Genomic DNA, 56771 nt, shown 5'->3' on the forward strand with positions numbered 1-56771 from the left:
TTTCTCGTGTCGGAGGCTCTATTGATGCCTCCCAACTCGACTCATCTAAATAAGACCTAGGCTGAAATTTTTTCTGCAGAGAACACTTCACGTAGATACTGACCGGTCCACGATCTCTTAACGTTCGCGACATCTTCGGGAGTTCCCTGAGCGACAACCTGTCCCCCACTGCTGCCGCCTTCTGGCCCCATATCAATAAGCCAGTCCGCGCTCTTGATCACATCGAGGTTATGTTCAATCACCACCACAGTGTTACCTTTATCGACCAGTCCTTGCAAGACCAGAAGCAGCTTACGGATGTCCTCGAGATGCAATCCCGTTGTTGGTTCGTCAAGCACATAGATGCTGCGTCCATTGGATCGTCGTTGTAGCTCAGATGCCAGCTTGACCCTCTGTGCTTCGCCACCAGAAAGAGTCGTTGCGGATTGCCCCAAGCGGACATACCCTAGTCCCACCTCGACCAAAGTATTGAGGTGCCGAGCAATGCGGGGTATTGCTTGGAAGAATTCCGCAGCCTCCGAAATGGGCATGTTGAGAATATCGGAAACATTTTTCCCTCGGTAGAGAATTTCTAGCGTTTCTCGGTTGTATCTATCACCCTTACAAACCTCACAGGGAACATACACGTCGGGCAAGAAATTCATTTCGATCCGAATAGTGCCATCCCCCTTGCACGCCTCGCATCGTCCACCTTTCACATTGAAAGAAAAGCGCCCTGGGCCATATCCTCGGACCTTCGCTTCATTTGTCTCAGCAAAGAGCTTGCGTACATGGTCCCATACGCCCGTATACGTTGCTGGATTGGAACGGGGAGTACGCCCAATCGGTGACTGATCGACATGTACCACTTTGTCGAGGTGCTCAGTCCCAGTGACTGCTCGATGACGTCCCGGAATCAGCCTGGCCCGGTTGAGGCGATTGGCCAATGAGCGATAAAGAATTTGGTTGATAAGGGTCGACTTGCCGGAACCGGAAACTCCTGTAACCGCGACCATCACCCCCAATGGAATGTCAACAGTGACATTACGCAAGTTGTTTTCGCGCGCACCTTTGATTGTCAGCTGCCGTTCTGGATCAATGGGACGTCGATGCTCAGGCTGGTCAATCTTTGCGCGCCCCGACAGATAATCTCCGGTAAGAGAACCCGGGGCCTCGAGAAGTCCCGCTGTCGGACCTGAATAGATGATTTCTCCGCCGCGTTCTCCAGCGCCAGGGCCAATATCTACCACCCAGTCTGCTGAATCAATTGTTTCTTCATCATGTTCGACAACAATGAGAGTATTTCCGAGGTCACGCAGATGCTCCAAGGTTGCGATCAGACGTCTGTTGTCTCGCTGGTGCAGCCCAATTGATGGCTCATCCAGCACATATAAAACTCCTACTAGCCCCGATCCAATTTGCGTGGCCAATCGAATTCGCTGAGCTTCACCTCCTGACAGAGTTGCTGCGCCCCTCGCCAAAGTCAGGTATGAGAGTCCCACATCGACTAAGAATTTCAGACGCGCTTGAATTTCAATAAGTACTGGCTTGGCAATTGCAGCCTCACGGCCCTCGAGATTGATATTGTCGAGAAAATCTTTAGCTTGGTCAATTGACAGGTTGCTGACATCAGCAATCGATAGATCAGCAATTTTAACCGCTAATACTTCGGGACGTAAACGCGCACCTTTACATACGGCGCATTCAACCTCCCTCATATACCCATCAAGTTTGTCCCTTACCCAATTGGAGTCAGTTTCCCCGCGCTTGCGATTAATATAATTGGCTGCTCCCTCAAAACCTGTTGTGTACGCGCGTTCTCTACCCCATCGATTTCGGTACTTTACATGAACCTCAAAATCTTTCCCCCAAATGATGGCATCACGCACCTTTTTAGGAAGATCCTTCCACGGAGTATCCATATCGAAGTCAAGCTGTTTGGCCAATGCAGCCAGAGTTCGTTGCTGATATTTATTACCGGCACCCCAGACTGCCACCGCACCTTGCCCTAAACTCAGCTCCTCATCAGGTACTAACAGGTCAGGGTCAACCTCTAGGTTCATGCCTAACCCTGAACATGCCGGGCATGCTCCATAAGGAGCATTGAAAGAGAATGTGCGCGGCTCAATTTCATCAAGCATCAATTCGTGATCATTAGGACAAGCGCGTTTCTCAGAAAACTTTCTCCTGCGCGAAGGATCATTCGCATCAAGATCTACTCTGTCAATAATGACCAGTCCTTCAGAAAGAGCCAGGGCATTTTCGACAGAGTCGGTGAGCCTACCTTGCAATCCCTCTTTAATAACGAGGCGATCAACGACAACATCAATGTTGTGTTTGAGTTTCTTCTCAAGCGCCGGAGGATCGTCTAAGCGAACCATTTCCCCGTCAACGATTGCTCTAGCATAACCGCGCTGCTGCAAATCTAAGAAAAGCTCCGCGTACTCGCCCTTACGACCACGAATCACTGGAGAAAGTACCTGGAATCGGGTTCCATCATCCCACTTAAGTACTTGATCAACGATCTGCTGCGGACTTTGCGCAACGATCTTTTCACCGCAGATATGGCAATGGGCAACCCCAGCACGAGCGAACAACAAACGAAGGTAATCGTAGACTTCGGTGACGGTACCAACGGTGGAACGCGGATTGCGCGAGGTACTTTTCTGATCGATAGAAACTGCTGGGGATAAGCCTTCGATAAAGTCAACATCGGGTTTATCCATGCGTCCAAGAAACTGCCGAGCATAGGAAGATAAAGACTCAACGTAGCGGCGCTGTCCCTCTGCAAAGATTGTATCGAATGCCAGTGAGGACTTCCCCGACCCTGATAGCCCAGTAAAGACAATCATTTTGTCTCGAGGGAGTTCCAGATCAACATTTTTCAAGTTATGCTGGCGGGCACCCCGCACGACAATCTCGTTACTCACGGGTCTACTCTAGTGCCAATATCGATTTATCGCACATGTGTTCGACTCCAGCATAAATCCTCTTTTACGTCACAGTGTCCTAATACCCATGGCAGCGACAAATATACAACCGGCACACTGGTTTACTCAGGGGGATACCTTCGAGGGAGGCACTCGGACGTCACATTCCAAATACTTTTAGCTCTGAGAAGCGTTAGGATTGAAATATGGCACTATATGCGATCGAGTACCACTACGACCAAGACCTTCTCAACCTTGTCAGTGATTTCCGTCCAGCCCACCGCGCTTTTATGCGCACACTGGAAGATCAAGGAATACTTTTAGCTTCAGGTTTTCTTCGAGATGCGACCTTCAATGGCGCATTAGTTATCCTCCGTGCCGACAGTGCTCAACATGCTACACAGCTTTTGGCAGACGATCCTTTTTCAGTCAACGGCCTCATCCACTCCGTGATTGTCAGGGAATGGCAACCAACCATCGGCGACTACGCTGAAGAATTCGACACTACCTTCCCTCATTCTTAGGCTGTGTGCTTCTTCAGAGCCTCGCTTACCTGTTCTGGAGCTTGAACACACGTCAAATGCTTTGTACCCGGTATAACCATTGAGGTAACTGCCGCCCTCGAAAAATCCGCACCTAACAGGTCCAATTGGCTAGGTTTCATTCCTGCGTCGTATTCCCCTGTGACAAGCAGCGTTTTACACGAAATTTGGGGTGGAGCCCCTGCAAGATTTGTTCCTGCCAACACCTCGCAACACGCTGCAAACCCTTCAGGGTCACATTCAACGTAGGCTTCTCGAATCCTCTGGCATACATATTTGCCCTCACCCAGATAAAAATCCTCGGTAAACCAACGTTCCATTGTATCCTCGACGATAGCCTTAGTCCCCTGAGTCCGCACAAGTGCCGCCCGTTCGTGCCACATCTGCGCGGTACCAGTTTTGGTACCGGCATCAAACATAGCTAATGACCGTACCCTGTCGGGAAAATGCTGGGCTAACGCCAATGCCGCAGTTCCACCGAAAGATATTCCTCCAATATGAAATTTTTCGACGCCTATTTCGTTAAGGGCATGTGAAAGTAGTTCCGCAACGTGCTTCATGGTGAGAGGCGCGGACAGAGTTGCCGAAGAACCATGGCCCGGCAGGTCCCATCGAATGATCCGCAAAGGGCCCGCAAGTCTTTCGACGACGTCATTCCATATCTGACTATTTGCGCCCAATGCATGCCCAAGAACCAAAGCTGGAGAGTCACTAGGACCATCCTCGTAAAAGGCGATTCCGGAAACGGTTCTCTCATGCGACATTGTTATCCCTCCATCGTTGTGTCAAGCGGAAGCTCACTTCAATAAGAGCACATGCAACTAGAGCAAAGCATACAATCGTAATCCACTGCTGCGAGTTCGGCCATTCAAGTGCGAAGAAAGAACGAATCGGCTCAATGAGGACACCGACGATTGCTCCGAGAACCATTATGACAATGAGAGCGATTCTCCAAGGAACAAGGGGCCGGGCCGTTAACGTGAGTAACCACAACGCAGCGATAATCATTGTCAATGTGGCTGCACTCTGCCCAGCTTTATCACTGGGGCCTACAACAAGGTAGGCGCCCAAGGCTGCTAACCCCATGATGATTCCTGATGGAATCGCAACCGAGAGTGTTCGTCGTAGGAAGCCTGGCCGGTACCGCTGGGAATTGGGTGCCAGTGCCAGGAAAAATGCGGGAGTACCGATTGTGAACCAGCCTATGTAGGTGAGGTGCCTTGGTAAGAAAGGATATGTCCACGCGAAAATCGATACCACAACTGCAAGCAGCATAGCGTAGGTTGTTTTGGAAAGAAATAGAGCTGATACCCTCTCCATGTTCGCGATGATTCGTCTGCCTTCAGCAACGACCCCCGGCAAAACAGAAAACTGACTATTCATGAGAACGAGCCGGGAAACAGCCTTTGTCGCCGGGGCACCGTTACCCATTGCTATTCCAAGATCCGCAGTCTTGAGAGCCAGCGCATCATTGACTCCGTCTCCGGTCATGGCAACGGTGTGCCCAGCGCGTTGCATTGAAAGAACTAGTCCTTTTTTCTGTTCAGGTGTTACTCGCCCGAATACCTGCACCTGCTCTATAGCTGCATCAAATTCAGGTGTTTCAATGGGTGGGAGTGTACGAGCGTCGACTATGACGGGATCTGCACCATCTGGACCACGCAGGCCCACATTTTTAGCGATCGTACCAACTGTGGCGGGCGCATCACCTGAGATGATGCGCACATGCACGCCCTGATCCTTGAAGTAGTCCAAGGTTGCATGCGCATCAGAACGAATGTCCTCCTCCAAAACAATGATTGCGCGAGGCGTCCTTTCCTGAGGAAGTTCCATATCCTGAGAAATCGGACTGTCGGAAATCGAAAGACACAATGTTCGATTACCAGCGCGAGAGCTCTGTGCAACAATGTCGGAAGCCCAGGGCGCCGCATTATCAGATAAGAGTATTTCAGGAGCTCCTAGAATCCACGTTTTACCAGCAGATGTCTGGATAGCCGACCACTTTCGTGAAGAGCTAAAAGGAATTTCCGTTCCGCCTTCAAAGGGTTGCACATGCAATTTACCCAATAGGTCCTGTACGGCAACTGCCGTTGCATTTGCTCGATCACGGGTGAGATAAGCAAGGACTCCCACGCCTTCAGAGTCGCCGTTCTTATCGTCCCAAATGACTTCTTTACCCCGAATGCCGCCGGTTGTGATAGTTCCGGTTTTATCTAAACAAAGCTCATCAACTCGGGCAAGAATTTCGACGGCCGGTAACTCTTGAACAAGGACTCCTCGCCGAGCCAACGTTGCGGCCGCTAGCCCGAAATTCATCGATGTCAAGAGCACGAGCCCCTGAGGAATCATTCCCACGACTCCCGCCACCGCCAGCACTATAGCCACTCGGGGACTTCCACCTTCAGCTCTCAGCTGGGACCACATGAGCAGTCCCACGACAAACGGCAGTGCAATGGTTATGACTTTGAGCACGGAATTGATTGCCTGCTGAATCTCTGAGGTAGCCAAAGAGAATTTCTTGGCTTCAGCTGTTATTTGCTGCGCCCAGGAATCCTTTCCGACCTTCTCTGTGATCATGACTCCAGATCCGGCCACTACCGCCGAACCCGACATTGCTTTGTCATCAACACTCTTGTGAACGGGACGCGACTCCCCAGTGAGAATAGACTCATCTATTTCTAGGCCTGCTGAACGTACAATCTTCCCATCGGCTGGGACTTGATCACCTAATGCCAGCGAAACAGCGTCACCAATAACAAGGTCAGTCGAGTCAATCGTCTGCTCTTTACCGTCTCTCCATACCGTCGATTGTGGCGATTCAAGGACAGCAACCGAGTCAAGGGTGCGTTTAGAACGAAGTTCAGACAGTATTCCGATGACCGCATTGATCACCATCACAAGGCCAAATACAGCATCACGGGGATCACCAGCAACAAGAACGGCAATGACAGCTGCTGTGAGAATCGCGTTAAAAACCGTAAAGACATTTGCGCGAAAAATCTCGCTGATAGACCGTGAAGTCGTTCGAGGAACATAGTTGGTTTGACCGGCTTGATGCGCCGCATCGACTTCAGCCTGCGTCAGGCCGATAGCCTCCTGGCTACTTGTCATCGTCCTTCTTTCCCGCACGTGTCTTTAACAGTGAAGCAATTACTGTGACAAGTATGGTGCCAAAGATGAAACCAAGCGAGACGGGAATCGATATTTCGGGAACTGCCAGCCCATTTCCTCCGTTGATGAAGGGAACAGTGTTCTCGTGGAGTGCGTGCAAAACTAATTTCACTCCAATAAAAGCCAAAATAGCGGCAAGTCCATAGTGAAGATAAACCAACTTGGTCAAAAGTCCGTCGAGCAAGAAATACAGTTGGCGCAGCCCTAGAAGTGCAAAGGCATTAGCAGCAAAGACTAAATAGGGTTCACGTGTGAGGCCAAAGATAGCCGGAATCGAGTCGAAGGCAAACATTAAATCTGCTCCTCCGAGAGCGATAACACACAGCAGCAATGGGGTTATCATCGTTTTTCCGGCGCGCCGGGTCACGAATCGTTGTCCTACGAATCCCTCGGTTACTGGCACAATCTTCCGAATAATTCGTAAGAATGCATTCTCTTTGAACTCTCCCTCAGGCTGTTTATCCGGGTCTTCTACCCCCTCGCGCGCCTGGCTCCATGCAGTCCACAATAGCCATGCTCCAAAGATATAGAACACCCATGAGAATCTTTCGATGATGGCTGCACCCACCAAAATAAAGGCCAAACGAAGAACCAAGGCAATGATGATCCCCGAGAGCAATGCCTTCTGCTGATATTGCCTGGGTACTCGAAAGGACGAAATGATGATGACAAACACAAAGAGGTTATCGAGGGAGAGTGCTTTCTCCGTAATGAATCCTGCAAAGTACTCGCCGGCATATTGTCCGCCCCATACAGCCCAGATGATGCCGCCAAACACTACTGCCAAAAGGACGTAGCCAACAGACCACCAGGCTGCTTCCTTGAGTGTTGGTTCATGGGGGGTACGAACATGGCCGACGATGTCGACTGTAATAAGTACAAGAATGATAGCTGCAAGGACTAGCCATGCAGTGAGATGTACATCCACCGGGTTTCTACCTATCGCAAAGACGTCAAAGGACAGTGAGGTCTCATCCCACCCGGTAAGGTGTCGGGACCGAGCCGCTGGCTGTGTTGACGACCCCGAGCTTAGAAGGATTACTCCCCTCGGTGAAGAGTCTAACCTACCGCCCTCATTTGTCTTAGCTCTTTCTTGAGATCACCGATCTCATCACGTAAACGTGCAGCAAGCTCAAATTGGAGTTCTTCTGCAGCAGCGTGCATCTGTTCTGAGAGACTACCAATCAGGTCCACAAGATCCGATTCCGCACTGCCCAGAGCTCTTGTCACCTTTTCACTTTGCTTCCCAAGACCATGCGAGGTAGCAGCTACAGGGGTGTTTCGATAACCTCCCGCAAGGAGTTCTTGTGTGTCAATATCTTCCCGCGCTAGGAGATCTGTCACGTCTGCAATTTGCTTACGCAACGGCTGAGGATCAATACCATGTTCCTCGTTGTAGGCGATTTGTTTAGCGCGCCGTCTTTCAGTTTCTTCGATAGCTGATTTCATGGAGTCAGTCACATGATCTGCATACATATGGACTTCTCCGGTGACATTTCGCGCGGCACGACCAATGGTCTGGATCAGAGACCGGGTTGAACGCAAGAATCCTTCCTTATCGGCATCAAGGATTGATACCAATGAGACCTCGGGAAGATCAAGGCCTTCTCGAAGCAGGTTGATGCCTACCAGAACATCAAATTTTCCGAGTCTGAGCTCCCGGAGTAGTTCAACTCTTCGCAAGGTATCGACATCACTATGGAGATATTCGACCTTCACACCGCGCTCTGCCAAATACACTGTCAGTTCTTCAGCCATTTTCTTGGTCAAAGTAGTAACCAAGACCCGTTCGTCGCGTTTTACTCGTTCTTGAATCTGTTCAAGAAGATCATCGATTTGACCTTCCGTGGGTTTGACCACGACTTTAGGATCAATCAATCCTGTAGGTCTAATAATCTGTTCTACAGGGTTAGGGTCACGTCCTAGCTCATAAGGACCGGGAGTGGCCGATAGGTATACTGTTTGCCCAATACGTTCTAAGAATTCGTCCCATTTCAATGGTCGGTTGTCCATTGCTGAAGGAAGTCGGAATCCGTGTTCTACTAGCGTTCGCTTCCGAGACATATCTCCTTCAAACATTGCGCCTATCTGAGGGACTGTCACATGAGACTCATCGATGATCAAAACAAAATCATCGGGAAAGAAGTCAAGCAAAGTATGCGGTGGCGAGCCAGCTTCACGCCCGTCGATATGGCGAGAGTAATTCTCGATTCCCGCGCACGATCCTATTTCACGCATCATCTCAAGATCATAGGTTGTGCGCATGCGCAGTCGTTGAGCTTCTAGCAACTTACCCCGTTTTTCAAACCACCGAATCCGCTCATCCAGTTCTTCTTCAATACTGGCGATCGCTCTCTTCATGCGTTCCTCCCCTGCTACATAGTGGGAAGCTGGAAAAACATGAACGCGGGTAACTTCTCTCATGACTTCACCGGTCAACGGGTGCAATACCGAAAGCGAATCGATCTCATCACCAAACATTTCGATACGAATCGCAAGTTCTTCATAAACTGGGATGATTTCGATAGTATCTCCCTGAACACGAAAAGTCCCGCGAGCGAAGGCAACATCATTGCGGGTGTATTGCATTCCCACGAATGCCCGCAAGAGCGCATCCCGGTCTATTTCCATCCCAACTTCGAGTGTGATCCTTCGGGCAACGTACTCCTCAGGAGTACCCAATCCATAAATACATGAGACGGATGAGACTACAACGACATCTTCCCGAGTGAGCAATGAATTTGTAGCGCTATGCCTAAGACGCTCAACCTCGTCATTAATGGAGGAATCTTTTTCGATAAAAGTATCCGTCTGCGGAACATAAGCCTCTGGCTGATAGTAGTCATAATAGCTAACAAAATACTCAATTGCGTTGTTGGGTAGTAAAGTACGGAACTCTGACGCAAGTTGAGCAGCCAAGGTCTTATTAGGTTCCATGACCAAAGCAGGGCGCTGGACTTTTTCAATCAGCCAGGCTGTGGTCGCCGACTTTCCAGTACCGGTTGCCCCTAAGAGCACGATGTCTTGTTCACCGTTATTGAGGCGTTCAGCTAGCTCTTTGATTGCCGTTGGCTGGTCGCCAGAAGGAGTGTACTCAGAAATGACCTCAAAAGGGTGCTCTGTACTTCGCTGCAGCTGATTATCTTCCACAACCTCATGGTAAAGGTAGGCTACGACAAATGAGAAAGTATTTGCTGCAAGCAAACCACATACTCAGTGGACAATCAGCTCCCATAAGGCATTAACCACCCCGGTCAGATGAGTGTGATCTTTACCGTTCTCGATAACTACGTGACCTACAGCCCGACGCTCTTCATCAGTAGCCTGAGCTGCAATCCTACGCAATGCTTCTTCTCGGGATATTCCACGGCGTTCCAAACGGTCCAAGCGAACCTCTAATGGGGCTTCCACGACTATCACCCCCGCAAACTGGCGGGCCATATCGGTCTCAACTAGAAGAGGAACGTCGTAGATGCCGACCTGACCGGGCTCTAGTGTTGCAAATATTTCTTGAACCTTCTGTCTCACCCTCGGATGAATGATTGCTTCGAGAAGTCGTCGGTTTTCGTCATTGCGGAAAGCTACTTGAGCTAGCGCCGTCCTATTGATCCCGCCTCCGCTGTCAAGAACACTATCACCAAAAGCGTCGACTAGTGCCTCAACAGCCTCTCCACCCGGTTTCTGTAAATCGCGGACCACCTGGTCTGCATCGACTACGAAGGCACCTCGTTGAGAAAGAAGTGTAGCTACAGTACTCTTCCCGGCTCCTATACCCCCCGTGAGGCCAAAAATTTTTGCATTACTACCTTGAGGAGGTATGTCACGTAATATCTTCAACACATGAGCATCGTACTATGCGCGGTACACAAAGGCCCCCAGGTGTGACCTGGGGGCCTGATGAGATGTGATGAAAATAGGCCGTTAGTTGCCCGCTGTTAGTTTCTCACGCAAAGCCGCAAGGGCCTCGTCGGAAGCAAGAGTACCGGATGCATCTTCTGCTGAAGAATACGACGACGGTGCGGCTTCACCTGCAGCCGCAGCTTCCTCGGCCTCAGCTGCCAACGACGCTGCAACCTGTGTGCGGTGAGCTTCCCACCGGGCTTGAGCCTCGGCATACTGGGCTTCCCAAGCCTCACGCTGCGCCTCGAAGCCTTCCATCCACTCTTGAGTTTCAGGATCGAAGCCTTCTGGGTACTTGTAGTTGCCATTCTCATCGTATTCGGCAGCCATACCGTAGAGCGAAGGATCAAACTCGTCAGAGGTTGGGTCCACTCCCTCGTTAGCTTGCTTTAGCGACAGAGAAATACGACGGCGCTCCAAATCGATGTCAATCACCTTCACAAAGGCATCGTCACCGACCTTGACAACCTGTTCGGGCATTTCGATGTGGCGAGTGGCCAACTCTGAAATGTGAACCAAACCTTCGATGCCGTCCTCAACGCGAACAAATGCGCCAAACGGAACAAGCTTGGTGACCTTACCAGGAACAACCTGGCCAATGGCGTGGATGCGAGCAAATGTCTGCCATGGATCTTCTTGAGTTGCCTTCAAAGACAAGGAAACGCGCTCACGATCCATGTCGACCTCAAGGACCTCAACCTCAACAGGAGTGCCAACCTCGACTACCTCTGATGGGTGATCAATGTGCTTCCACGATAGCTCTGAAACGTGAACCAAACCGTCTACGCCTCCAAGGTCAACAAATGCCCCAAAGTTGACGATCGAGGAAACAACGCCCTTGCGGACCTGGCCCTTGGCAAGCGTTCCCAGGAAGTTCGAACGAACCTCAGACTGAGTCTGCTCAAGCCATGCTCGACGTGAAAGGACAACGTTGTTGCGATTCTTATCCAGCTCAATAATCTTAGCGTCGAGCTGACGCCCGATGTATGGGCCAAGTTCACGTACACGACGCATCTCAACCAAGGAAGCCGGGAGGAATCCGCGTAGGCCAATGTCGAGAATAAGACCGCCCTTGACTACTTCAATGACTGTACCGGTAACGACACCGTCATCTTCCTTAATCTTCTCGATCTCACCCCAAGCACGTTCGTATTGTGCGCGCTTCTTGGAAAGAAGGAGACGACCTTCTTTATCTTCTTTTTGAAGAACGAGTGCTTCGATGGTGTCACCGACAGCGACAACATCATCTGGATTCACATCATGTTTGATGGAAAGCTCACGGGAGAGAATGACTCCCTCAGTCTTGTAACCGATGTCAAGAAGAACCTCATCACGGTCCACTTTGACAACGATTCCCTCCACGATGTCGCCATCGTTGAAGTACTTGATGGTTTTGTCAATCGCGGCGAGCAAATCCTGCTCTGTCCCGATGTCATTGATAGCGACTTGTGGGGTGCCAGCGCCTGGCTGGGCGGTAGTAGCGGTCATGTAGTTGTTTACTCCGAAACGGACTTTATCTAATTGGACAATGTTAATGCCTATGTGATCTGACCCACAAGTGCAGGTCGAATCCCATTAGCACCTAGGTGAGTCTACCAGCGCAACGGCGCCAACTTCACCCATCTATGTAACGGTTTCGCTACAAAATCGTCATTTTCCTCACGCGCGTGTGGTCCAGATCAATGAGCGGCATCTTTCCATGAATGTCCCACACCCACTGCGACTTCAAGAGGAACCGACATATTCACTGGAGAGGCCATAGCCTCACGAGCTAATTGCTCAACTTCTTCACGCTCACCTTCAGCGATCTCAAGCAGTAGTTCATCATGGATTTGCAGTAGTAAACGTGATCTGTAGTGGCCTTGTTGCAGCCGATTATTGACTTCCACGGTCGCAATTTTGATGATGTCAGCCGCGCTCCCTTGAATCGGAGCATTGAGGGCAGCCCTTTCCGCCATCTCCACGACACGCCGATTGGTCGATTGTAGATCAGGGAAATATCGGCGTCTCCCGAACATCGTCTCTGTGTAACCAGTGTCTCGGGCTTGTGCCACTACTTCTTGAAGATAGCGCCCCACGCCGCCGAATCGTTCGAAGTACTTCTCTCGCAGCTGGCGCGCTTCATCGACTCCTATTCCAAGTTGCTTAGAAAGTCCATATGCAGATAGTCCATAAGCCAAGCCATAGGATGTGGCTTTAATGCGACTACGAAGAGCAGCGGTCACTTCATCGACTGGCACATCGAAGACCATTGCAGCCATCGAGCGATGGAGATCTTCGCCCATGTTGAAAGCATCAATGAGCTTTTGATCTTCAGATAGATGAGCCATAATTCGCATTTCTATCTGCGAATAGTCAACTGACATCAGGGACGCGTATTCATCGCCTGCAACAAAAGCTCCCCGAACTCTCAAGCCCGTATCAGAGCGCGCCGGAATATTTTGCAAATTTGGATCAGAGGAAGCAATTCTTCCAGTTCCAGCCACAGTTTGCTGAAATGTCGTGTGAATGCGCCCGTCTGGTTGCACTTCCCCTATCAGTGAGTCCACCATCTGCATGAGCTTCGAACTATCTCGGTGTCTGAGGAGCGCTTCTAAAAATGGGTGTCCTGTGCGAGCAAATAGGTCCTGCAACGCTTCGGCATCGGTAGTCCACCCCGTCTTAGTTTTCCGAGTCTTGGGCATCCCCAGCTCTTCAAAAAGAATGACTTGGAGTTGCTTCGGGCTACCCAGATTGGCTTCGTGACCAATCGCTGTATAAGCATCACTTCGGGCCCGCTCCACATTCCCGTGTAATTCTTGAGATAGCTCCTCAAGTACCCGCATATCCATGGCGATTCCAGCGCGCTCCATTTGTCCCAGTACAGTCTGCATCGGGATTTCCATACTTTCGAGGAGCGGAAGAGCTTCTTGCGTATTAAGGACATCGCGTAATACTGGTTCGAGGCGCGCTAATAACAATGCGTGTTCAGCAGGCTCCTTGTCATTGGTGTTGAAAAGAGTTGCAGGCTCCGCCCCACCCATTCCTTCACCCAAAAACTGGGATACAACTTCAGCAAAGCTGTAGGCACGACGATCTGGACGAGCGAGATAGGCAGCAAGTTGAGTATCAAACACAGGTGGAGGTAACTTCCAGCCTCGCGAAGCAAATGCGTGTTCTGCCGCTTTTCCACCGTGGATGATGAGGGATGGATGTCCGCTGAGATACGCGGTAACTGCTTCTTCCTGTTTCGAAGTGAGCCGGGTCGCATCGAATACAAGGCCGTGAGAGTTACCGTAGAGACCGACGACTGACAAGTCCGCCTCGGTGACCCGCCCATTTCCTTCAAAAGTGAGCGCAGTCGTTCCCGATGCATATGATGAAAGCCACGCTTCCACATCAGTCTCCGGCGAAGCGATAGTTACTTCTTTCATCACCAATTCGGGCATGTCACTTGCTATGGCTGAGGCTCGTTGCGTATCAGCCTCGCGTCCCAAAACCCTGTATACACGTTTGCGGAGAGTGGAGAACTCTAATGTATCAAAGAGCTGATCCAATGCGTCAAAATCGGCCGACTGCAGACGCAGCTGATCCATCGTGACGTCTAAATCGAGATCATCAACTAATCGATTGAGTCTGCGGTTTCGCTCAACATCGGAAAGATTCTCCCGCAGAGCCTCGCCCCTCTTCCCCCCAATGTCATCAACATGCTCAAGAATTCCTTTGAGCCCCCCAAATTTGTTGATCCACTGAGCCGCCGTCTTAGCCCCAACTCCCGGAACTCCCGGAAGGTTATCCGAGGTTTCCCCCACAAGAGCAGCAAGGTCTGGGTATTCCTGAGGAGTAACTCCGTACTTTTCTTCGACCGCCTCTGGTGTCATGTATTGCAGGTCTGAAGCACTTCGTCCGGGATAAAGCACTGTCACTTCATCGGTGACAAGCTGGAACGTATCGCGATCTCCTGAAGCTAAAAGGACACGCATCCCCTGGCGAGGAGCCTGCGCAGCCAAAGTGGCCAGTATGTCATCAGCTTCATAGTTTTCTTTGGTTAGAGTACGGATCCCCATATTCGCCAGCAAGTCTTCAATAACCTCGACCTGACCTTTAAAATCCTCTGGAGTCTCATCCCTCGTTCCCTTATATTCAGGATATTCCTCGGTTCGGAACGAGTGCCGTGAAAGATCGAAAGCCACCGCCACATGGCTAGGTCTTTCTGTCTCCAGCAGTTTCACCAACATCGCAATAAAGCCATATACGGCATTGGTTGCTTGCCCTCCCCTTGTAGTGAAATTCTCCACCGGAAGTGCGTAGAAGGCTCTAAAGGCCATCGAGTGTCCATCGACGACTAATACAGTGTTGCGATCCTGACTCATAAAAATTAGTCCGTAGCCACCTGATCGATTACAGCGTCGGCAACTTCACGCATCGATAGACGCCGATCCATCGAAGTCTTTTGTATCCACCGAAATGCCTCTGGTTCGGTCATGTTCATCTTTTCCATGAGCAATCCCTTGGCGCGATCAACACGTTTGCGAGTGTCGAACCGTTCGGAAAGATCCGCAATCTCATTTTCCAAAGACTCAATCTGAGCGTAGCGAGAAAGAGCGATCTCTACGGCTGGAATAAGGTCCGATGGGCTGAAGGGCTTGACCACGTACGCCATGGCACCAACCTCCACTGCACGATCAACCAATTCAGTCTGCGAAAAGGCTGTGAGCATTACCACTGCACAGGAAAGCTCCTTGAGTATCTCTTCAGCTGCTGAAATGCCGTCTAACTTGGGCATTTTCACGTCCATGACACAAAGATCTGGTTCTAGCTCAAGAGCTAGCTTTACAGCTTCTTCTCCATTGGTTGCTTCACCGACAACATCGAAACCCGCTCCTACCAGGGTTTCTACAATGTCGAGGCGAATAAGGGTTTCATCTTCTGCAACAAGCACTCGCTTGGGCGTTGGCACGTCATTAGTCATTTACTTATCCTATGGTTTGTGTACTCGTAGGTTCTTATTCTATCCTTGACTACGCGCACATGTGCGTCTGCCCCGATAGCCCAACTGGCAGAGGCGGTCGGCTCAAACCCGGCTTGTTGTGAGTTCGAATCTCACTCGGGGTACCACAATGTCTTATAGATCGTATTTGATAAAGGAATATCAAACCGACTCTTGGGATTCTGGAGGGTGGTGCGTGTGACCATCTTGTTCCCACGTACGGGGTCATAAAACTGTGTAAGGGGCGGTATGCCGCCCCGGCAGTTACCACATGGCCCAGGCTGCTGCACTGCGTTAGTTAAGGATCGTGGTCCTCACCCATCATGTCCGCGCAACGAGTATCCGTATGTGCTGGTTCTCACTGGTATTCCGTTTTCTGTAGATCGGCAAATATCAATCACTCGTTGGTACGAATGTCACAATAGTGAAAATCTCCTGCTATCTCTCTGAAAATTCAAAGAGGCCCCTGTTCGAAGAGGATTTAACAACGTCGCAGGTCTCGTCTCAATGGGCTGTATTCATGACTCAATGACAACGATGCCCCACTGCGACCGACCCACATGGCCGTGTGGATGTCCTGTTTCGTTGAGCGCTACTGCCGACGAAGTAGGTGTAATAGATCCCATCAGCCACAGAGGAAGCGCTACCGAGAAAATGCTACTTCCAGCAAACCTCCAAGACCTACTTACCGCGCACAACTCAACAACTACCGTCGTGGAGATATAGGCCTGTCGAGCCCGTGCACAAGCCACGGCTACAGTTCATAGCTCCATGCTTGGAAAAGTAGAACTGAACCGTCCCACTAACGGGCCAATATCTCTCCATGGAAAACAGAGAACCAACCATCATCTGCTTCCGCCCACTGGAGCCAACCATCACTAATTGCACGTAAGTCATCCGTTGAAGCTAAACCGTGGTCGACAAGTTGTTTAGCAATAGATGATTCGGTAATTCTCTCAGCCCATAATCCAGCCCACCATTGTCTCTCTGCCTCTGTCGAGTAACACCAGGTTGATGATGATGCCTGGATGTCGGCAAAACCTGCCTGCTGCGCCCATGACAACAACCGACGACCCGCATCGGGTTCTCCCCCATTAAGTCGAGCAACTGTTGAGTAGAGATGCAACCATTTATCAATCATTGGCGCAGCGGGATACCAAACAAATCCTGCGTAGTCTGAATCGCGAACGGCCACTATTCCACCTGGTCGCATGACCCTCCGCATTTCTCGCAAGGCCTGAACAGGATCAGAGACATGTTGTAGCACCTGATGAGCGTGCACTACATCGAAGCTATCGTCGGGGAAACTCAGCTTTTCGACATTCTCAACTGCAAAAGATACATTCGAAATTTGTCGTTCTGACATGGTTTGCTTCGACAAAGAAAGCTGTTCGATGCCTATTTCCGTAGCTGTGACGTGCTTTACTTTTTCGGCAAAATCAGCGGTAATTGTCCCCGGCCCTGCTCCAATATCAAGAAGATGCACGTCATCGTTGAGAAAAGGTAGTAGATAGGCAGCTGAATTTTCCACAGTTCGGCTTCGGTGAGAGCGTAATACCGATTCGTGATGACCATGTGTATAGCGGTTTGACATAGTCATATGGTACAAAAATGACTCCCACAGTCTCGGACTCATCCATTCTGAACTAGCAATGGACTTCAGAATGTTCAGACAAAACTGTGAGAGTCTTTACAGGAATCTTAACCTACGCTGGCGTCTTCACCCACATTGTGTACGCGCATCAGGTTGGAAGATCCAGCCACCCCTGGTGGCATACCCGCGACGATGACCAAAGTGTCTCCGTCTTCTGCGATATGCGCATTTCGACACACCTGGTCCACTTGCTCCACCATTTCATCCGTGTGGGTTACCGGTGCTACTTCGAAGGGAATCACGCCCCATGACAGTGCTAGCTGGCGGCGCACACGTGCGATGGGGGTAAAGGCTAGGTTAGGAATAGGACTACGCATGCGTGACATCTGACGTGCAGTAGTCCCAGTTTGGGTAAAAGTCACCAAATACTTGGCATCAAGGCTCTCGGCAATACCTGCAGCGGCCTCGCATATTACTCCCGAACGATCGACGGCAAATGCACCGAGCGGCGCGATTCTCTCGCCCCCGTTCTCCTCGGTGTTCTCAATAATTCGCGCCATCGTCCGAACTGCTTGAATCGGGTATGCCCCGACCGACGTTTCACCTGAGAGCATCACCGCGTCTGCCCCATCCAAAATTGCATTCGCACAGTCTGACGCTTCCGCCCTCGTGGGACGCGGATTAGAGATCATTGAATCCATGACCTGTGTCGCAACAATCACCGGTTTCGCAGCTTGCCGCGCCAACTCAATAGCACGTTTCTGCACCAGCGGTACTGCCTCGAGCGGCATTTCTACGCCCAGATCTCCTCGGGCAACCATAATGCCATCGAAAGCAGCCACTACATCAGAAAGTGCTTCAACGGCCTGTGGCTTCTCGATCTTCGCGAGAACGGGAAGAATCGTACCTTCTTCTTCCATGATGGCTCGTACGTCTAGATAATCGGAGGCATCCCGAACAAATGACAATGCTATGAAGTCTGCGCCGATGCGAAGTGCCCAACGCAAATCATCACGATCTTTTTCCGACAACGCAGGGACCGATACTGCCACCCCTGGAAGATTAAGACCCTTATGGTCAGAGACCACACCCGGAACTTCTACCCTGGTAATAACATCAGTTTCTGTCACTTCGACAACTCTCACTGCAACGTTACCGTCGTCAATAAGTAGTCTATCTCCGGGGCTACAGTCGCCTGGAAGTCCTTTGAAAGTCGTCCCCACTAGTTCTTTTGTGCCAGGGGTATCCAGCGTCGTAATAGTGAAGGTATCCCCCACTTCGAGACGCTGAGGTCCCTCAGCAAAAGTCTCCAAACGAATTTTCGGACCTTGAAGGTCAACAAGAATCGCAATTGGGCGTCCGCTAGCGTCAGCCGCCTTACGCACCCGTTTAATGACTTCCTCATGTTGCTCAGCAGTGCCATGGCTGCGATTAATTCGCGCGACGTCCATGCCTGCATCGACCAATGATTGAATGCCATCAGGAGATTCCGTTGCCGGACCGATTGTGCAGACTATTTTGGCCCGCCGCATACGATCACCATATCCTTTACCTTGTCTATTTATTTAAGTCTATCGTGCTCTGCGCTATCTTCCGCATCGGAAGTATCGCCAAGTGTGGCTTCAGCCAACTCGCTTTCAGGAATCGACTCACCTTTTCGCTCAGCTCTAAGCTCGAAATATCGCAATCGCTCCGCGCGATCTACTTGAGAAGGAGCCCCTATGCGCCCAGCGATAAAGAAAACCAACAGACCTAGAGCAACTGCCAACAGTGCTGTCCAGGCATTCGTCCTTATGCCTAAAAACGCATAGGAAAAGTCGGTACGTATCTGTTCGATCCAAAAACGACCAGAACCATATATGACCATATAGAGAGCCATAATCTGACCAGATTTGAATTTGAATCGCCTATCGAGCCACAACAGAATCAATGCGCCAGCGGTATTCCACAATCCCTCGTAGAGAAAAGTTGGATGGAAAAGTGTACCGGGTGGGTAGTCTTCCACCATTCGCTCTGGAGAAATCTCCAATCCCCACGGCAGATCCGTAGGACCGCCATAGAGCTCTTGGTTGAAATAGTTGCCGACTCGGCCTAATACCTGAGCGATAAGTAACCCTGGAGCAAGAGAATCAGCAAATGGACCAACACGTTGACCCGCACGACGAAGGCCAATGAAAGCCCCCACAGCACCAAATCCGATGGCCCCCCATATCGCTATTCCGCCTTCCCACGTCTTAAAAATTGCCCAAGGGTCAGCGCCGGGATAGAAAAAATCTCCCCAGTGAGTAACGACATGGTAAAGACGCGCACCTACAATTCCGAAGGGAATGGCCCAAAAAAAGGTGTCATACGCGACGTCAGCAAGTCCACCCCGCTTTACATAGCGACGATAGGTAATCCAGGCTGCTAGCGCAATCGCGCACACCATGAGGATACTGTAGGCCCGGATAGGTATTGGCCCTAAATACCACACGCCAACAGGCGGTGAAGGGATCGAAGTTAGAATCACGCCTTAACCTTAGTACGTGTAACACCGTCCTTGAGTTCTTGGGCGAGATCGGCGATTCTTAGGATTGCACGCTCAAAAGGCTCAGACAGCAATGGCTTGATGAATGCTGACCCCACAATCACCCCATCAGCGTAGTCGGCAATATCACGCGCCTGTTGGCCGTTAGACACGCCCAATCCAACACACACTCGTTTTGCTCCAGCATCTCTGCATCTCTGGACGAGGTCACGAGTCCTAACATCCACCGAGGCCCTCTGTCCTGTTACTCCCATCGTCGAGGCCGCATATACCCACCCCTGAGAGGCTGTTGCGATCGTCTTGAGTCTCTCTGCACTTGAACTAGGAGCTGCTAGAAATACTCGCTCCAAGTCATATTTATCTGATGCTTCGATCCACTGCGCAGCCTCTTCAGGTGGCAGGTCAGGTGTAATAAGTCCAGCACCACCCGCCACAGAAAATGCTTGAGCAAACCGATCCACCCCATACCAATGCACAGGATTCCAATACGTCATTGACAGAATCGGCGCAGATGCAGAAAGAGCTTCTACTGCATCAAGGAGGTCCTCCAAGTGGGTACCTCTTTCTAATGCAACCGTCGTCGCTTGTTGGATTACCGGCCCATCCATTGCCGGATCGGTATATGGAAAACCCAACTCGATGATATCGACGCCGTTTTCAAGCATGACTTGCGCAGATTTTATCGACTGTTTGATCGTCGGGAAACCGATAGGAAGATAGCCAACCAGGGCAGCATTACCTAAAGCGAGTTCGCGGTCAATAACCGGTCCTGACTGATATTGTTGCCTCATTTCTTTGCCTCCACTGTGCTGCGACCACCTTGCGCCGAAGGATCGACCACGTCGAATCGCGGTGTTCCTAGTCCGAAATACTCGGAGGCAGTTTCCATGTCTTTATCACCGCGGCCTGACAACGTTACGATCACCGTTGGTTGGTCAGAGCGGCCTTCGAGCCACTGCAATGCGCCTGCAAGCGCATGCGCCGACTCAATGGCTGGAATGATTCCTTCAGTTCGCGAAAGCCTGAGAAAAGCATCCATTGCCTGACTATCGGTTACACCGACATATTGCACGCGTTTTTGTTGGGCCCAATAAGCATGTTGCGGTCCTACTCCTGGATAATCAAGACCTGCCGAAATCGAGTGAGAATGTTTAGTTTGTCCATCGCGTTCCTGCAGAACGAACGTACGCGCACCATGCAAAATTCCGATATGGCCTTCACTGATAGAGGCTGCAGTTCGCCCTGTTTCCAAACCGTCACCTGCAGCCTCGCAACCGATAAGTACCACGCTGGAATCATCCTCAAAGGGCGCGAAAGTGCCCGCCGCATTTGATCCTCCACCAACACAGGCAAATACCGCATCTGGTAGTTCACCTGTCACGTGCAGAATCTGCTGGCGGGCCTCAATCCCGATAACACTCTGTAAATCCCTTACGATGTCGGGAAAAGGATGTGGTCCCGAAGCTGTGCCGAACACATAGTTGGTTGTCTCAACGTTGGTTACCCAGTCCCGAAAAGCCTCGTTGATGGCATCCTTGAGAGTCCGCGATCCTTGGGTTACGCCGATAACTTCGGCCCCGAGAATTTGCATCCGGGCAACATTGAGTGCTTGCCGTTCTGTGTCCTCTTGTCCCATATAGATGGTGCACTCTAATCCGAGGAGAGCTGCCGCTGTCGCTGTCGCAACACCATGTTGTCCCGCCCCAGTTTCAGCAATAACCCTCTTTTTTCCCAGTTCCTTTGTCAGTAAGGCTTGTCCTAAAACATTATTGATTTTATGGGACCCTGTGTGGTTCAAATCTTCTCTTTTGAGGAAGATTCTTCCGCCTGTACCAGCTGCGAAACGTGGCACTTCTGTGAGAAGTGAAGGACGCCCAGCATAGTCTTTGAGCAATCGGTGGAATTCAGAACGAAATGCTTCATCATGCCAGAGCCGCTGCCATGCCTTATCGAGATCTTCGATAGCCGACATGAGAGGTTCAGCAGAATATCGCCCGCCGAATTCTCCAAAATAGTGCGATCTGGACTGGCTCACCGAGTATCCTCTCTTGCGTCACGGACGCGTTGTTTTCTGTCTGTGAGCAGAGCCGGATGCTGTCCGGCGCTGACTAGGTCTTTAATTGCTTCTAAGGGGCGTCCCTTCGTGACCAGGGCTTCCCCAACAAGTACTGCGTCAGCCCCAACCAAAGCATAATCGAGTACATCCCGTGGTCCCCGTACCCCAGATTCAGCTACGGCAACAACGTCCGCTGGAATGACATCAATAACTTCCTCCACTGTGCGTCGGTCGACATCCAGTGTTTTCAAGTTTCTGGCATTGACACCAATAAGGTCAGCACCTGCATCGAGTGCTCTCAAAGCCTCTAAACGGGAATGTGTCTCTACTAGCGGCGTCATCCCCAGTGATTTAATGCGTTCAGCTAAAGAAACCAACGCTTGTTGTTCTAAGGCAGCGACTATCAGCAGCACGGCATCAGCCCCGTGTGCCCTGGCCTCGTGCACCTGGTACGAGGTAACAATGAAGTCTTTTCTCAGAACTGGAACGTCAACAGCGACACGGACTGCATCTAGGTCTGCAAGGGATCCTTTGAAACGCCGCTGTTCCGTCAACACTGAGACCATGGCAGCGCCACCTTCTTCATATAGCGCTGCAAGCTCAGCAGGATCAGGGATCGATGATAAGTGTCCCTTCGAAGGGGAGGCCCTCTTCACCTCAGCAATGATTGACGTCGCACCAGGCCCACCCGCTAGGCTTCCGAGAACGTCCTTCGCCCCGGGTACCCGTTGAGCATCCTCCTTGACCTGGTCAAGTGGACGCTTCGCCTCTCTTTCCGCTACGTCTTCTAGTACACCCGCAATGATGTCATCGAGGACTGTCATCGACATCACCTCCGGCATCGATAATAGTGTTGTATGCCATCGCGGCGGCTTCTGCGCCGCCATACGGAAGCAACCCTCCTGCTTGAAAACAACTTCGAGCCCCAGTGTGACATGCTGCTCCTACTTGAAAAACCTGTAATACTAATGCATCCCCATCACAGTCAATAGACACGTTCTGCAAGAACTGCGCATGTCCCGAGGTATCGCCTTTCCGCCAATATTGCTGACGTGAACGCGACCAAAAAGTCACCCGACCAGTGTCCAAAGTGCGAGCAAGCGCCTCGTCGTCCATCCACCCCACCATGAGAACCTCATTGGTGTGTAAATCTTGGATTACTGCGCATATTAGGCCGTCAGCGTCACGCTTGAGTCGGCTTGCAATCTCGTCATCTAACACAACACCTATTCTTACATTTACTGCCGCACGGGGAATCCGGCGTCCGCTAATGCCGTCTTGACCTCACCGATAGAAAGCGTTCCAAAGTGGAATACTGAGGCGGCTAATACAGCATCGGCCCCTGCCCGGGCAGCATCGACAAAGTGGGAGGCCGTTCCCGCCCCGCCAGAAGCTATCAGAGGCGCGTCCGCTATTGCCCGCACATCTTCGATCATTTCAAGATCGAAGCCATTTTGCACGCCGTCTGCGTCCATAGAGTTAAGGAGGATTTCACCCGCTCCTAGGTCAATGGCCTGTTTGACCCATGCCATCGCATCTATTCCATCTGAACGTTTACCTCCGTGGGTAGTCACTTCATACTTCACTGACGAGGCAGTACGCGGACGGCGCGCATCGACTGACAGCACCAATACCTGATTGCCGAAGGCGTCCGCAACCTCAGAAATGAGTTGTGGCCGCGCCAAAGCTGCTGTGTTGACCGAAATCTTATCTGCCCCGGCTTCAAGCAGTCGACTAACATCGTCAACGCTTCGTATTCCTCCGCCCACCGTCAACGGTACGAAAACTGTTTCAGCTGTGGCCTGGACTGTATCGCGCATAGTCTTTCGTCCTTGAACAGAAGCAGAGACGTCTAAGAAAGTAATTTCATCAGCCCCAGAATCGCTGTAAAGAGCTGCTAACTCAACTGGATCACCAGCGTCGCGAAGGTTCTCAAAATTGACCCCTTTAACCACCCGTCCTCCATCAACATCGAGGCAAGGAATCACACGAATTGCGGGTCCCATTATGGTCCTTTCAGGCAGGAAGTATCGGCTGGGATTCGATTATTTCTTCGACGAGGCGCTCAACGCGAGAATCCTCGGTAGCAAACGGGTCTTGTAGAGCTACCTGGGTGGTTGAGTCACCTTCAAGCCTCAGGTGCACCCAGTCGACTCCTAAGTCTCGCCGCGCGATCTCTGCAGCTGCGATAGCTTTTCCCCGCAGTATTGCCCTCGTTGTCTGAGGCGGTGTAGTTTTTCCTGCCTCGATCAGTTCTTCAGTGGTGAGTCTGGTCATGAGACCCGCACTTTCGAACTTTGATCGAAGGCCCCCGGTCACGTCGTGGTAATCAAGCAACAAACGAGTTACGCGCACGTCGTCAAACTGTGCACCAGTACGTTCACTGTATGCTTCAACCAATTTCCTTTTGATCGCAAAATCCAGTTCTGTTTCAATGGCAGACCAGTCCCCAGAGTCGATAGCATCGATTGACCTGCCCCAAAGCTCTACGACGTAGCGCGTAATATCATCAAGAGAGCTCTGGTCTATCCGGTCAAGAACTCTTTGGCGGATAAGTCTTTGAATATCGACCGCACGTTTCTTCGTGCCATCAGCCATCTCTAGCTCAAGAGTGCCCTCAAGGTCCCAGTTGAGATCGCGAATTGCCTTGAGTGGGTCTGCTAAGGCTAAGTCCGCTAAGTCTGCGCCGCGATCCAACGCATCCAGCAGTAGCTCTGCGCTTCCAACTTTAAGGGCCGTAGAAGCCTCGGCCATATTTGAGTCGCCTACGATGACATGCATGCGCCGGTAAGCGCTTGCATCTGCAAGAGGTTCATCTCGCGCATTAATGATTGGCCTGGCACGGGTAGTCGCAGCAGAGATCGCATCGAGCATTTGATCTGACCTCGCTGAAAAACAGTATGCCCATTGTCCATCTTCATACTGTTTTATTGCCCCAGCGCCGACAAGAATCTGACGCGTGACAAAAAAGGCGACCAGTGAATCAGCCACTTCTCGGAAGTCACGACGTCGGCGTAGCAGATAGTTCTCGTGGCAACCGAACGAGTTGCCCTCGTAGTCAAAATTGTTGCGTAGAAGGTGAATACGAGCCTGTATGCCCGCCTGGGCAAGGGACTGGTCAGCTGTTGCAGCCATGTCTGCAAGTAGCTCACAACCCGCCCGGTCTTGAACTAACAGGTCCCATAGATTATCGCACTCGGCGGTGGCATATTCGGGGTGAGCTCCCACATCAAGGTAAAGGCGACCGCCGTTGGCTAGGAATGCATTCGTGGAACGGCCCCGTTTCGTAAATGGAGCAAAGAGTTCCCGCGCAGCTTGCTCTGCATTGAGTGGTGACGCCGACCCATCTGTGGCTGCACAGGTTATCCCGTACTCCGTTTCAAGGCCGTAAATACGCCGGTCCATCTACTGTCCGCCCTTTTGTACGAAACCCTGAACAAACGACTCAGCATTTTGTTCCAACACCACGTCAATTTCATCCAAAATTGTATCTAGTGCGCTGACTTGTACCTGACCAGCAGCACTGATTTCTTCACCGTCTTCGGGTTCTGCTCCCCCGCCAAATATCTGTGACTGACTCACTGTCCTTCTCCTTTCCTTACACAGTCTGATCCATATGGATCGGGTATTGGTACCCGAATAAAATCAGTTTCTCCAGGCCGGTCATATACCAGTGACGTCCATGAAGCTTTAACCAGTTCAGGGTCTGTGCCAACAACATTGCCACGAATGTACGCGCGCGTTCCTTGGGGCGGTACATCCGCTGCGTTGTTGATCTCAGCATCAGTAAAGAGCCGTTCAACCATTCCTGCTGCCGCTAGTTTGAAAACGAGCCCACGGTCTTGCCGTAAATCGGCCCACTGCAAGTCCATGGCCTGCAGACGTGGGTCATTCCATGTTGTCCCCATACGCTGTCGTTGCCTCTCTAACAGCGTATATTTGCCTAGCCACTCGATACGGGAAATCAGTTGTTCAGGACTGGATTGTAGGGTGTCGAGCGTTGCCTTCCACTGGCGAAGGAGGTCTCTATCGGCATCATCCAAATCCAGATCCGCATTTTCTACTAACTGTGCATATCGTCGTTGAATATCTATTGCACAGAGCTCATTCCCATCAGCCATTGACAGTCGGCGTTGCAAGGTCACATCACGCGACACCTCCCATGAAGCACGCACTGGATCGGCAAGGTCGAGTCCTTCCCATGACAATCCCATACCTTTTTCAATCGCACGTAAAACAAGTGCGGTGGTTCCCACCTTCAGCCAGATTGAAAAGTCAAACATGTTGGCGTCTCCACCAATGACATGAATGCGGCGCCATTTGTTCCCATCGGCATGAGGTTCGTCGCGAGTATTGAAGATCGGACGATTAAAAGTAGTCTCTAAACCGATATCATTCTCGACATAATCTGCACGTTGAGAAATCTGGAACCCTGCTTCTTCACTGCGCTGGCCCAGTCCCACGCGTCCCGCTCCACAAAAAATAGGACGAGTCACAAGAAAAGGAATCATCGCCCGAATAAGATCATCAAGGTCCAAGGTGCGAGGTACTAGATAGTTCTCGTGAGCTCCATAGGTTGCGCCCTTTCCATCAACATTGTTCTTCACCAAAACTAGCTCTGGAGATGCCTCCATAATGCGTTGGGCAATGACTTCTCCAGCCCGGTCCCATTTGACCGCATCACGCGCATTCGCTGTTTCTGGCGAGGAGTACTCCGGATGGGCATGATCGACGTACAGGCGTCCACCATTGGCAAGAACTATTGAGGTAGGCCGAAACTGTCGCAATTCCTCAGCGCTGGGCCTGGCAATCCGTTCCTCACCGCCCGCTGGTGCCAAATGGTAGGGGTCATCTGTCAGCTGGGACGGGTCTGCCTGTGCGCGATCTAGACGTCTACCACGTAAATCATTGAGAGGGTCCTCTCCCCGGTAATCCCAACCAACATATTTTCCTTTCCCGCCAGCACGTGAGTTCCCTTCATAGGCCATCACTGCTTGAGTTGATAAGGCTATAGCATTTGCGTGAACGTCGCCTGGTCGATATACGCCATACTCTGTTTCGGTTCCAATGACTACATCGGTCATTGTTTCTCCTCCAACGGAATCACTCTCAGTACCTCTTGGCCACGCAGACCTACAGTGCGAGCCCATTCATCAGGAGTGGTTGTAGCTGCCAAGTCAGTAGACTCTTGGATTTCTTCCCCCACGCCTTCCAAAATATGGTGAGTTGAAATACCATTTCCATCACCTGTAAGCGCGTCTTTGATAGCACGTTTTTTCGCTCTTTCTACAGTTCCTGCGATCATGGCACCCGATACCAGATCAGCCAAGAACACTCTGCGGGTTCCCCCGCCAGCCAGGTGAAGGTCAAAGAGAGCTGTGCTGCTATCAGTAGCGTAGAGCCTGTCTAAAGCTGCTTCAATCATCATCTTGACAGCTCCCTCTCTTGATCCTGCGCGCTCAACTAGCTGGCTTGAAATCGGAAGATCTGCTGTGAGATATTTAGCGAAAATATCGCGTGCCTGTCGCCGGCTTGGGCGTTCAATGCGCACACGTACATCCAGCCTGCCAGGTCGAAGAACCGCAGGGTCAATCATGTCCGCACGGTTTGAGGCACCGATAACTACGACATTGTCCAACGACTCAACGCCATCCATTTCCGCCAATAGCTGCGGCACAATCATCGTTTCTACGTCTGAGGATATTCCTGTACCGCGGGTGCGGAACAACGCCTCGATCTCGTCGAAGAAAATCACAACCGGCACATCTTGGGTAGCCAAATCTCTGGCACGGGCGAAAATCGCGCGTATATGGCGTTCAGTCTCACCAACGTATTTATTGAGAAGTTCTGGTCCCTTGATGGAAATGAAATATGTTTGTCGGTCACTGTTAGTGCTGAGTGAGCGTGCAACGGCCTTAGCGATCAGCGTCTTTCCACATCCAGGGGGTCCATAGAGAAGAATTCCTCTGGGAGGACGCAACCCATAGTCACGGTAGAGTTCTGGGTGACGGAAAGGCAGCTCTATAGCATCGCGCACAAGCTCTATTTGCGAGTCGAGACCACCAATGTCATCGTAGGAAACATCCGGAATCTCTGGCGCGAAGAGTTGCTCAACGTGTGACCTAGTCAGTCTCTCCAAAGCGAAACCAGACCGCAAGTCGACGCTCACAGTATCTCCTGGTTTGAGCACTCCCGAGCGCAGCGGCCCAGCTAAACGCAGCAGGTGTTCCTGTCCCGCGTCGGCACCAACCAACGCGCGGTCATCCCCCACGAGTTCTAAAACAGAAGCGAGCGTGCCTGTACGCGCAAAACCTGCAGGCGCTACGGCGATGAGCTGATCGTCTATGCGTATTTGCTGTCCAACAACAGCACCATCAAAATCGAAGTTAGGAGCAGTCGTCAACCGCATAATGCGGGTCCCCACTACAGCTTCCACTTCACCTGTTTTTTCATCTGCGCTTACCAAAGTTGCTAAAGTGGCTGGCGGTTTGCTAATTCTCTCGATTTGCTCTTGAAGACCACCTATCTGGTCGCGTGCAGTCATGAGGGCACGCGACAGTCGCTCATTCTTCTCTTTGAGATTAGCAACCTCCAACCGCATTGAATTGATGCGCTGTGTATCGTCAGCTTCAGTCATGCGGACCCTCCTGCAACCACATTTTTACCTTTCCACGTAAATCGCGAACGATTCTTCGCGTCTTCTTTGGAGACTGCTTATGGAAGCCCACCAATTCGTCGCTCCACTGAACAATGCCATTCCATGCGCCAGGCTTACCCACCGAGGCTTTTGCTGGCCGGCGATCGAGATGGTGCGCCATAGCACCACTGGCCAGGCGGCGCGCAGTAAAAAGAAATCCCGTGTGGGCGATCATCCGATGTTCTGGCCTGACGGAAAGGCCCTCAACATGCCAAGGACGGATGCTGCTCTCCCATACTTGAGGTTCCCCAAAGAGCTCTAATGCGCGTATATCATCAGTGAGTCGTGACATCTGCGGTACTGTCGCGATATAGCAGATAAGTACTCCACCTGGTCTTAAGGCATGAGCTGCACCATCTATGTGTGTCCACGGATCTAACAGATCCAATACAATCCGGTCAACCGATGACTCAGGTTGAGAAGCTAAGACGTCTGCGATATCGCCCACCTTCAACTTCCAGGCAGGGTGGCGACAGCCAAACCACAGGTCAACATTTGCCGCTGCGATCTCCGCAAAATCCTCACGCTGCTCAACGGAGAGCAGTGTTCCGGACTGTCCAATCGCACTGAGTAACGAGAGACTAAGAGCTCCCGAACCGACTCCAGCTTCGATGACCGCTGCTCCTGGGAAAATGTCCCCCATCTGAATGATCTGCGCCGCATCCTTCGGATAGACAATAGCGGCCCCACGGGGCATAGAAAGCGTGTAATCCGCTAGCAGGGGTCGAATTACTTGGAAAGTGCGGCCATCTCCCGCGTCGATCACTTGACCATCAGGCAATCCCAACACGTCGTCATGGTGAAGGACACCTCGCGCAGAGTGAAATTTCCCCCCCGGAATCAACACGATTGTGTGGAGTTTTCCTTTGGGATCGGTAATTTGAACGCGGTCACCTGCGCGTAAAACGCCACGCCTGTTTTCCTGTCCAATCTGCTTCATGTGCACCACGTAAGTCTAGCCCGCTTAGAATCTAAGAGCCGAGTAGTTCATAGAAGGGGCACAATGGGCACCACCGGGAAAGATACCTATCAGCCAGCACTATCGCCATCACGCGCTAAAGACTATCTTCAGTGCCCCCTCAAATTTCGCTTTACTGTCGTTGACAGAATCCCTCAACCGCCAACAGAAGCGACAGTCAAGGGCACCCTGGTTCATGCCGTTCTTGAGAGTCTCTTCACACTACCCGCACCGCAGCGCACTCTCAAAGAGACAGAAAAACTTGTAGAGCCTACGTGGCACAGTTTGGTTGAGAAAAATCCCCAATACGGAGAGGTTGCTCCAGTACCGGTACTTCTCGAAGACGCTCGCACACTGCTTGCGGGATATTTCTCCTTGGAACGACCCGAATATCTCACCCCTGAAAAGTGTGAAGCAAAGGTGCACACCGCCCTACCTTCAGGTCTCCACCTAAGAGGCGTTGTCGATCGGATCGACCGGGCGCCCAATGGGGCCGTGCGTGTTATCGACTACAAAACAGGGAAATCGCCTGGCAACCGATTCATGGATGAGGCGTTATTTCAGATGCGTTTCTACGCACTGATGCTCCATTATGTTGACACGCTTCCAGCGCGCATGCAGCTACTGTACTTACGCACCCACGATGTACTCACACTCGATCCACAAGCGGAAGACATTGCTCTTTTTGAAGAAGAACTCATGCAATTGTGGGGACAAATATCTGCTGACCTTCAAGCTGAGTCATTCGCTCCCAAGACTGGACCTCTGTGCTCCTGGTGCTCTTTTTCGCCTATGTGCCCTGCATTTGGAGGAACCCCTCCACCGCCTCGTCCAGAAGATTTGCATAGAGTCGCCTCTATGCAACAGTAAGTTCCGGCTCAGATGTTATTTATTGTCGAGCCCGACATAAGGGCTTCCATCACAGGTGCCGTGAGATATCGGGCGGAAGGAATCCTTGATAGTCCTTTCACCGCAGGAACCTGCACCATGTGAGGTATTGCCACCGTAATACATCCAGCTGACATCGCGGACTTCACACCCGTAGGAGAATCCTCAAGGGCTATGCAGTCGCGTGCCTGCGCTCCTACGAGACCTGCAGCACGCACATATGGCTCAGGGTGAGGTTTGGGGCTATCAACGTCATCTCCTGTGACAATGACATCAAAACTCCCCTTGGGCAGATGGTCAATCACCACACGTGCCATGGAGAGCGGACTCGATGTGACCAGACCGCATTTCACCTGTGAAGTATTCAGGAAAGTCAAGAGCTCCCTCATGCCCGGCTGCCACACAACGCCCTGCTCAAGGCTGGCATTAACACGATCCAGAAGATACGCGTTGATACGCTCTACGCTCCATTTGAGGCCCGTATAGTCGATGAGAAGCCGAGCAGCGCTATCCATGTCGACACCAACAAGATGCTCGAGCAGGTCATTGGACGGCGCCACACCTGCCTGGGCACAGAGTTCTTCTTCTGCTTTCCTCCAGGCAGTCTCAGTGTCAGCCAAAGTGCCGTCAAGATCGAAGAACACAGCAGCGGGTAGGTTCACCCAGAAACACCTCCCATTGCCGGGACAATACCAAAGAACAGGCATATTGCAATCAAGGCGGCAAAGCCCAAGCGGTACCAAACAAACGGCATGAAAGAGTGAGTAGAGATAAGCCGCAAGAACCACACAATCACCAGATATCCGACACCAAAGGCAACGATGGTCGCTAAGACGGTCGGCCCAACATAAATGGTGTCTCCGCCCGTCGCAACTTTATACACCTTGTACAGTCCGGAAATAAAAACTGCCGGTAACGCCAGCAGAAATGAGTATCGCGCTGCGCTCTTTCTGGTATACCCCATGAGCCGCCCAGCGGTAATAGTACCTCCGCTGCGAGACACGCCGGGGATGAGTGCCATGGCTTGTGCAAAACCATAAATGATGGCGTCGCGCCACGATAGCTGCGTGAGTTCTTTCTTCTTAGCCCCTACTGAGTCAGCCCACCCTAGAAGTACACCAAAGATAGCCAATGTGAATACGGTAATCCATAGATTTCTAAAGGAAGTATCAATCCAATCCTCTAGGGTAAGCCCCAAAATGCCGATGGGAATTGATCCCACAATGATCATCCATCCCATACGTGTGTCAGGATTGCTCTGAGGAATCCTCGACGTCGCTGGAATCCATGGCATCGCTAACCACCACGACTTGAGGATGCGCACAATATCTTTCCAAAAGTAGATTAAGACAGCAGTCTCAGTACCCAATTGTGTAATAGCAGTGAAGGCCGCACCTGGATCCTCACTACCGATAAGGGAACCAACAAAACGTAAATGTGCAGACGAAGAGACCGGAAGAAATTCGGTGAGTCCTTGAACCAATCCCATGATTACGGCATCTAACCAATCCATGGTTCCGACCCTAACAGTCCCGGAGCGATACGCTATACCTCATGGAACATCGTCGGCTAAGTGACACCGGATTGAGTCTCTCTTCCCTTACGCTGGGAACATCTACATGGGGAATGGATACAGAAGTCTACGATTGTGCGTCAATGCTTCGACTATTCCAGGATGCGGGTGGCTATGTCCTCGACATTGATATGACTGGTGAAGCGGCCGCTACGTTAGAGACAATCCGTGATCTTTTTCTCAGTGATGACTTTTCCCGTGAGGATTTTCGGCTCATCATCCGAACAGGCATGTCTCGCTCTAAGATTTTCAATGACGTAGCTACTGTCACCAGAGCTCTTGCGACCGACTATATCGATGTTTTGCTGGTATCAGGTCCTCGTAATCACATACCTTTTGACGAGACACTTTCCGCACTGAGCTCCCTCTACACCTCAGGAACAGCACGGTATTTGGGAATGGTAAATCTCTCGTGGTGGGATGGTGGCTGCGCGTGGACTTTAGCCCACACGCAAGGGTTCAGATTTGATGCATGGGCTGGGGAGCTGTCACTCCTTCGACCGGCGTTGAGTGCAGCACCCGGTCAACAAATTCTGGAATCCGGTCTAGGGATTATTGCAGGGGCGCCCTTATCTCTTGGAATACTTACCGGAAAATATCGGCATTCCACTCCGGCCGATTCCCGAGCCACCACTCCACGATTCGGCTCCGAAATCCGACGACGTCTCACCAGCAGAACCCCCGGAATTGTTGATTCTCTCACAAAGGCTGCAGAAGGACTCGATCATTCCCCGGCGCAAATTGCCGTTGCCTGGACACTCGCTGTTCCCGGCGTCGCAACTGTAGCAATTGGGCCGCGCACGCCAGCTCAGCTTACGCACATACTAGATTCAGCTGACTGGCGCCTTCCTGCGACAATCCATAATGCGCTATCAGAAGTTGCCCTATCTAAGGACTAATCCTCGTTATCGTCATCAACAAGCACGACGTCATCGTCATCGTCATCATCGTCGTCGTCAAGCATTTCAAACGGCAATTCGACCCCGTACTGAGTGAAAAGAATATCGTCGTAGGTAAAAAATGCATCACGGAGTCGTTCTTCGGCCGCATCAAGTGCATCTACTTGAATTACCCCAGATCCGCGGGCGACGTCATAGTGGTTCTCTAACGCGGCAATGAGTCGATTGAGAGAGTCACGTGCTTCCATGTGACATACTCTACCCTCCCCCAGGCCGGTGTGTACCCCCACGTTCTCCACGTACGGGGTCATAAAACTGTTCACGGGGCCGCACACCGGCCCGGCGCCTACCACATCGCCCAGGCAGCGGAAGCGCTGAGAAAGTACCAGCCCGTTGGCAACTTTCGTAGAAAAAAGAAAGGCAGGCCAGGAGCCGTAGCTTCTGACCTGCCTGTTCGCCCGTGCGCGGAGGGGGACTTGAACCCCCACCCTCTATACGAGGACTAGCACCTCAAGCTAGCGCGTCTGCCTATTCCGCCACCCGCGCTCACGGTTGTTGAACCGAAAAATAAGGTAGCACGCTTCGCTCCCCTTTATCCAATCGGCCCGCTAGACTTGACCCGGTCAACCCCTGAGAGAGGATTCCGTGGCTTCCCATATTGTTGCTGACGCGTGGCTGGATTTCGCGTCACTTTCTAGCTATTTGCAGCTAAATGCCTTCCGAAGGGCCCTCAGAGAAAGTGCGATTACTGACAAAGTGATTACACACCCACGAGCATTCTTTAATATGTCTCACATGTCTACACAAGCAGTTGAGCAAGCCAGGGCTGCTGGAATCTCCATTGCTGAGGATCTACCATCCTTGGATACTCACCTAGCTCACAGACTGGTCGCTGGTTTAGATGATGACACTCCAGGGCCCGATTCACTTGCCCTCAAAGTGGCAGAGGGAATCATGCGTTCGTATTTCGAGCTAGGCCTCGACATTGGCCGGAATGAAACTCTTATTTCAATCGCGCAGGATTTTGGTGTTTCTGCCGAACGCACACAAGAAATCCTCGCTAATCCAGCTCTCACTTCCTTGGTCGAGGAGGCCTATACGTTGGCATTGCATCTCGGTGCTATAGAAGCTCCGATATTCTTATTTGACGAACAATTCTTAGCCCAAGCGGTAACTGAAGAGGATTTCCTCGCCGTCTTGACCACCCTGCAGGAGAATCCCCAGTGAAAGACAAGATCGACGGTTCAAGGCCACAGTCACTAGTAAGTGAGTTCCACAGAGTTTATGAGATGCCTAACCTCGTGGCATCGAGATCTGCTCCTTCGTTGGATACTGATCACCTCAGTATGCGTATGAGTCTCATCACAGAAGAATTTGCGGAACTTTACGGGGCGGTCTACGGTCCAGATGCCGAGGCAGCTATTTTAGATGCTGCTCAAGCAGTCCCCGATGATAACAACCGCGACGTGGTGGAGACGGCTGATGCTCTTGCAGATCTTGTCTATGTGATTTATGGCATGGCCCTTGAGTGCGGAATCGACTTGGATGCGGTTTTAGCCGAAGTTCAACGTTCTAATCTCTCCAAACTCATGCCGGATGGATCTGTCAAACGTCGCGAAGACGGGAAAGTACTCAAGGGACCCAATTTCTCACCACCTGATGTCGCTGGGGTGCTAACAGGACTGGTGACCCAAGACCTTAGACCGTAGGCAGCGTAGGCTTAGAGTACTGAAGGAAGGACCAACGATGGCACGAGTAGTCGTTATTGGCGGTGGTTACGGAGGCGTGACCGTCGCAAAGGGATTAGACCCCGTCGCAGATGTCACTCTCATTGAACAAAAAGATCAGTTTGTTCATCATGCAGCCGCACTTCGCGCAGCAGTAGATGATGTGTGGGAACATGCAATTTTCATGCCCTACTCCTATCTACTACAAAACGGTCGCGTGATAAGGGGAACCGTCGGTAAAGTCGATGACCACAAAGTCTACGTGTTTGGTCAAGAACCAATAGAGGCCGATTACATAGTTTTTGCCACAGGTTCTACTTATCCGTTCCCCGCAAAGCATTCTGCAACCTCGCAAGCATCCGTAGCAAAAGCACGTATCGAACAGCTCCACGAGAATCTTGCTTCCGCTCAATCTGTTCTCCTGGTTGGCGGCGGGACAGTGGGGCTTGAGCTAGCGGGAGAACTTGCCCATTCATTCCCGCACCTCGAAATCCAAATTGTGGAAAAGGAAGATACTATTCTTCCAACACCCGGTTACACGGAAGAATTCCGCGTAAATGTACGTCAACAGGTGGATGAACTGGGCGCAACTGTTTATACGGGCTCCGAATTAGCATTTCTTCCTCCAACGTCGATTGGTGAGCTGGGACATTTCCGCGTTGAAACAAAAGCTGGACAACCAATCGAAGCAGATATTTGGTTCCAATGCTACGGCGCTCAGCCAGCGTCAGGATTCCTTAGAGGAACCGAATTCGGATCTGCGCTCAACCAGGATGGAACAATTAAAGTACAGCCAACCCTGCAGGTGCAGGGGTTCGATAATGTCTACGCCGTTGGAGACATTACAGATGTTCCAGAATCAAAGCGTGCTGACGCTGCCCGACACCAAGCTCGAGTAGTTGTCGCCAATATTGCTGAGCAAATTGAGGGGAACACTCCAGATGTTATCTATAGGCCGACAAAAGAATGGGTGGTTCTTCCTCTAGGGCCGGAGCTTGGGGCGTCACAATTACTCGACGCGGACGGTAATACGCGAGTCATTGGAGCTTCCCAAACAGCTGAGATCAAGGGAACTGATCTCATGGTCTCGGTTATTCGCTCTCAGCTAAATCTCCCCTAGTCCGAGCGATATTGTTCGTCGACGCGTTCAAAAGCGTCGACGATTCGGTCAATCTCTGCGTCGGTGAGATCATCGAGAAGGAGTTTCCTCACCGTCTCTTGATGGATGACCGTAGAGGCTTCAGTTCGTTGGATTCCTTCAGGCGTTAGACGCGCGATAAAACCTCGCCCATCCACGTCAGACGGAAGTTTTTCGACAAGTTGATCTTTGACCAATCGTGAAACTAAGTACGTTAGCCGCGAGGGTGAAAATGTTACACGGTCTGCTAACTCACCCATCCGCATTTGATGGTCAGGTGCTTCAAATAGGGTAAGCAAAATATTGTAATCTGCCAGGGTAATTCCGGCTTCCTTTTTCAGCTTGACCTCTAGTATTCCTTGAAGTCTCGTCGAAGCATCGAAGAAAATTCTCCATGCAAGGGAGCGACGGCTATCTGGCGCATCGTCCATACCGTCTTCCACTACTTCTCCTATTCGAGTCTACAAAGACTATCTTTGCGTCCTATGTTACTTGACAGTTCATCAGGATTGATGATGGACGCAGCGATAGACTAGCTCCGACATCAAAGGAGTGAGGCATGGGACGGTACAACCCTGGTCAGCACAAGGGGATGTATATAGATCCTGCCCGAAAGCGGGCGTTAGAACTAGATCAGGCCCGGCGGAATGCTGATGGGGATCGACTATTGCCAAATTGGCTGGTGAAGTCAGGAAGAGGATCCTGGTACGCCATTGGCATCGCGCTGGTCGTCATTGGTATTGTCTTCGCTACATCTAAGATCACTCCCGTATTTATTGCGGTATTCATTGCCCTAGTCTTCACCGCTCTTCTCAATCCCTCTGTCAATTGGATGTCACGCCGCATTCCTCGGTGGGCTGGTGTTCTTATTGCGATCGTAGGATCTTTCGCTTTTGTTGCGGGCCTTTTGGCCTTTGTCATTAGCTCTGTTGCATGGCAATGGCAGGATCTAGGTGGGCAACTCACCAATGGTATTGAAAAGATTCTGTCTTTTCTGGAGTCCACACCCCTCCATCTATCCATTACAACAGATGAAGTGTATGAATGGTTTACCCATTTGATTCGACAATGGGAAACATATATTACTGATAATTGGCAGAGTGTGGCTGGCACAGTTCTTTCCAATGCTGGAGTCGCGGGGACTGTTGTAACGATCACTGCCCTTTCAATTTTCGTGGCGGTGTTCTTCCTTCATTCCGGTGCACAAATGTGGCGGTGGTTCATCAATCTCCTACCTTCTAGGATGAGAGCAAACACTAACCATGCAGCAGAAGCGGGCTGGAGTAGTTTTGCGGGATATGCCCGTGGAACTGTCATTATTTCAGTCTCCGATGGCGCTCTTGCATGGATTCTTCTGGCTATTCTTGGGGTACCTTTGGCTCCAGCTCTCGCTGTCCTTGTCATGCTAGGAGCCTTCATTCCGCTGGTGGGTGCTCCAGCAGCGATGGTGGTCGCAATGCTCGTGGCTTTAGCTACTGACGGAGTGATCAAGGCGATTATTGTTGGGTTAGGAATCGCCTTAATAGGCCAGTTTGAGGGGCATATCCTCCAGCCTCTCATTATGAGTAGGCAAGTTTCTCTCCATCCAGTCGTCGTTGGTATCGGCGTCGTTGCCGGCGCATTGGTCGGTGGCCTACTTGGAGCAATGATCATCATTCCTATTATGGGAGTGGCATGGGCAGTCTTTTCGGCGCTTTACCATCGCGATCCACCCGTGCGAGGAGCATTGCCTGGAGCTATTCCTACTCAGTCTCCGCCCCCTCCAGCTACTCCTCTAGCTCGCTTGTTCCATCCTTTTCGCTGGGCAAAAGAACGGCGTGAGTTGAGAGACCAAACAAGGAGTTCTAACGAAAGTCCCGTGAACGAGGTATCACAGGAATAGGTAAGCACTCAAGTTTATGCGCTTTTAGAGTATATGCATCATTACGTCTCTCAACTTTTCCTGTCACAACTAATGCTAACGAGGTGAGCGCAACGCGCCGAAAATGTTTCCATAGTCCAACGGAACAGACAACATTGAGTAGGCCTGTTTCATCTTCTAATGACAAGAAGGTCACACCTTTTGCAGTTCCAGGACGTTGCCGATGGGTGACCAGTCCCGCAACTTTTATGTTCCTATCAACTAAGGCATACGTTGCTTGATGGATTGTGAGTACTCCATTCTTTTGTAAAGTCTCACGCTGAAGGGACATCGGGTGCCCTCCCGTAGTCAAGCCCAAAGTCTCCCAGTCACTCTTTAGCTCTTCTACACGATTCATGCGCGGAAGTTCGGGAGTTTCTGCGCCAATTTCAGTACCGGGCAAAAATGGTTGGTATTCGTGAGGATTTGCGAGGCGAGAAGACATCCATAGAGCTTCTCGACGCCCTATACCTAGGTCCGCCATTGCTCCAGCTTTACTGAGTATCTCCAGTTCTTTGGCTGAAAGAGCACTGCGGCGCGCAAAATCTTCCATGCTTTCAAAAGAGGAGTTTCCTCTGGCACGAGTAATTTTTTCGCGAGCAGTCCCCGTTAATCCTTTTACGGTATCGAGCCCTAGGCGTATTGCTAAATCTTTATGAACTCGCATCAACGCACCCGCAGGGAAATCACACTCTAGGATGCCATCTCCTTCTACACAGGTCTCAAGTGAAGAATGAACAACTGAGGGAGGCAGTACCCTCACCCCATGACGTTTCGCGTCTGCGATGAGAGAGGCTGGTGAATAAAACCCCATGGGCTGGCTAGAAAGGAGTGCCGCGTAGAAGTGTTCTGGATAGAAAACTTTCAACCACGCTGAGGCATACACGAGAAAAGCAAATGAAAATGCATGAGATTCTGGAAAACCAAATTCTGCAAAGCCTTGTAGCGAAGCGTAAAGCTGTTCACGCAGATGCTGGGGAATCTTGTTTTTCTTCATACCGTCGTCAAAGCGGGGACGTATTTTCTCTAAACGCTCGGTCGAATGCTTAGAAGCTATCGCCCGACGTAACTCATCTGCCTCTGTGGGGGTAAACCCCCCAACATCAACCGCAATCTGCATGAGCTGCTCTTGAAAAATGGGAACTCCAAGGGTTCTTTCAAGGGCATTGCGGAGTTTGGGATGGCATGTAATCTTCTGTTTTTCGTTGCGTCTTTCAAGATAGGGATTGACTGCTTGGCCTTGAATAGGCCCTGGGCGAATAAGAGCTACTTCGACGACCAGATCATAAAATACCCGCGGCTTCAGACGCGGTAGCGTACTCATTTGCGCTCGCGATTCAACCTGGAACACTCCCACTGTTTCAGCCGCACATAAGAGATCGTAAACGCGAGAGTCTTCAGAAGTGAGGTTATAAAGACCTAAGCCTTCTCCATCTGTTCCACGCACACCCCTCTCAGTGAGTGCTGTGAATGCTTTACGAAGTGCAGTGAGCATTCCTAGGCCTAAAAGATCGAACTTAACCAATCCCGCCTCAGCGCAATCCTCTTTATCCCATTGAAGAACACTGCGTTTTTCTTTGGCGCCCCACACAATGGGGCATACCTGTGAGACGGGACTGCGGGTGAGAACCATACCTCCTGGATGGATTCCCATATGACGTGGTAGCTTCTGCAAAGCTGTCGACACCTGATGTACTAAAGGCGGCACCTGCTTGTCTCCTTGTCCGCCACGGGACATGTCTTTTGACCACTGGGCTACTATTTCGTCCCCATACCCTAAGGCCTTTCCTGCTGCACGCACTGCTGAGCGGGGACGATACGTAATGGTATTTGCTACCTGGGCTGCTCTATCTCTTCCGTATTTCCCATACACATATTGAATGACTCTTTCGCGTTCTCCGGCCTCAATATCGATATCAATATCTGGTGGATTTCGTCGAGCTTCTGACAAGAACCTTTCGAACATAAGCTGGTGCTCTACCGCGTCAACTGCGGTAATACCCAGCGCATAACACACCGCTGAATTGGCTGCAGATCCCCTCCCCTGTGCCAGGATTCCTTCCCTGGCACAAAAATCTACAATGTCTTTCACAATCAAGAAGTAGCCGGGAAAATCGAGTTTCTCAATAATTTCCAGTTCGTGCTCAATGACCTTCCAAGGGTCACGCCGCAGATTCTTATGAGCGTAGCGTTTCTGCGCACCTTGATAGGTCAAATGACGCAACCAGGAAGCATCTGTATGTCCCTTTGGTACATCACTGTGGGGTAACTTTGGCTCAATAAGTTTGAGGTCGAAGCTCAGTTCTGCTGCCAGGTCAGCTGCTGCAGCCACCGCTTGGGGAAAATGTCGATGAATATACAGCATCTCTTCTGGGCCACGTAAGAAGGAACCGAAGGGGGGAAGATGCGGCCGGGCCGCTGAAAGCTCAAGGTTGAGCCGGCTAGCTGTCATCACGTCAGCCAACGCTTGTCTTCTTACATTAGCGCAGCGAGGTGCACCTGTAGCTATGAGACGAAGATTTTTTTCATGAGCTAACTTATACAAGTTTTCAGCCAGTTCACAAGGTGAATCGGGTCGAAGTGTTGATTCAATAGCGACGTTATCTGCTCCGAAAACATCAACCAAATGGTCTCTCATATACCGAGCCCCTGACATCCCCTCCGCAGCTAAAGCCCGCCGCAGAGGGCCATGATTCGTTCCAGTGAGTACCATCCATGAGTCTTGTGCCCAACCAGCCAAATCTTCTATGTGCCATTGTCCTGTTCTGCGCCCAGGACTACTTAAGTTGTGAGAACTTATTGCCTGACATAGTCGGTGATACCCAGTTTGGCCTTTGGCTAGGACAGGCAACCGCAATCCAGAATCAATGCTTCCAGTAGGAAGGCCCCATCCAGACGGCATGTGATCTGTGTATGCCAGCGTCAGTTCTGTTCCGAAAACAGTAGCGACAGAAGTATTTTTGGCTGCTATAGATGTCTGAACTGCCGAATACATTCCATCACAATCAAGGATTGCTATTCCTGAAAGTCCGATTTTTTCAGCGTTCTTGATAAGAGACCGAGGAAGGTCGGTTCCTTCTAAAAAGGTATAGGCACTATGCGCATGTAGCTCCGCATACTCACCCCGGTACTTGGACATAGATCCCCTCCAAATACCACTGTCCGCTGCTGTGCACTAGTAAGAAGTCATCATGATCTTCCACTGCAGCACGTACATATATTTCTGTTCTTTTTTCCTGCCTCCACCAGAAACTTTTTTGTGCCCATACCTGTTCCACTCCCCGAACTCGGTATGGCCCCTTTTTCACATGGGGGCTTTCTTCCATGACAAGGATTCGTTCTGGAGCGCCTACCAGCATTCCGTGCTCAGTAACTCTGATCAACCCCCACGTGCCATCTGGATTTTTACCAATGATTTTGGCTGCCAGACGTATATCAAAGAGCACTGCAGGAGCTTTTTCCACCTGCCCTGCCCATTCTCCTGTCCCCTCATATGCCCGACTGGGATTTTTTCCCCATGCTTGCAAGACAGTTCGCTCACGAGGGTTCATTCCTCCCTGAAGAACTGGTTGGATAACTGCTTCCACGCCTAATGTGTTTTGTACTTGACTAAGAACATGATCAACCTGTCCGCGTCGCGGTAGAGACCCCCACAAAGTGCCTGTTGTAGTAGCAGGCGCAGCATTAATCGCTGCTATTGTCACTCCTGTTAAAGCACTCCCCCTATCCGATGTGCACGATCGTTCCCAGGACTGCAATTGCCATACGATGCGAGTACGAATCTGCTGGCTATCTATCTGCCCAAAAAAGAGCCAGCGCCGCTCACGTATGGTTCCATCGGCAAAACTCAAGGAAACTTCCATTTCACTCAGATGTACCCCACGCATATTGAGTACATCCATGAAACGTGTGGCCAGAGATTGCATATCGAAGTACATGTGTCCCATTTCAGAGACCGGCTCATCAAAAGTATGCGACATACGGATATTGAGTGGTTTTGATTCATGCGGCTCCACATGAATGTCTCCGCCCCGGCTGAGCGCCCATAGTGCCTCACCGATATTGCCTAACCGGCTGAGGACATGTTTATGACCTAGGGACCAGAGGTCCTGTACTTTTCGGATCCCCAGTGCTTCAAGGATCTCTAAGGCCTCACGAAAGAGGTTTTCAGGGAAAAAGGTCACTAGCTCATCTAAAAATAGTGAGCTCAAGAATGATTCTGTATCAGCGACCGGTATGTTGAGCCCACGTTTTGCTGCGCACATAGCTGTGGCTATTCCGCTTCCAACCCCTACGAAAGCCTCTATATCCAGTTCTTGTGCTGCATCTTCTATGAGGGCAAGAGAAAGTTGATCTTCGCTGCCGCCGCGTCTTTCTCGCGACGGCAGCGGTGCACAGGCTAAACCGGAGCGCAAAGCCTGTACTGCGGGAATATGTTGGTCCATCAGTTCCAGAACCGTTTCAAAAGCTGCGGCATCATTAGCGGGGTTATCTGGTAGAACAATCAGCTCATTGCACATGTGCAGTGCGGTCTCTTGCTTCATTCCTCTTCGTATCCCCCACTGCCTAGCCATGCGGGTCGTATGGAGTACCCTTCCCCGCGAGACAGTCACAGCTGGGCTCCCCGGAGGAACTTGAACCTGAACAGCAGCCAGTGGCCAATCAGGTACCCACAGCACTAGTTTTCTTTCACCCAACACGTCTACCCCCTACTGCCGACCAGGTCTGTGTGGCATAGATACGACGATGCAGTTGACGCGCCTTGGCAGCAAGAGTGCGCTGAATTGTATGGGAGAGTTGTACTGGACCGACAACCAGGACATCTATTCCTTCCAATAGTGTGGATATTATTGCCCCGGCTTGGTCTTCTGGAGTCTTGACAATCACAGTACGTCCTAAATCCCACCCTGCCTGTGAAGCTGCCTCCCATCCAATATCGGGTACTTCGACCACGGCTACCCACACTGGTTCAACGAACACTTTTGCTATTGCAAAAATCACGTCTGCTGCGCTATCGCCAATACGATAGATGCCAGGTGCATCGTCCACTAGCTTTTGTACTTCAAACGGCCTTATCCCCTTCTTATCCTGCACGGCCTGCAGAGTTAGACGAGCCTTACGCAGCCGTGCAGATGCTGATTCATCCATCACCCCACCTTTTATCGAACATACGTTCGATGATAGTAGCACTCTCCGACATGTGACAGGCGTAGAAGTTTTTGCGACAATGGCGCAGTGCTCCACATGGTCTTTTTTGAACCTCGTATCCCAGGAAACTCTGGCGCTGCCATTCGTCTAGCTGCCTGTACTGGCTCTATGCTTCATTTGGTAGAGCCAATGCCCTTCCAGATGGATGATACGAAACTGCGACGTGCTGGCCTGGACTACCATGATTTAGCCCACGTTAAAGTACATCCAAATTTCGACGATGCTTTAGCGCAGATTCCTGGTCGAACATGGGCATTTACGGGCCATGCAAAGACGTGGCACACGGAGGTGAAATACCGTGATGGCGACGGACTTCTTTTTGGTCCTGAGCCAACTGGCCTTCCTGATTATGTTTTGGATGATGAACGCCTTGCTGGGCATCTACGGATCCCGATGCGCCCAGGACTGCGATCACTCAACCTTGCTAACTCTGCAGCTATAGCTCTATATGAGGCCTGGGGACAGCTGGGTTTCGCAGGAGGGGTTTAGCCTCTTCCCACTTGTAAATTCAAAGCCATTCAAGGACTGGGCTACTATAGACCATGGACACGGGGTGCTTCGAGAAGCGAAGCTGAGATAAGACCCGTCGAACCTGATGCAGTTAGCACTGACGAAGGGATGGTCGTACATGGATGCGCAACCTATTACTAACACAGAGATTTATGCAATACTGGAATCTGTGCGCAGGACAACGCCACTGATCCAATGCATCACCAACAATGTGACAGTGAATTTCGTGGCCAACACAATTCTTGCTGTAGGTGGGGCGCCCGCAATGGTGGATATTCCTGAAGAAGCGGAAGTCTTTGCAGCGGTTTCTTCTGCTCTCTATATCAACCTGGGAACAGTTCACGCAGACCAGCGCATGTCTTCACTGTCAGCAGCCCGCACAGCAAAAGACTCCGGTGTTCCCTGGGTTTTAGACCCAGTAGCTGTTGGAATGCTTCCTGTACGAACAGCGTTGGCCCGCAAACTCCTCTCATACTCACCCACGGTTATCCGTGGGAACGCTTCAGAAATACTTGCTTTGGCCGGACACAAAGGGGCTGGGCGCGGAGTAGAAACCGGCAATGAAGTTGATCAGTCCTGCGAGGCTGCCATGGAACTAGCCCGCCAGAGCGGCGCTACAGTATCAGTATCGGGACCAGTTGACTTGATAACGGACGGGAACCGTATTCTTCGACTCAAGAATGGGACCGACCTCTTCACTCGCATTACTGGGGCTGGATGCGCTCTTGGTGGTGTAGTTGCAGCTTTCTGCGCTGTTGCGCCTGCTTTTGAAGCAGCTGTGGCGGCTAACGCCGTATACGCTGTCGCTGGAGAACTTGCTGCCAGCACAAGTGCAGGACCCGGTACTTTTCAAGTACATTTCCTTGACGCATTGGCCTCAGCTGCCTTGGAGCGCGACGGGAATCAGGTGAGTCTAGCATGAGCACTCCGAACTATTCGCTTTATCTAGTTACTGATCAATCCATGTGCGAGGCACGTGGGCGTAGCGTTACCGAGGTAGTCTCTTTAGCAGTAGCTGGCGGAGTCACCTGCATTCAGATACGTGAAAAAGATGGAAACGCTCGAGAGTTCTTGCACCAAGTACTCGATGTGTGCGCCATAGTGCCCGACGATGTAACAGTTATCGTCAACGACCGTATCGACGTTTTCTTAGCCGCGCGCACTTTGGGAGCCTCCGTTGATGGTGTCCACATCGGACAAGAGGATTTTCCAGCATCCGTGGTGCGTCAGCTTATTGGGCCTGCCGCCATTATGGGGGTGTCTGCTTCGACGCCAGAAGAGATCACTCAAGCTGAAAGCGACGGCGCTGATTACATTGGCATTGGAGTGGTTCATTCTACAGACACAAAACTGGATGCGCCCAGTCCTTTGGGAGTTACAGGAACATCAAAGGCCGCACACTTCGCTTCAATACCAGCGGTGGCAATAGGTGGAATAAAAGCCAACGATATGAGCGCGTTGCGCGCGGGAGGACTGTCCGGCGCTGCGGTAGTCTCAGCAATTTGCCTGGCTGAGGATCCCACTGCTGCCGCGCAAGAACTATTGCAGGAATGGAGTAGGCAGTGATTGCACATCCTCGAGTTCTTTCTATTGCCGGGACTGACCCCTCTGGAGGAGCAGGCATCCAAGCTGACCTCAAAAGCATCGCAGCTAACAGGGGCTACGGTATGGCGGCAGTGACAGCCCTGGTTGCACAAAATACTCAAGGAGTTCGCAGCGTTTTTGCTCCCCCCGCATCGTTCCTCGAAGAACAGCTCTATGCCGTATCCGATGATGTGACTATAGATGCCGTAAAGATTGGGATGCTTTTCAATGCTGAAATCGTCGAGGTGGTGCATCACTGGCTTCGGGATGTCGCTCCCCCCATCGTCGTTATCGACCCGGTCATGATAGCCACAAGTGGTGATCGTTTATTACAAGAGGATACTGAAGCTGCCTTACGCGCACTCCTCTCAGCCGCAGATCTCATCACGCCCAACACCGACGAACTAGCCGCGTTGACACAGCAACCATTGCCTTCTTCGTGGGAGGACGCGTTGCAACTAGGCCAGCAATTGGCCCATGATAAGAATACATATGTGCTTGTCAAAGGTGGGCACCTCACCGGGGTCACTGTCAGCGACGCCTTAGTAGAGCCAGATGGCACATTTACCCAGATGGAAATGCCTCGCGTCATAACACACAATACCCATGGAACTGGATGTTCTCTTTCCTCGGCTCTGGCAACTAACCGGGCCAGGCTAGGATCGTGGACCAATGCATTAGATACTTCATTGCGTTGGATGCATTCTAGTTTGACACATGCTGATGTTCTCGAAGTTGGGCGCGGTCATGGTCCTATCTCGCATATGGCTGAGTTGTGGTCGGCTAGTGGTACTATCTCGGACGTGCCTTAAACATCACTGAGGGGAGTGCAATGGCGAAGTCTCGGGTAGTCCGCATGCAGGAAACCTGGGCGCAAGTGCGATCACTTACCGGGGGACAAACTGCTGTTCTATGGTGTAAAAGAATCGCATGGCGCTCCAATTTTCTTTTTGGTGCGGCGCCTTCACCTGGGCCTTCCTTTGCACAAGCCCTCTTGTCCTTAGACGCAACAAAACGGCAACTGGTGGCATTGTCTTTGACCTATGCGGAAAACCACTACAAGAATCAAGCAGACCTTATTCGGACAGTGGGCTTGCCAGCTCTCCTAGGAATCCTGGTATTGCTGGGGCTGGATAACCGCGAACTGAGTAGCGCCATTGTTTTTCTTCTCGCCACAGTCGTTTACGCGCTTCTTTACTTCTATTTTCGGCGTCTTTCCAGTATCGCGTCAACAGCGGTGCAGAGCTTTCACATGATAGTCGTAGAATTGCATAAACCATGATACCTGCGCCTTTGTCCTACACCGCTGAAGAAATCCGTGATGCGGAAGCTCCACTTCTTGCCGCTGGCGTTCCTCTCATGGAGAAGGCTTCACAAGCTCTCGCTGAGGTTATTCTGGCGGAATTCGCCTCACCTAAGACTCCGGTCCTTTTTCTTGTTGGTCCTGGAAACAACGGCGGTGACGGATTGTATAGCGCGGCAGCATTAGCTTCGCAAGGAATATCAACACATGCGCTCGTAGTCTCTAACCGAATCCACAACAATGGCTATATTGCAGCCGAGCGGGCAGGCGTAGATTTTTGGTCACGTCCCGGTGCCAGTATCGAAACAATTCGTTCGATAGTGCTGGAGAATTTATCAGCAGAAATGGGCCCAGTTGTTGTCGTTGACGCCATGTTAGGGATTGGTTCTTCCCCGGCAACTCCGATGCGTGAACCAGCTCGCTCTGTTGCTCTGGCGATTAATGACCTGCGCACCACACAAGCTCCCATTACCGTAATTGCTGCTGATATTCCTTCTGGCTTAGACCCTGACACTGGTATTGCCCCAGACCGCGCCGTGATTCGCGCCGATATGACCGTGACCTTCGGTGCTCTCAAAAAAGGGATGCTTATCAAGGATGGACCTCTACACTGCGGAAAAATCACCATCATTGATATTGGACTAGGCCCCTATCTTCATCCGATGCCATGACCAGCAACTCACCTGGTATGCCCACCTTGCTCGCAGACAAAGCCACTTCACTTGCCGCATTAGACGAGGCGATTATCACCTGCACAGCATGCCCCCGTCTTGTTACTTGGCGTGAAGAATGTGCCCGAGTAAAACGCGCATCGTTTAGTTCCGAAGAGTATTGGGGAAAACCCATACCCGGATTTGGGGATGAGAACGCAAACATTGTCATAGTAGGTCTTGCTCCAGCAGCTCACGGTGGCAACAGGACAGGCCGCATGTTTACAGGAGACCGCTCAGGTGATTTTCTTTTCGCTTCCCTGTTTCGTGTTGGATTGGCTAGTCAACCGGCCTCAGTAAGTCGCAATGATGGGCTGCATTTACGTCGCACTCGGGTGACTGCGCCTGTCCATTGTGCTCCTCCAGAGAATAAACCCACATCTGTTGAACGCATGACATGCGCCCCCTTTCTAGCAAAAGAACTACAACTTTTGGCCAAGACACTCAAAGTTGCTGTTGTTCTTGGAGGTTTTGGGTGGCAAGCACTTCTAGCAGTACTGCGACAATCTGGGTGGACGATTCCTCGCCCGCAGCCACGTTTCGGTCATGCTGCTACCGTAGTTTTCACTCATCCTGATGGTCGCGAACTGACCCTCATTGGCTGTTTCCACCCCAGTCAACAAAATACATTTACTGGAAGACTCACGGAACCAATGATGGACACTATTTTTGAGCAAGCACGTGAGGTAGCCGATAGCTAAGCTGACGTTATGTCTAGTACCTATCCTGTTTTCCTCAAGAGAATCTACGATACACCGTCTACAACCGATGGAGCCAGAGTTCTGGTGGACCGCCTATGGCCACGAGGGGTAAGCAAAGAACAGGCTTCACTCACAGTGTGGTCAAAAAATGTGGCACCTTCAGCTCAGTTACGCACGTGGTATGGACACGATCCTGACAAGTTCACTGAATTTGAAGAAAAATACCGCAAAGAGCTCAAAAATCCAATGCAACATCAAGCGCTTTCGGAGCTTCTCTCTCTACACGAAGCTGGCCCTTTGACTGTACTCACCGCCTCGAAAGCCATCGATATTAGTGATGCTGCAGTCATACGCAAAATACTTGAAGAAGGCACCCTATCTTAGGGATCCAGCCACCCTTTTTCTTGGGCAATTCGCGCTGCTTCAGCACGGGTGCGGGCACCTGTTTTATCCATAGCCGCACTGACATAATTCCGTATCGTTCCTGCCGATATCCCCATCTGTGCCGATGCGTCTTCGATAGTGCAACCACCGATGAGTACCTGAAGGACTTCTGCTTCACGCAAAGTCAAGGGCGATCTTCCATGCGTGAGTGTCTCCACAGCAAGCTTAGGATCAATTACCTGTTTACCAGCGTAGACTTTCTCAATCGCATGAACTAGTTCTGGAAGGGGGAATCTTTTACGATGAATCCACCTGCTCCGGCTTCTAAAGCTCTTTGCACGTATCCGGGACGTCCAAATGTCGTCACGATGAGAACTTTTGTCTGCGGAACGCGCCGACGCAGTGCCGCACACGTAGTCAATCCATCGAGACGAGGCATTTCAATGTCGACGATAACCACATCGATAGATTCTCCTCTCCTTTCCAGGTCTGCCAGTTTGTCGAGGACGTCTTGCCCATCGGTAGCTTTTTCTACTACATCAATCCCTGGTTCCAGCTGTAAGAGGGTAGCTAAGGCATCACGAATCATCGCCTGGTCATCGGCTACCATGATTCTCACTGGCTCAGTCATTCATTCACCTCAAATTCCACAATCCAATGGCCCTCAGTTGCTCCCCATGTCAGTCTTCCAACATTGCTCACCAGGTCCCGAAGTCCCACAAGGCCTGCCCCACTACCAGCTGATTGAGTAGCCAATTGCTTGGAGTAGCCATCATTATCGATGAGGAGACTTCGCCTGGTAATCGTAATCCAGCAATTCTTTGCCCGGGAATGACCCACAATATTTGTCGAGGCCTCCCGCAGAATCCGCGCCATCATGCTTGATTGCGGTTGCAGATAGATATCTTCCGCTATGTCTTGATGCACAGCTATCCCTGAACTGCGCAGAACATTGACAGCACCTTCCAGCTCCCCATCGATCAACCATTCGCGTGCCCAGCTCACAACGGTACGCACATCTGATAAGGCTGCACGCGAAAGCTCTGCAACCTGTTGGACCTCGATTCTTGCCTGGTCGGTCTGACCATTTTCCAATAGTTTGCCTGCAAGTTCTGCTTTGAGAGCTAGACCCGTGAGGTCTTGGCCCAGAATATCATGCAGATCAGAAGCCATTTGACTGCGTTGTCGTTCTTGCTGCAATACATGAGCATTCTCTTTTGCTCTGTCATTGACCTCTTGACGTTGGATACTGAGACGCGAGACAAAACAGACGCCCGCCGTGCCTCCAGTCACTGCCACTGCGGCTGCAATAAGCCCCCAATCGACACTAAAAAGAATCCAAGAGCGACTGGGGCCGCCACAATAGGAAGGATGCCGGGAATCACGATACGTTTAGGCGCCAGGAGCATCCAAGGGGAAGACACAAAACTGAAACAAAAAAGTATCCCCGGATTATGTGGCAATCCTATGAGAGACAAAATAAGAGCAAGTCCTCCAACAGCTCCCATTGTTGCCACAAATGTCCCAGTGATGTCACTGCCACGGGGCGCGATGGGGTTAAGTAGCCAGCTTGCAACATAGGCACCCCCTAGAGCTACGACCAAAAAGACCGAGAGCAGATTGAGATTCCAGCCGAGTCCTTCACTGAAAGTGTTCCATAGTGGCAGTGCAAGGAAGCACAGGTAGGGTAATGCGAAATAGAGTGCCTCACGCCGGTTAGGGTCAGGAACCCAGCGATGAAAAAGGGATTGTTTTTTACCGCTTTGTGTCACGGCGCAGTCCCCACATCGCCAAAAGACCAAAGAAACCAGTCCACACGACGACGCTCATTATCATTCCTACAGAGAGCTCTTCCCACCCGTACAACGGTAGCAGGCTCAACCGGGCTGCACCCCATAGAGGAGTCCACGGGGAAATACTCTGGATAACCTCACCCATCTGCTCAATCGGTACGGTCATACCCGCGCCAAAGGCACTGAGAACTAGGACACCAGAACATGCGGCAAAAGCACTATCAGAGCGTATCGCAAACCCGCAGGCAAATCCGATAGCCGAAGACAGCAGCGACATTGTGATGATCACAAGGGCACTTGCGACCCACGTCCAGAATGCCATTTTTGCGCCGGTACATGCTCCAACAACAAAAGTGAACGTGACTAATACCGCTGATACACAAAGATTTGCAACTAGACGGGAAATAATCTGCGGTCCGGCACCTAGTGGAGTGAGAGCATACGCCCTACTAATTCCTTGGACCCGTTCAAGAGCTATAGCAGCGCCAAAAGATGCAGTGGCCAGCAAAACCCCAAAGAGACCCATCGACACCAGCACCTGAGCTGCCGCGTTGCCATTTCCAACGGAGAGGGCTGAATATGGTTGCCCCACACCAAACATGAGATACATAAATATGGGGAGGGCTATGGAAAATCCGAGGTTAAAGGGATTGAGGAGAATGTTGAGAAATGCACTTCCAGCAAGTTTCCACATTCCTTGAGTTTTGGGCGTTGGCGGAAATTGCGTGGCAATCTGTTCCCTTGTTAGTCCTGTAGTGCTCATACCAGAGCTCCCCTCATAAGGTCGGTGAAAACGTCTTCCAATGACGATCGGGTGACGCGAAGATTTTTGGTTTCAGGAAAGTTCAATAGGACTCGTGCGGCATCGTCCAGATCGGCCCCCATCACACTGACGGACTTTTCATCCCAAAAGACCTGCCAATCACTATGGGCATGGTGAGTGAGCAGTGGCTCCAACTCAGCCCGGCCCCCCCACGGAATATCGATCTGCAGCCTACCTGCAGCCTGATTTCGCAGAGTGTCGGTGGGGGCATCGGCAACTATGCGTCCCCTTTTCATCACGATTGTCCTCTGCGCGTAGTCTTCTGCCTCAGCAAAGTAGTGTGTTGCAAAAAGAACCGTTCTACCTCTCTTAGCTTCATCAGCCATTACTTGCCAAAACTCTTGTCTGGCACTGGCGTCCATCCCTGTGGTTGGCTCGTCAAGTATCAGCAGTAAGGGGTCAGAGATGAGAGCTAAAGCCAAACGTAATCGTTGGCGTTCGCCCCCAGAGAGCTTTACTACCCGCCGTTTTCGTAGTTCTTCCAGATGAGCTATTTCTATGAGTTGTTCAAGGGGAAGCGGTGCTCGGTGAAAAGACGAGAATAGTGACAGTGTCTTTTCTACGGTTGAGTCCAGAGCGAGGCCACCACTTTGGTTTACCACTCCGACAAGAGACCTTTGGATTGCCTCATGAGGAGTGAAATCAAAGAGCTTCACATCACCGCTATCAGGCTTCTGAAGCCCCAGGACAATGTCGATGAGGGTGGTTTTACCCGCCCCGTTTTCTCCCAGTAAAGCAATAATTTCTCCTTGTTCGACGGTGACACTAACATCATTGACCGCGCGAACATCGCCAAAGCTCTTGGAGATATTCCGTGCGCACATCGCAGCAGGAACCTGGTTTTCTTGTCTCATAAAATACAAGAGTAGGGCTACCGAAATTGGAACAGTAGTGCAGGCTGTGGCTCTATACCCATGACATTTGTCAGATAACTTCACGTAGCAATGGGTATACCTTCTATCGTCAGCGCTCTTTGAGTCATTGTGCTGAGGCAATCTGGCATGTTTGCACCTAGAGTAGATGTATGGATGCACTTCTGGCTTTATCCGCATACGACCAACTGATGCTTCTGCGCCAATCTCAACTCACGCCTTCGAAGTTAACTGATGTATATATCGCTCAAATTGATAAGCTCAATGATTCTCTCGGCGCCTTTGTCCAAGTAAGTGCTGAGGATGCTCGTGAGCGTGCAGCCTCCCTGGAAAAGGACAGCCAAGACAAGTATCTACTGTGGGGCATGCCCCACGCAGACAAAGATTTAGTGGAGCGTCGGGGTATGCCCACCGGATATGGTTCGCGTGCGGGCGGACTTGTTGCTGAAGAATCAGCACCGATTTCCCAGTTAGCAGACGAACTTGGCATGGTTAACCTGGGGAAAACAAATACGCCAGAGTTTGGATTCTATGGATACACCGAATCCGATGTCTCCCCTCCGGCTCGTCACCCTCTGGCCCCAGAATTAGGTGCGGGTGGCTCAAGTGGCGGTGCTGCAGTTGCAGTGGCGGCCCACATGCTCCCGTGGGCCATTGGTAGTGATGGGGGCGGATCGGTTCGTATTCCCGCGGCCACCGTAGGATTAGTTGGACTCAAACCAACACTGGGAAGGCTTCGCCCCGATCGGGAGGCTTCCAGCATTGTCGGAGTTGTCAACGGCCCCATCACTCGAAATGTTCGGGATGCGGCTCTCCTTTTTGACGGCCTCACCGAGAATACATCACGAAGTCTGCGAGCTCTCAGCTCCGAACTCCCGCAGCTTTCGTTCGCAGCAACCGCTGATTCTCCGTGGGACGGTTTCGTTTCCATCGAACCCGATTCCGCTGTACTTCTCGCGTGGCAGAACGCTATTGAGGCGCTACAGAATATCGGGATGTCTTACACAGGTGAGGCCGACTGGAACTGTGACTATTACGGTGAAACCTTCAGGGATGCCTGGTGGCGCTCTGCTGCTGGCATGCCTGAGAATCTTCCCCTAGAACTTCTCAATCCTGTGACTCGCTATTTCGTTGAGGCTGGCAGATCTTTTGACCACGATCGTATTGATCGCAATATCGCCAACATCCACACGTACCAACGCGAGACCTCTCAAAAGTGGAAAGATTGGGACATTCTTGTCACTCCGGCATTGGGCCAGCTGCCGCAGCCGGTGGGACATTACAGCACGGACCCGGAAGAAAACTTCGCTCAGCAAATTCACTATTCTCCGTACACTTCATGGGTGAACCTTACTGGTCGCCCAGCCATTACGGTGCCGGTATCGACTCACATCGATCCTCATTCAGGAGTACGTCTACCGGTGGGAGTTCAACTTGTGGGAAGACATGGAAGTGACGAGTTGCTTTTGCAGGTGGCTTTCCATTTGGAAAGATGCCTCAGTCTAGGCCCGGTATGGGCACCGCCAACTGAGTGAGTGCTCCTTCATGAGAAAGAAGCCAGCGTTTTGTTTCCAGTCCACCGGCATACCCGGTAAGGCTGCCATCCGCTGCTAAGACTCGGTGGCAAGGGATGACGATCGATAGAGGATTGTGCCCAACAGCCCCACCAACTGCCTGACTAGACATGCTGGTTTGGCCGAGGCGGTCGGCCACTTGACGTGATAGTTCCCCATACGTAGTAGTGCGCCCATAGGGAATAGCACACAGGTATTCCCATACAATCTGCCGGAACTCACTTCCCCTCGGGCGTAAACTCAAGTCCTGAGGAGGCGGCTTTTCTCCAGCAAAGTATCTGTTTAGCCATTCGATTGCTGCAGCAATATGTGAATTCTGTACATTTTCGACAATATCACCGAGGGTATCGGCGCCGTGATACTTTTGCCCTTCCAACCACGTTCCAACAAGTCCTTTCGAATCTGCGGCTATTAATATTTGTCCTAGCGGAGAGTCATAATGGGCCACCTCAAACATCTCTCATCCTCCCCTTTTATAGTGAGTTCCATAGTGATAATGAAGCATAGGATCTCCATGGAGCCCACGCCTTGGCCACTTCAGCAATGCATTTACTGGACAGCGGAGCGAGAGCTTTTTTGATTCCATAGTCGGTCTCCAAGAAAGCGTCTGTCCACGACATGGTTCTCATCACAATATATGTAGCCGTCCACGGCCCAACTCCCTTGATTTCCATCAGCTTAGCACGTACCTCTTCCGGGTCGCCTACCCCATCGAGGTTGAGTGTTCCGTTGTCTATAGATTCAGCTAAATCCATTATTGTTGCAGTCTTGCGTCGGGTCACTCCAAGTTTCCCTAGTTCATTTTCGACATTTGCTCCCCGGGACATCAACGTAGCGACTGAAGGAAACCTGGTACTACGGTCAGGTGATACCCCCAGTTGGTTAGCGATTTTCCCTGCAGAGGTAAATGCTGTGGAGGGTATCCATATCCACGATTGAGTCATTGGTCATGCGCCGGGTCTCTTGGCTGTTGACTGCAAAATGCTTGGGTGACGCAGCCACGCCAGTTGATTGAATACCGCGGATGTAGGATGCCGCCAGGCGCCCTGACAGCAGCGGATCTTCCGAAAAATACTCAAAGTTTCTGCCACACAGGGGACTGCGTTTGATGTTCAACCCGGGCCCCAGAATCACCGAGATTCCTTGTTCGGTGGCTTCGGCCCCTAGAGCAGCACCGATTCTCTCCCCCAGTTTGGGTGACCAAGAGTTTGCAATCGTTGCCGCCGTCGGGAAGCAGGTAGCTGGCATCGACTTATTGAGTCCAAGGTGGTCCGCAGCTCCAACCTGTTTTCGCAGTCCGTGCGGGCCATCCGACATGAACAGTGAACGTATACCGACAGACGGGGCTTCCCGTGTCTCCCAAGTATTCTTACCACTAACAAGAGATGCTTTTATCACAAAAGCCAGATCGGATACTGAACTACTGCTGCACGCCATATTATCTTCGACTTTCTTCTCTTAGCTCAAGAAGTCCAATGCCTATAAATCGAGGGTTTTCCCTACTTACTGGTTGCGTCGATAGCTACTGACTCTCGACTCCGTTTCTGTATGACCAGTCTCCAAGTAACGAAAGCCATTGTTAGGAGTGCACCTAGACCAAGAACTACGGTTGCGATGTTTGCAGCAATTTTCCATAGAGGAGTCACATCTACAAGTTTTCCGCCTGCCTCCAGACCATTCATCGCATTACTGTTAACAACCGAATATGCCACGTTATGTGCAGCTCGCTTGGTATTGGAAAGCAACGAATCATCGACTTCTCCCTCTGGAATAGTCCACAACTCTGCATCCGTATTCAACCAAAGATCCGTACCAGCTTCCAATCCCTGCCGAAGATCTTGGTAACCAAAAACTGGGAAGGAAGCCTGATCTGTGGATACAACTCCTTGGAAACCCCACTCATTGCGCAAAACTTCGGTCATGAGTCCTGGGTTTGATCCAACCCAAAGCGGGCCAAGCCTATTCATCGAAGCCATCATGCCCCGTGCGCCACCTTCACGCACCGTAAGCTCAAAAGGTTCAAGGTAGAGCTCTCTAATCGCCTGCTCATCGACCATCATTGCACCGCCCATTCGATTGACTTCTTGGTCATTGACGGCAAAGTGTTTGACAAATACGATCACACCTTTATTTTGAGCACCTCTGACAGTCTCCGCTGCCATCATGCCTGAGAGAATCGGGTCCTCCGAAAAATACTCAAAATTCCTTCCTGAATAGGGAGTCCGATGAATATTGATCGATGGAGCATACCAGCCTGCATATCCCAGCTGTAGGCTGTCCTCTCCGATAGCAGTACCAAAGTCATGCGCTAGCTTACTGTTCCACGATGATGCCAAAACAATTGCGGGAGGATACGCCATTCCATTCTCGCCACCGGTCAGAGTTGCGGAAAACCCGGCAGGCCCATCTTTAAGAATCGTTCCTGGCAGCTGGATCGATCCTACGCTCTTGGTTGAATACCCACCGATCCTCACCAGCTCTTCCAAGTTCGGGGTGAAGAGGATGCCCTGCAGTGGTGATCGTGACGTTGGGACCCAGCATCACTTCATCGCCAATGATTACTTCACTGTCGTCGACAAGTGTTGTTCCACTATTGAAATAGACGCTATTGCCCACATGAATATGTTTTCCATAAGCGACATAAATCGGCGGCTCGACCCACACGTCTTTGCCTATAGAACCAAAAAGTCTCTCTAACACCTCTTGTCGCTGTCCGTGATCCCTCAAGGGAAGCAGGTTATATTCTCTAGCGCTCTCTTTTCCCAAGATTCGGGCTTCTTCCAAGTTTTCGAGACCGGCACCAAAGTCTTTATACAGTTCGTTTTGCCTCATCTTGCGGCGCACTTCGCGCTCTACGCTTGTCATCTCCGGCACGTCTTATGAATTCCTTTAGCTATTACAACGTCACGGCGCTATCTGCGTACAAACTAGGACCAACCATAGCGCTACTCCCCAGCTGACAAAGCTTCCGATGAGAAATTCTTCTGCCTTTGAGCCATTTTTCTTGTCTGCGGAGATTTCAGGAAAGCGAATGACACCCTTGGCTGCGATCAACGCGACGGCGAGAGCACTTCCTCCACTGACACCAAGGACCACAAGAAGCACTCTTTCAAGGGGGCCGATAATCCTCCCACCTTTGAGCGAATCATTATCGTCAGTATGTGAAGATAAACTGCCGGTCACAATACGATGCCGCGATTGTACTTGGCGCTGAAGGACCGCTTTGCAAAGCTCATTTGCTGGACTACCTATGAGGAAGAGAGCACCCACTCCCGCAATTAAATAGGTCCACGGGTATACAGCAGTCTGCGTAGGAAGAAATGTTGCGATGAGCGCCGAGCCAATAATGACTACAATCCATGTGACGATTGTGCTCTTGGCGGACTTCCGCGAAAAGAGTCGCCACAGTGCTGCCCAAAGAACCTGACACACCATCGCCGCCCACCATAGCCACCACTTTCCATCATCGCCAATATAGGCAACATATCCGACGCCCATTGTTCCCAGTAGCAGCGCCATCCAGAACTGGAAAGTTGATTTCACGGTGGATAAAGTTGCCGCAAGCCCAGTGGTCCACAACCATAATGCCATCACCATGACGACTATTCTTCCTCATCAAAGATTACTTTTAGTGAATCACGTAGGGCGATTGCACCCGATCTATGGAGGGTCTGCGAAACTGCGGATTGACTAATTTTCTCAGTATCTGCCATTTCAACCTGAGTGGCACCTAAAAGTAATGCCGCCGCTAGACGCCTCTCTCGATTTCGCATACGAAATACGATGTGATCGCGGAGGATGAGATGGCTATTAATATAGGAAGCTGGTCCTTGACCTATATACCATGTTCGCGCAGAACGG

General features: G+C 51.2%; 60 protein-coding genes, 2 tRNA genes and 1 riboswitch (2 of these 63 running past the window's edge). Of the genes, 18 read left to right on the forward strand and 44 right to left on the reverse strand.

The features are described 5' to 3' along the window. Positions 1 to 53 carry the 3' portion of an AMP-dependent synthetase/ligase gene (locus FYJ24_RS04235; protein ID WP_154543900.1) on the forward strand. Its footprint begins 1885 nt before the window's first position, so only the last 53 of its 1938 coding nucleotides appear in the window; its start codon lies off the left edge, out of view; it ends in the stop codon at positions 51 to 53. Between the two features lie 3 nt (positions 54 to 56). Here FYJ24_RS04235 and uvrA read toward each other — a convergent pair whose 3' ends face one another. Continuing rightward, positions 57 to 2909, reverse strand: coding sequence for an excinuclease ABC subunit UvrA (uvrA, locus tag FYJ24_RS04240; RefSeq protein ID WP_318656525.1), 2853 nt, complete (start codon positions 2907 to 2909; stop codon positions 57 to 59). 206 nt (positions 2910 to 3115) lie between these two features. Here uvrA and FYJ24_RS04245 point away from each other — a divergent pair, with 206 nt between their 5' ends. Beyond that, positions 3116 to 3433, forward strand: coding sequence for a YciI family protein (locus FYJ24_RS04245; RefSeq protein WP_154543902.1), 318 nt, complete (start codon positions 3116 to 3118; stop codon positions 3431 to 3433). Here the strand turns inward: FYJ24_RS04245 and FYJ24_RS04250 are convergent. The 8 genes from FYJ24_RS04250 to FYJ24_RS04285 form a co-directional block, all read right to left on the reverse strand. Then, positions 3430 to 4215 (reverse strand): alpha/beta fold hydrolase, encoded by a 786-nt coding sequence (locus tag FYJ24_RS04250; RefSeq protein WP_154543904.1) that lies wholly within the window; start codon positions 4213 to 4215, stop codon positions 3430 to 3432. The two genes, FYJ24_RS04245 and FYJ24_RS04250, sit on opposite strands and share 4 nt — an antisense overlap. Then, positions 4205 to 6562, reverse strand: a complete 2358-nt coding sequence (locus tag FYJ24_RS04255) for a cation-translocating P-type ATPase (protein WP_154543906.1) — start codon at positions 6560 to 6562, stop codon at positions 4205 to 4207. Before FYJ24_RS04255 ends, FYJ24_RS04250 begins: the two co-directional genes overlap by 11 nt. Then, entirely contained in the window at positions 6552 to 7550 is a 999-nt protein-coding gene (locus tag FYJ24_RS04260; RefSeq protein WP_318656526.1) for a TerC family protein, read from the reverse strand. The genes FYJ24_RS04255 and FYJ24_RS04260 overlap by 11 nt, the downstream gene beginning before the upstream one ends. 131 nt (positions 7551 to 7681) lie before the next feature. After that, positions 7682 to 9772, reverse strand: a complete 2091-nt coding sequence (gene uvrB, locus FYJ24_RS04265; protein ID WP_318656527.1) for an excinuclease ABC subunit UvrB — start codon at positions 9770 to 9772, stop codon at positions 7682 to 7684. Positions 9773 to 9835: 63 nt separating this feature from the next. After that, on the reverse strand, positions 9836 to 10462 hold the full coding sequence (gene coaE / locus FYJ24_RS04270) for a dephospho-CoA kinase (RefSeq protein WP_154543910.1): 627 nt from the start codon (positions 10460 to 10462) through the stop codon (positions 9836 to 9838). 81 nt (positions 10463 to 10543) lie between these two features. Next, positions 10544 to 12010 carry a 30S ribosomal protein S1 gene (gene rpsA, locus FYJ24_RS04275; RefSeq protein ID WP_154543912.1) on the reverse strand — a complete coding sequence of 489 codons (1467 nt, stop codon included), beginning with the start codon at positions 12008 to 12010 and terminating at the stop codon, positions 10544 to 10546. A 191-nt stretch (positions 12011 to 12201) separates the two neighbouring features. Next, positions 12202 to 14874, reverse strand: a complete 2673-nt coding sequence (gene polA, locus FYJ24_RS04280) for a DNA polymerase I (protein WP_154543914.1) — start codon at positions 14872 to 14874, stop codon at positions 12202 to 12204. Between the two features lie 5 nt (positions 14875 to 14879). Next, complete coding sequence (locus FYJ24_RS04285; RefSeq protein ID WP_154543916.1) at positions 14880 to 15473, reverse strand: ANTAR domain-containing response regulator; 594 nt, start codon at positions 15471 to 15473, stop codon at positions 14880 to 14882. Positions 15474 to 15542: 69 nt separating this feature from the next. On the opposite strand from FYJ24_RS04285, the gene FYJ24_RS04290 reads away from it, so the two are divergent. Next, positions 15543 to 15619, forward strand: a tRNA-Leu gene (locus FYJ24_RS04290). A gap of 390 nt (positions 15620 to 16009) precedes the next feature. Here FYJ24_RS04290 and FYJ24_RS12585 read toward each other — a convergent pair. The 14 genes from FYJ24_RS12585 to FYJ24_RS04355 form a co-directional block, all read right to left on the reverse strand. After that, on the reverse strand, positions 16010 to 16243 hold the full coding sequence (locus tag FYJ24_RS12585) for a hypothetical protein (RefSeq protein WP_206192491.1): 234 nt from the start codon (positions 16241 to 16243) through the stop codon (positions 16010 to 16012). Between the two features lie 50 nt (positions 16244 to 16293). Then, positions 16294 to 17085 (reverse strand): class I SAM-dependent methyltransferase, encoded by a 792-nt coding sequence (locus tag FYJ24_RS04295; RefSeq protein ID WP_154543918.1) that lies wholly within the window; start codon positions 17083 to 17085, stop codon positions 16294 to 16296. A gap of 107 nt (positions 17086 to 17192) precedes the next feature. Next, complete coding sequence (gene pyk, locus FYJ24_RS04300) at positions 17193 to 18617, reverse strand: pyruvate kinase (protein ID WP_154543920.1); 1425 nt, start codon at positions 18615 to 18617, stop codon at positions 17193 to 17195. Positions 18618 to 18646: 29 nt separating this feature from the next. Next, positions 18647 to 19594 carry a prolipoprotein diacylglyceryl transferase gene (gene lgt, locus FYJ24_RS04305; RefSeq protein WP_318656528.1) on the reverse strand — a complete coding sequence of 316 codons (948 nt, stop codon included), beginning with the start codon at positions 19592 to 19594 and terminating at the stop codon, positions 18647 to 18649. After that, complete coding sequence (gene trpA / locus FYJ24_RS04310) at positions 19591 to 20403, reverse strand: tryptophan synthase subunit alpha (RefSeq protein WP_154543922.1); 813 nt, start codon at positions 20401 to 20403, stop codon at positions 19591 to 19593. Before trpA ends, lgt begins: the two co-directional genes overlap by 4 nt. After that, a complete protein-coding gene (gene trpB, locus FYJ24_RS04315; RefSeq protein WP_318656529.1) occupies positions 20400 to 21647 on the reverse strand; it encodes a tryptophan synthase subunit beta in 1248 nt (415 codons plus the stop codon). Before trpB ends, trpA begins: the two co-directional genes overlap by 4 nt. Further along, positions 21644 to 22492 carry an indole-3-glycerol phosphate synthase TrpC gene (gene trpC / locus FYJ24_RS04320; RefSeq protein WP_154543924.1) on the reverse strand — a complete coding sequence of 283 codons (849 nt, stop codon included), beginning with the start codon at positions 22490 to 22492 and terminating at the stop codon, positions 21644 to 21646. The genes trpB and trpC overlap by 4 nt, the downstream gene beginning before the upstream one ends. Then, the gene (hisI, locus tag FYJ24_RS04325) at positions 22476 to 22898 is read right to left on the reverse strand and encodes a phosphoribosyl-AMP cyclohydrolase (RefSeq protein ID WP_318656538.1); all 423 of its coding nucleotides are present in this window, start codon (positions 22896 to 22898) and stop codon (positions 22476 to 22478) included. Before hisI ends, trpC begins: the two co-directional genes overlap by 17 nt. 8 nt (positions 22899 to 22906) lie before the next feature. Beyond that, entirely contained in the window at positions 22907 to 23674 is a 768-nt protein-coding gene (hisF, locus tag FYJ24_RS04330) for an imidazole glycerol phosphate synthase subunit HisF (RefSeq protein ID WP_154543926.1), read from the reverse strand. 10 nt (positions 23675 to 23684) lie between these two features. Then, on the reverse strand, positions 23685 to 25073 hold the full coding sequence (locus FYJ24_RS04335) for a proteasome accessory factor PafA2 family protein (RefSeq protein WP_154543928.1): 1389 nt from the start codon (positions 25071 to 25073) through the stop codon (positions 23685 to 23687). After that, positions 25074 to 25250, reverse strand: coding sequence for a ubiquitin-like protein Pup (locus FYJ24_RS04340; protein WP_318656530.1), 177 nt, complete (start codon positions 25248 to 25250; stop codon positions 25074 to 25076). Continuing rightward, the gene (dop, locus tag FYJ24_RS04345) at positions 25247 to 26752 is read right to left on the reverse strand and encodes a depupylase/deamidase Dop (protein ID WP_154543932.1); all 1506 of its coding nucleotides are present in this window, start codon (positions 26750 to 26752) and stop codon (positions 25247 to 25249) included. Before dop ends, FYJ24_RS04340 begins: the two co-directional genes overlap by 4 nt. Further along, on the reverse strand, positions 26749 to 28305 hold the full coding sequence (gene arc, locus FYJ24_RS04350; RefSeq protein ID WP_154543934.1) for a proteasome ATPase: 1557 nt from the start codon (positions 28303 to 28305) through the stop codon (positions 26749 to 26751). The genes dop and arc overlap by 4 nt, the downstream gene beginning before the upstream one ends. Then, a complete protein-coding gene (locus tag FYJ24_RS04355; RefSeq protein ID WP_154543936.1) occupies positions 28298 to 29305 on the reverse strand; it encodes a tRNA (adenine-N1)-methyltransferase in 1008 nt (335 codons plus the stop codon). Before FYJ24_RS04355 ends, arc begins: the two co-directional genes overlap by 8 nt. 63 nt (positions 29306 to 29368) lie before the next feature. Here FYJ24_RS04355 and FYJ24_RS04360 point away from each other — a divergent pair, with 63 nt between their 5' ends. Further along, positions 29369 to 30193, forward strand: coding sequence for a RecB family exonuclease (locus FYJ24_RS04360; protein ID WP_154543938.1), 825 nt, complete (start codon positions 29369 to 29371; stop codon positions 30191 to 30193). 8 nt (positions 30194 to 30201) lie between these two features. Here FYJ24_RS04360 and FYJ24_RS04365 read toward each other — a convergent pair whose 3' ends face one another. Both FYJ24_RS04365 and FYJ24_RS04370 read right to left on the reverse strand, forming a co-directional pair. After that, positions 30202 to 30873 carry an HAD family hydrolase gene (locus FYJ24_RS04365; protein ID WP_206192492.1) on the reverse strand — a complete coding sequence of 224 codons (672 nt, stop codon included), beginning with the start codon at positions 30871 to 30873 and terminating at the stop codon, positions 30202 to 30204. Beyond that, complete coding sequence (locus tag FYJ24_RS04370) at positions 30870 to 31724, reverse strand: undecaprenyl-diphosphate phosphatase (protein ID WP_154543942.1); 855 nt, start codon at positions 31722 to 31724, stop codon at positions 30870 to 30872. Before FYJ24_RS04370 ends, FYJ24_RS04365 begins: the two co-directional genes overlap by 4 nt. 41 nt (positions 31725 to 31765) lie before the next feature. On the opposite strand from FYJ24_RS04370, the gene FYJ24_RS04375 reads away from it, so the two are divergent. Continuing rightward, complete coding sequence (locus tag FYJ24_RS04375) at positions 31766 to 32683, forward strand: aldo/keto reductase (RefSeq protein ID WP_154543944.1); 918 nt, start codon at positions 31766 to 31768, stop codon at positions 32681 to 32683. On the opposite strand, the gene FYJ24_RS04380 is transcribed toward FYJ24_RS04375, so the two are convergent. Together FYJ24_RS04380 and FYJ24_RS04385 are read right to left on the reverse strand one after the other, a co-directional pair. Next, positions 32680 to 32931 carry a DNA primase gene (locus tag FYJ24_RS04380; RefSeq protein ID WP_154543946.1) on the reverse strand — a complete coding sequence of 84 codons (252 nt, stop codon included), beginning with the start codon at positions 32929 to 32931 and terminating at the stop codon, positions 32680 to 32682. The genes FYJ24_RS04375 and FYJ24_RS04380 overlap by 4 nt on opposite strands. A gap of 213 nt (positions 32932 to 33144) precedes the next feature. Beyond that, positions 33145 to 33229, reverse strand: a tRNA-Leu gene (locus FYJ24_RS04385). Between the two features lie 99 nt (positions 33230 to 33328). Between FYJ24_RS04385 and FYJ24_RS04390 the strand changes: the two genes are divergently transcribed. Genes FYJ24_RS04390 through FYJ24_RS04400 form a run of 3 tightly spaced genes read left to right on the forward strand, consistent with a single transcriptional unit; the run spans position 33329 to position 35530 of the window. Continuing rightward, a complete protein-coding gene (locus tag FYJ24_RS04390; RefSeq protein ID WP_206192493.1) occupies positions 33329 to 33910 on the forward strand; it encodes a DsbA family protein in 582 nt (193 codons plus the stop codon). Then, positions 33907 to 34392 carry a pyrophosphohydrolase domain-containing protein gene (locus FYJ24_RS04395; RefSeq protein WP_318656531.1) on the forward strand — a complete coding sequence of 162 codons (486 nt, stop codon included), beginning with the start codon at positions 33907 to 33909 and terminating at the stop codon, positions 34390 to 34392. Before FYJ24_RS04390 ends, FYJ24_RS04395 begins: the two co-directional genes overlap by 4 nt. 37 nt (positions 34393 to 34429) lie before the next feature. Continuing rightward, positions 34430 to 35530 (forward strand): NAD(P)/FAD-dependent oxidoreductase, encoded by a 1101-nt coding sequence (locus FYJ24_RS04400; protein WP_154543950.1) that lies wholly within the window; start codon positions 34430 to 34432, stop codon positions 35528 to 35530. On the opposite strand, the gene FYJ24_RS04405 is transcribed toward FYJ24_RS04400, so the two are convergent. Further along, positions 35527 to 35991, reverse strand: coding sequence for a MarR family winged helix-turn-helix transcriptional regulator (locus tag FYJ24_RS04405; protein ID WP_318656532.1), 465 nt, complete (start codon positions 35989 to 35991; stop codon positions 35527 to 35529). The genes FYJ24_RS04400 and FYJ24_RS04405 overlap by 4 nt on opposite strands. Positions 35992 to 36107: 116 nt before the next feature. Between FYJ24_RS04405 and FYJ24_RS04410 the strand changes: the two genes are divergently transcribed. Next, entirely contained in the window at positions 36108 to 37430 is a 1323-nt protein-coding gene (locus tag FYJ24_RS04410) for an AI-2E family transporter (RefSeq protein WP_154543952.1), read from the forward strand. On the opposite strand, the gene FYJ24_RS04415 is transcribed toward FYJ24_RS04410, so the two are convergent. From FYJ24_RS04415 to FYJ24_RS04425, 3 genes are read right to left on the reverse strand one after another with little or no spacing between them, the layout of a single operon-like run. Further along, positions 37393 to 40587: an error-prone DNA polymerase gene (locus FYJ24_RS04415; protein ID WP_154543954.1), complete on the reverse strand. Its 3195-nt coding sequence runs from the start codon at positions 40585 to 40587 to the stop codon at positions 37393 to 37395. The genes FYJ24_RS04410 and FYJ24_RS04415 overlap by 38 nt on opposite strands. After that, the gene (locus tag FYJ24_RS04420; RefSeq protein ID WP_154543956.1) at positions 40568 to 42148 is read right to left on the reverse strand and encodes a DNA polymerase Y family protein; all 1581 of its coding nucleotides are present in this window, start codon (positions 42146 to 42148) and stop codon (positions 40568 to 40570) included. The genes FYJ24_RS04415 and FYJ24_RS04420 overlap by 20 nt, the downstream gene beginning before the upstream one ends. Continuing rightward, positions 42138 to 42596: a hypothetical protein gene (locus tag FYJ24_RS04425; protein WP_154543958.1), complete on the reverse strand. Its 459-nt coding sequence runs from the start codon at positions 42594 to 42596 to the stop codon at positions 42138 to 42140. Before FYJ24_RS04425 ends, FYJ24_RS04420 begins: the two co-directional genes overlap by 11 nt. Before the next feature lie 87 nt (positions 42597 to 42683). Between FYJ24_RS04425 and FYJ24_RS04430 the strand changes: the two genes are divergently transcribed. From FYJ24_RS04430 to FYJ24_RS04465, 8 genes are all read left to right on the forward strand, one after another. After that, on the forward strand, positions 42684 to 43145 hold the full coding sequence (locus FYJ24_RS04430; protein WP_318656533.1) for a tRNA (cytidine(34)-2'-O)-methyltransferase: 462 nt from the start codon (positions 42684 to 42686) through the stop codon (positions 43143 to 43145). Positions 43146 to 43195: 50 nt separating this feature from the next. Next, a riboswitch (TPP riboswitch) is annotated at positions 43196 to 43292 on the forward strand. Continuing rightward, the gene (gene thiM / locus FYJ24_RS04435; RefSeq protein WP_154543960.1) at positions 43285 to 44088 is read left to right on the forward strand and encodes a hydroxyethylthiazole kinase; all 804 of its coding nucleotides are present in this window, start codon (positions 43285 to 43287) and stop codon (positions 44086 to 44088) included. It overlaps the preceding riboswitch by 8 nt. Continuing rightward, positions 44085 to 44732, forward strand: a complete 648-nt coding sequence (gene thiE / locus FYJ24_RS04440) for a thiamine phosphate synthase (protein ID WP_154543962.1) — start codon at positions 44085 to 44087, stop codon at positions 44730 to 44732. The genes thiM and thiE overlap by 4 nt, the downstream gene beginning before the upstream one ends. Beyond that, the gene (gene thiD / locus FYJ24_RS04445) at positions 44729 to 45562 is read left to right on the forward strand and encodes a bifunctional hydroxymethylpyrimidine kinase/phosphomethylpyrimidine kinase (RefSeq protein WP_318656534.1); all 834 of its coding nucleotides are present in this window, start codon (positions 44729 to 44731) and stop codon (positions 45560 to 45562) included. The genes thiE and thiD overlap by 4 nt, the downstream gene beginning before the upstream one ends. Before the next feature lie 20 nt (positions 45563 to 45582). After that, a complete protein-coding gene (locus FYJ24_RS04450) occupies positions 45583 to 46032 on the forward strand; it encodes a hypothetical protein (RefSeq protein ID WP_154543964.1) in 450 nt (149 codons plus the stop codon). Continuing rightward, complete coding sequence (locus FYJ24_RS04455) at positions 46029 to 46724, forward strand: NAD(P)H-hydrate epimerase (RefSeq protein WP_154543966.1); 696 nt, start codon at positions 46029 to 46031, stop codon at positions 46722 to 46724. The genes FYJ24_RS04450 and FYJ24_RS04455 overlap by 4 nt, the downstream gene beginning before the upstream one ends. Positions 46725 to 46741: 17 nt before the next feature. Further along, positions 46742 to 47464 (forward strand): uracil-DNA glycosylase, encoded by a 723-nt coding sequence (locus FYJ24_RS04460; RefSeq protein WP_206192494.1) that lies wholly within the window; start codon positions 46742 to 46744, stop codon positions 47462 to 47464. Between the two features lie 9 nt (positions 47465 to 47473). After that, positions 47474 to 47848: a DUF488 domain-containing protein gene (locus tag FYJ24_RS04465; RefSeq protein WP_154543970.1), complete on the forward strand. Its 375-nt coding sequence runs from the start codon at positions 47474 to 47476 to the stop codon at positions 47846 to 47848. Here FYJ24_RS04465 and FYJ24_RS13525 read toward each other — a convergent pair. The 6 genes from FYJ24_RS13525 to FYJ24_RS04490 form a co-directional block, all read right to left on the reverse strand. Further along, the gene (locus FYJ24_RS13525) at positions 47845 to 48036 is read right to left on the reverse strand and encodes a LuxR C-terminal-related transcriptional regulator (RefSeq protein WP_404814695.1); all 192 of its coding nucleotides are present in this window, start codon (positions 48034 to 48036) and stop codon (positions 47845 to 47847) included. The genes FYJ24_RS04465 and FYJ24_RS13525 overlap by 4 nt on opposite strands. Positions 48037 to 48122: 86 nt before the next feature. After that, positions 48123 to 48479 carry a response regulator gene (locus FYJ24_RS13530; RefSeq protein ID WP_404814696.1) on the reverse strand — a complete coding sequence of 119 codons (357 nt, stop codon included), beginning with the start codon at positions 48477 to 48479 and terminating at the stop codon, positions 48123 to 48125. Continuing rightward, positions 48476 to 49147, reverse strand: coding sequence for a sensor histidine kinase (locus FYJ24_RS04475; RefSeq protein ID WP_154543972.1), 672 nt, complete (start codon positions 49145 to 49147; stop codon positions 48476 to 48478). Before FYJ24_RS04475 ends, FYJ24_RS13530 begins: the two co-directional genes overlap by 4 nt. Further along, positions 49138 to 49620 (reverse strand): hypothetical protein, encoded by a 483-nt coding sequence (locus FYJ24_RS04480; protein ID WP_154543974.1) that lies wholly within the window; start codon positions 49618 to 49620, stop codon positions 49138 to 49140. The genes FYJ24_RS04475 and FYJ24_RS04480 overlap by 10 nt, the downstream gene beginning before the upstream one ends. Beyond that, a complete protein-coding gene (locus FYJ24_RS04485; protein ID WP_154543976.1) occupies positions 49604 to 50404 on the reverse strand; it encodes an ABC transporter permease in 801 nt (266 codons plus the stop codon). Before FYJ24_RS04485 ends, FYJ24_RS04480 begins: the two co-directional genes overlap by 17 nt. Further along, positions 50401 to 51318 (reverse strand): ABC transporter ATP-binding protein, encoded by a 918-nt coding sequence (locus FYJ24_RS04490; protein WP_154543978.1) that lies wholly within the window; start codon positions 51316 to 51318, stop codon positions 50401 to 50403. The genes FYJ24_RS04485 and FYJ24_RS04490 overlap by 4 nt, the downstream gene beginning before the upstream one ends. 170 nt (positions 51319 to 51488) lie before the next feature. On the opposite strand from FYJ24_RS04490, the gene FYJ24_RS04495 reads away from it, so the two are divergent. Further along, the gene (locus FYJ24_RS04495) at positions 51489 to 52871 is read left to right on the forward strand and encodes an amidase (RefSeq protein WP_154543980.1); all 1383 of its coding nucleotides are present in this window, start codon (positions 51489 to 51491) and stop codon (positions 52869 to 52871) included. Here the strand turns inward: FYJ24_RS04495 and FYJ24_RS04500 are convergent. The 7 genes from FYJ24_RS04500 to FYJ24_RS04530 all read right to left on the reverse strand — a co-directional run. Beyond that, a complete protein-coding gene (locus FYJ24_RS04500) occupies positions 52834 to 53367 on the reverse strand; it encodes a methylated-DNA--[protein]-cysteine S-methyltransferase (protein WP_154543982.1) in 534 nt (177 codons plus the stop codon). The two genes, FYJ24_RS04495 and FYJ24_RS04500, sit on opposite strands and share 38 nt — an antisense overlap. 16 nt (positions 53368 to 53383) lie before the next feature. Beyond that, positions 53384 to 53737 (reverse strand): DNA-3-methyladenine glycosylase family protein, encoded by a 354-nt coding sequence (locus tag FYJ24_RS04505; protein ID WP_206192495.1) that lies wholly within the window; start codon positions 53735 to 53737, stop codon positions 53384 to 53386. Between the two features lie 55 nt (positions 53738 to 53792). Then, positions 53793 to 54347: a glycoside hydrolase family 3 N-terminal domain-containing protein gene (locus FYJ24_RS04510; RefSeq protein WP_154543986.1), complete on the reverse strand. Its 555-nt coding sequence runs from the start codon at positions 54345 to 54347 to the stop codon at positions 53793 to 53795. 62 nt (positions 54348 to 54409) lie between these two features. Then, entirely contained in the window at positions 54410 to 55384 is a 975-nt protein-coding gene (locus tag FYJ24_RS04515; RefSeq protein WP_206192496.1) for a glycoside hydrolase family 3 N-terminal domain-containing protein, read from the reverse strand. Further along, complete coding sequence (locus tag FYJ24_RS04520) at positions 55320 to 55775, reverse strand: maltose acetyltransferase domain-containing protein (protein ID WP_154543990.1); 456 nt, start codon at positions 55773 to 55775, stop codon at positions 55320 to 55322. The genes FYJ24_RS04515 and FYJ24_RS04520 overlap by 65 nt, the downstream gene beginning before the upstream one ends. A 39-nt stretch (positions 55776 to 55814) precedes the next feature. Further along, positions 55815 to 56507 (reverse strand): hypothetical protein, encoded by a 693-nt coding sequence (locus FYJ24_RS04525; protein WP_154543992.1) that lies wholly within the window; start codon positions 56505 to 56507, stop codon positions 55815 to 55817. Between the two features lie 5 nt (positions 56508 to 56512). Then, a protein-coding gene (locus tag FYJ24_RS04530; protein ID WP_154543994.1) for a SatD family protein crosses the window boundary here: on the reverse strand, positions 56513 to 56771 show its end. The gene runs 380 nt beyond the window's last position; 259 of the gene's 639 nt are visible here — the last part of the coding sequence; its start codon lies off the right edge, out of view; the stop codon is at positions 56513 to 56515.

Source organism: Scrofimicrobium canadense (assembly GCF_009696615.1).
Taxonomy (GTDB): domain Bacteria; phylum Actinomycetota; class Actinomycetes; order Actinomycetales; family Actinomycetaceae; genus Scrofimicrobium; species Scrofimicrobium canadense.

What these genes read in the sequence shown, in the direction of transcription:
- FYJ24_RS04245 (WP_154543902.1), top strand. Translation starts at nt 3,116, where the DNA reads ATGGCACTATATGCGATCGAGTACCACTACGACCAAGACCTTCTCAAC.
- FYJ24_RS04250 (WP_154543904.1), bottom strand. Translation starts at nt 4,215, where the DNA reads ATGTCGCATGAGAGAACCGTTTCCGGAATCGCCTTTTACGAGGATGGT.
- FYJ24_RS04255 (WP_154543906.1), bottom strand. Translation starts at nt 6,562, where the DNA reads ATGACAAGTAGCCAGGAGGCTATCGGCCTGACGCAGGCTGAAGTCGAT.
- rpsA (WP_154543912.1), bottom strand. Translation starts at nt 12,010, where the DNA reads ATGACCGCTACTACCGCCCAGCCAGGCGCTGGCACCCCACAAGTCGCT.
- polA (WP_154543914.1), bottom strand. Translation starts at nt 14,874, where the DNA reads ATGAGTCAGGATCGCAACACTGTATTAGTCGTCGATGGACACTCGATG.
- FYJ24_RS04285 (WP_154543916.1), bottom strand. Translation starts at nt 15,473, where the DNA reads ATGACTAATGACGTGCCAACGCCCAAGCGAGTGCTTGTTGCAGAAGAT.
- FYJ24_RS04295 (WP_154543918.1), bottom strand. Translation starts at nt 17,085, where the DNA reads ATGTCAAACCGCTATACACATGGTCATCACGAATCGGTATTACGCTCT.
- pyk (WP_154543920.1), bottom strand. Translation starts at nt 18,617, where the DNA reads ATGCGGCGGGCCAAAATAGTCTGCACAATCGGTCCGGCAACGGAATCT.
- trpA (WP_154543922.1), bottom strand. Translation starts at nt 20,403, where the DNA reads ATGAGGCAACAATATCAGTCAGGACCGGTTATTGACCGCGAACTCGCT.
- trpC (WP_154543924.1), bottom strand. Translation starts at nt 22,492, where the DNA reads ATGACAGTCCTCGATGACATCATTGCGGGTGTACTAGAAGACGTAGCG.
- hisF (WP_154543926.1), bottom strand. Translation starts at nt 23,674, where the DNA reads ATGGGACCCGCAATTCGTGTGATTCCTTGCCTCGATGTTGATGGAGGA.
- FYJ24_RS04335 (WP_154543928.1), bottom strand. Translation starts at nt 25,073, where the DNA reads ATGGACCGGCGTATTTACGGCCTTGAAACGGAGTACGGGATAACCTGT.
- dop (WP_154543932.1), bottom strand. Translation starts at nt 26,752, where the DNA reads ATGACCGATGTAGTCATTGGAACCGAAACAGAGTATGGCGTATATCGA.
- arc (WP_154543934.1), bottom strand. Translation starts at nt 28,305, where the DNA reads ATGACTGAAGCTGACGATACACAGCGCATCAATTCAATGCGGTTGGAG.
- FYJ24_RS04355 (WP_154543936.1), bottom strand. Translation starts at nt 29,305, where the DNA reads ATGAAGCAGATTGGACAGGAAAACAGGCGTGGCGTTTTACGCGCAGGT.
- FYJ24_RS04360 (WP_154543938.1), top strand. Translation starts at nt 29,369, where the DNA reads ATGGGCACCACCGGGAAAGATACCTATCAGCCAGCACTATCGCCATCA.
- FYJ24_RS04370 (WP_154543942.1), bottom strand. Translation starts at nt 31,724, where the DNA reads ATGGATTGGTTAGATGCCGTAATCATGGGATTGGTTCAAGGACTCACC.
- FYJ24_RS04375 (WP_154543944.1), top strand. Translation starts at nt 31,766, where the DNA reads ATGGAACATCGTCGGCTAAGTGACACCGGATTGAGTCTCTCTTCCCTT.
- FYJ24_RS04380 (WP_154543946.1), bottom strand. Translation starts at nt 32,931, where the DNA reads ATGGAAGCACGTGACTCTCTCAATCGACTCATTGCCGCGTTAGAGAAC.
- FYJ24_RS04400 (WP_154543950.1), top strand. Translation starts at nt 34,430, where the DNA reads ATGGCACGAGTAGTCGTTATTGGCGGTGGTTACGGAGGCGTGACCGTC.
- FYJ24_RS04410 (WP_154543952.1), top strand. Translation starts at nt 36,108, where the DNA reads ATGGGACGGTACAACCCTGGTCAGCACAAGGGGATGTATATAGATCCT.
- FYJ24_RS04415 (WP_154543954.1), bottom strand. Translation starts at nt 40,587, where the DNA reads ATGTCCAAGTACCGGGGTGAGTATGCGGAGCTACATGCGCATAGTGCC.
- FYJ24_RS04425 (WP_154543958.1), bottom strand. Translation starts at nt 42,596, where the DNA reads ATGGATGAATCAGCATCTGCACGGCTGCGTAAGGCTCGTCTAACTCTG.
- thiM (WP_154543960.1), top strand. Translation starts at nt 43,285, where the DNA reads ATGGATGCGCAACCTATTACTAACACAGAGATTTATGCAATACTGGAA.
- thiE (WP_154543962.1), top strand. Translation starts at nt 44,085, where the DNA reads ATGAGCACTCCGAACTATTCGCTTTATCTAGTTACTGATCAATCCATG.
- FYJ24_RS04450 (WP_154543964.1), top strand. Translation starts at nt 45,583, where the DNA reads ATGGCGAAGTCTCGGGTAGTCCGCATGCAGGAAACCTGGGCGCAAGTG.
- FYJ24_RS04455 (WP_154543966.1), top strand. Translation starts at nt 46,029, where the DNA reads ATGATACCTGCGCCTTTGTCCTACACCGCTGAAGAAATCCGTGATGCG.
- FYJ24_RS04460 (WP_206192494.1), top strand. Translation starts at nt 46,742, where the DNA reads ATGCCCACCTTGCTCGCAGACAAAGCCACTTCACTTGCCGCATTAGAC.
- FYJ24_RS04465 (WP_154543970.1), top strand. Translation starts at nt 47,474, where the DNA reads ATGTCTAGTACCTATCCTGTTTTCCTCAAGAGAATCTACGATACACCG.
- FYJ24_RS13530 (WP_404814696.1), bottom strand. Translation starts at nt 48,479, where the DNA reads ATGACTGAGCCAGTGAGAATCATGGTAGCCGATGACCAGGCGATGATT.
- FYJ24_RS04485 (WP_154543976.1), bottom strand. Translation starts at nt 50,404, where the DNA reads ATGAGCACTACAGGACTAACAAGGGAACAGATTGCCACGCAATTTCCG.
- FYJ24_RS04490 (WP_154543978.1), bottom strand. Translation starts at nt 51,318, where the DNA reads ATGAGACAAGAAAACCAGGTTCCTGCTGCGATGTGCGCACGGAATATC.
- FYJ24_RS04495 (WP_154543980.1), top strand. Translation starts at nt 51,489, where the DNA reads ATGGATGCACTTCTGGCTTTATCCGCATACGACCAACTGATGCTTCTG.
- FYJ24_RS04500 (WP_154543982.1), bottom strand. Translation starts at nt 53,367, where the DNA reads ATGTTTGAGGTGGCCCATTATGACTCTCCGCTAGGACAAATATTAATA.
- FYJ24_RS04505 (WP_206192495.1), bottom strand. Translation starts at nt 53,737, where the DNA reads ATGTCCCGGGGAGCAAATGTCGAAAATGAACTAGGGAAACTTGGAGTG.
- FYJ24_RS04510 (WP_154543986.1), bottom strand. Translation starts at nt 54,347, where the DNA reads ATGGCGTGCAGCAGTAGTTCAGTATCCGATCTGGCTTTTGTGATAAAA.
- FYJ24_RS04520 (WP_154543990.1), bottom strand. Translation starts at nt 55,775, where the DNA reads ATGACAAGCGTAGAGCGCGAAGTGCGCCGCAAGATGAGGCAAAACGAA.
- FYJ24_RS04525 (WP_154543992.1), bottom strand. Translation starts at nt 56,507, where the DNA reads ATGGTGATGGCATTATGGTTGTGGACCACTGGGCTTGCGGCAACTTTA.